Raw genomic sequence first — 50,584 nt, forward strand, 5'->3', positions numbered from 1 at the left:
TCTGGAAGGCGACGGCCTGTTCCCCCGCATCCGCAACCTGGTCGAGAAGCCGGCTCCCGGCGAAGCGCCGTCCAACTGGGCGGTCGTCGGCCGGTACGTGCTCGATCCGGCCGTGTTCCGCCTGCTGGAGCGCGCCGAGCCCGGCAAGGGCGGCGAGATCCAGTTGACGGACAGCCTGCAGAAGCTGAATTCCGTGCTGCCGATGCACGCCTACAAGTTCCAGGGCCGCCGCCACGATGTCGGCGACAAGCTCGGCTTCGTGCAGGCGACGATCGACATGGCGCTCGAGCGGGACGATCTGGCCGACGCCGTGCGCGAATACATGCGGAGCAAGCTGCATCCGGAGCCGGCCGGGACCTGATGTCCGGGACGGACGGCGCCCCGCCAAGCCATCCCTTCCTTTGCGGATGGCTTTTTTTCATGAGCGGAAGGCTTTTCGGCCGGGATGATCGTTCGAATCGGGCAGGATGGGAAACAAACGCCGGGAATCGGCGTATGAACGCAAGACGCCCCGAACCTCCGAGGAGGGGGGCGAATGGAAGCGATGGCGGAGGCATGAAGCAATGAGCAGTGGACCGGAATCGACGAAACGGGAATCGGGCGGCATCCGCACCGCATGCCCTTATTGCGGCTTCAAGACGCTGGACGACGAGGCCAGCTTCTGCAGCCGCTGCGGCAAGCCGCTGCATACGGCGGCCCTGCTCGTGCGGCGCCGCGAGCGGGTCGAATGGCTGGAGCAGATCCAGGAAATCGGGACCGCTCCGTCCGGGGCGGCCCCGGACGCGCGCGAGCTGATGGAGCGCATGCGCGAGGACGAGCGGCTGGATCAGGCGGAGCATGCTCCCGCCGATCCGTCGCGGCCCGCCTACGCGCAGGCGGAGCGTCCTGCCGCCGGCTGGCGGATGGCGCTGCGGCGCACGCGCAGGCAGTGGCTGCCGCCTGCGCTCGCGCTGCTGATCGGCTGCGCGGGCATCGCGGGCGTGCTCGCCCGCGAGCTGCGCCTCAACGATCGGGCCGAGGCGTGGCAGCAGCAGGCTTCGCGGGAGGCGCTCGCCGGCCGCTATCCGCAAGCGGAGCAGCTCCTGGAGCGCGCCGCGCAGGTGCGGCCGGATGGAGCGGGCCTGCTGCGCGATCTCGACATCGCGCGGCAGGCGCGGCGGCTCGACGACCAGGTCAAGGAAGCGGCGAGGCTGCTGGAGGGCGGCCGCCTGGAGCAGGCCGAAGGCGAGCTGCGGCAGGTGCAGGCTGCGATGGCGAACCGCCAGGAGCGGGTGTTCGATCCCGTTCGCGGCCGCATCGGGGACGAGGCGGCGCGCCTCGCCGTCAAGCAGGTATCGCAGGAGCTGGACGGACTGGACAGCGTGGCCGAGCTCGCGGATCGCTTGCAGCGCCTGCGCGGCCTGCAGGATGCCGGCGCGGCCCAGCTGCGGCAGCGCATCCTCGACCTCATCGTCGAGACCGGCGCGGCCAAGGCCGAGGCGCTGCTGCGCGCGCGCGACTACTCCGCGGCGCTCGCGGCCGTGGCGGAGGCGAGGGAGCATGCCGGCGCGGTCGAGCCGCTCAAGGAGCTGGAGGCGCGGATCGGACGCGAGCGGGAGAACTACGAGCGGCAGGAGCAGCAGCGCCTGGCGGCGGCCCGGCAGATCGCGTACGACGAGCAGCTGCGCAACCGCACCGCCGCCGTCGCGGTGCGCAGCGTCAAGGTCGGCCGGGATGGAGAAGGACGGGCCGTCGTGACCGGCGAGGTCGAGAGCAAGGCGACGCGCGGCATCCATTCCGTGCAGCTCGAATACAAGCTGCTCGATGCCGAAGGCCGCAGCGTCGGCACGGTCACCGCCCGCACGGAGCCGGACGTGTCGATCGAGCCGGGGGGCCGGGCATCCTTCCGCGGGGTGCGGACGATGCCGCCGGGCGAGCTGACCGCCGTCATCACCAAGGCGACGTGGTACATTGAGTAGCCGCCGGAAAGAGGGAACCGTATGAATTGGAAGAGAAGCTGGCCGGCGGCCCTTAGCGCCCTGCTGCTGCTGGGGGGCGGAGCGGCTTCGCTCGCGATCCACCTCGACCTGCCCCGGCGGGCCGGCGCGGAGCCGCTGCTGGCCGTCCTCCCGAGCGGAGGGGCGGGCAGCGCCAGCGCTTTGAAGGAAGTCATTTTCAACACGCAGAAAAAGGTGTTCACGATCCAGAGCGACAGCGGCCTCGGCTCGGGCTTCCTGTACAACGACCGCGGCGACCTGCTGACGAACGCGCATGTCGTGGCCGGCTCGCGCACGGTGAGGGTGATCGCCTCCGACGCCAGGGAGCTGGTCGGCGAAGTGATCGGCATCGGATCCGAGCTCGACGTCGCCGTCGTGCGCGTGCCGGAGCTGTCCGGCTCCCAGCCGCTCAAGCTGGAGCGCGCCGGGCGGGTCGAGGTCGGCGATCCGGTGCTCGCGGTCGGCAGTCCGCTCGGCCTGCAGAGCACGGTGACGACCGGCATCGTCAGCGGCCTCGGACGCAACTTCGCGATGAAGCCGTATGTGTACCGCAATCTGTACCAGATCTCGGCGTCGATCGCGCCCGGCAACAGCGGCGGTCCGCTCGTCGACCAGCGCACCGGGGCGGTGCTCGGCATGAACTCGGCGGAGATGCAGGACGGAGAGATCGGCTTCAGCATCCCGATCGCGGACGTGCTCGGCCTCGCCGAGGGCTGGTCGAACAGCTCGATGGAGGAGCTGCCCGGCGTCTCGGACGATGAAGCGGGCACGGCGGCCGGCCGGAAGACCATTACGGACTACGCCGGCTACCTCGTGTCCCGCTTTTACGAAAGCCTGAGCAACGGCGACTACCTGTACGCCTATTCGCTGCTCGGCTACAGCTGGAAGGCGCAGGACCCGTACGAGGACTTCCGCAAAGGCTACCTGCCGACGAAGAATGTCGTCATCAAGAGCCTGAACGTGACCAGGAACGGCGAGCGCAGCGCGACCGTCAAGGCGGTCATCGAGGCCGAGGAGCATGGACAGGACGGCGCGAGCTCCAAGCGCAACTTCGAGGTGACGTACAAGGTCGGCTACGAGAACGACCAGCTCAAGCTGATCGACGGCAAGGGCAAGGAGCTCGACGCGGCAGGCAAGGAAGCGCCCAAGAAGAAAGGCTGAGGAGCAAAGCTTGAGGAACAAAGCTTGAGCAAAGCTTGAGGAGCAGAGCTTGACGAGCAAAGCTCGCTAGCAGAGCTTCAGGAGCAAGCCTGCGAAAAGAAGAAAGCAGCCCGTAGCCGGCTTCGATGCTGGCTACGGGCTGCTTTTTTGCGTGGCGGCGCGGCGGAAGGGCTAGCCGGCGGTGGATTCGAGCTGGGCGGAGAGCGCCTGCAGGCGCTCGCGGATGAGCACGACCTCGCCGATGACGATCAGCGCCGGATTGGCGGCTCCTGCCGATGCGGCCAGGGCGGGCAGCCCGGCGAGCGTGCCGACGAGCGTCCGGCTGCCGGCCGTCGTGGCGCGCTCTACGATCGCGGCCGGGGTGCCGGCCGGCTTGCCGTGGCGGAGCAGCTCCGCTGCGATCGCTTCCAGCCGGGAGATGCCCATGTAGACGACCAGCGTGTCGACGCCATGCGCGAGCAGATCCCAGCGCGGCTCCGGGGAATCCGCGCTCGCCCTCGTTCCGGAGACGCAGGCGAAGGAGGCGCTGACGCCGCGGTGGGTGAGCGGGATGCCCTCGGCCGCGGCGGCGCCGGAGGCGGAGGTGACGCCGGGCACGAGCTCCCACGGGATGCCGTGCCGCGCCAGCTCGAGCGCCTCCTCGCCGCCGCGTCCGAAGACGAGCGGATCGCCGCCCTTGAGCCGCACGACGGCCAGCCCCTGCGAGGCGAAGCGCACGAGCAGGGCGTTGATCTGCTCCTGGCTCATGGCGTGGCGGCCGGGCGCCTTGCCGCAATAGATGCGCCGCGAGGAGGAGGAGGCCTCCTCCAGCAGCTGCGGACTGACGAGCCGGTCGTACAGGATGACGTCCGCCTGCTGCAGGCGGCGCAGCGCCTTGACGGCGATCAGCTCGGGATCGCCCGGGCCGGCTCCGACGATCGAGACGAGGCCCGGCTTCATGGCCGGCCCTCTCGCCCTGAGGCGGAGGCGGGAGCGGTCCCCGCGCCGCGGGCGGCCTCCAGCGCGGAGGCGGCGTCCGGACGCTCCGCCGTCTCGACCCAGACGCTGCCGTCCGCATCGACGTCCGCCGCGTAGGTGCGCACGGAGCCCTCGTCGGGCGCCTGCGCCTGCCCGGTGCGCAGGTCGATCTTCCAATCATGGAGCGGGCAGTGCACGGCAGAGCCGCACACCATGCCCTCCGACAGCTTGCCGCCCTTGTGCGGGCAGCGGTTCTCCACGGCGAGCACCTCGCCGTCCGTCAGCTTGAACAGCGCGATCTCCTCGCCGCCGACGACGGCGATGCGCGAGCCGAGCGCGTCGATCTGCCCGGCCTGGCCTACCCGGTGCCTGCTCATGCCTGTTCCCTCCCCGCGGCCGCGAGCGGCTCGAAATTTTTGCGCAGCTCCGGATCGCCGACGATCTCCTTCCAGGGGTCCTCAAGCGTGGCGAGAGCCTCCTGCAGGCGCTCGTTCAAGGCGATCCGCTCCTCCGCAGAGGCCAGCGCCTCCCGAATGGAGCCGATCCCGACGCGCTCGACCCAGTGGGCGGTCCGCTCGCCCCATGACGCCGTTTCCCGATAGTATTGAAGGAAAGCGCCGGACCACTCCATCACTTCCTCTTCCGTGCGCACGACGCCGATCAGGTCGGTGGCCCGCACCTTGACGCCGCCGTTGCCGCCCGCATGCAGCTCCCAGCCGCCGTCGATCGCGACGACGCCGAAGTCCTTGATCGTCGCCTCGGCGCAGTTGCGCGGGCAGCCGGATACGGCCATCTTGAACTTGGCGGGCGTGCTGATGCGCTCGTAGGCTTTTTCCAGCCGGATCCCCATGCCCATCGCGTCCTGCGTGCCGAAGCGGCAGAACGTGTCGCCGACGCAGGTCTTGACGGTGCGCAGAGCTTTGCCGTACGCGCTGCCCGACGCCATGCCGAGCTCCTCCCACATGCGGGGCAGATCCTCCTTGCGCACGCCGAGCAGGTCGAGCCGCTGGCCGCCGGTGAACTTGACGAGCGGCACCCGGAAGCGCTCGGCCACGTCCGCGATATGCTTCAGCTCGGCGGGACTCGTCACGCCGCCGTAGATCCGGGGCACGACGGAGAACGTGCCGTCCTTCTGGATGTTGGCGTGGTAGCGCTCGTTCGCGAAGCGGGATTCCTTCTCGTCGCGATGCGAGCCGGGCTGCAGCATGCCCAGGTAGTAGTTGAGCGCGGGCCGGCACTTGGAGCAGCCCTCGGGCTGGCTCCAGCCGAGCACGTGCATCGTCTCCCTCACGCCGGAGAGGCCCATCGAGGAGATGGCCTCGACGATCTCCTCGCGGCCGAGCGCGGTGCAGCCGCAGATGCCCTCCTTGACCTGGACGACGGCGTCGCCGGCGGTCAGCTCCAGCAGCCCCTCGACGAGCGGCTTGCAGCCGCCGCAGGAGGCGGACGCCTTCGTGCACGCCTTGATGGCGCCGAGGCTCGTGCAGCCGCCGGAGACGATGGCCTGGACGACCGCCTCCTTGCTGACGCCGTTGCAGCCGCAGACGATCTCGTCGTCCGGCATCGCGGCGAGCCGCTCCAGCGGCGAGGCGGCGGTCGCGCCGCCGGAGCCCGGAGCGAAGCCGAGCAGGAGCTCCTTCTCGCGTCCGGCGATCGGCTCGCCGCTCTTGATCAGGTTGAACAGCATCGCTCCGTCCGAGGTGTCGCCGAACAGCACCGCGCCTTCCAGCCGGTCGCCGCGCACGACGAGCTTCTTGTAGACGCCGTCCACCTCGTCCTGCCAGCGCAGGGACCGGGAGCCTTCCCCGCCCATGTAGTCTCCCGCCGAAAAGACATCCACGCCCGAAACCTTCAGCTTGGTCGACGTGACCGACCCCTTGTAGCCCTCCGTCGGCACGCCGGCCAAATGCTTGGCGAGCACGGCGCCCTGCTCGTAGAGCGGTGCGACGAGGCCATAAGCGATGCCGTCGTGCTCGGCGCACTCGCCGAGGGCGTAGACGCCGGGCGCGCTCGTCGCCAGCTCGTCGCCGACGATGACGCCGCGCCGCGTCGCGATGCCCGCTGCGGCGGCCAGCTCCGCGTTCGGCACGATGCCGACGGCCATGACGACGAGGTCGGCGTCCAGACGGCTTCCGTCCCGGAATTTCAGCCCGGAGGCGCGCTTCCGGCCGGTGATCTCCGCCGTCTGGGCGTTCAGCCGGAACTTCATGCCTTGCTGCTCCAGCTCCTGCTGCAGCATCAGGCTGGCCGCCGGGTCCAGCTGGCGGTTCATGAGCAGGGCGGAGTTGTGCACGACCGTGACGTCCATGCCGAGGTTGAGCAGGCCGCGGGCGGCCTCCAGCCCGAGCAGGCCGCCGCCGATGACGGCCGCCCGGCGGTAGGTCCGGGAAGCCTCCAGCATCGTTTCGCAGTCGCGGATGTCGCGGAACCCGATGACGCCTTCCTTGTCGGCGCCGGGCACCGGGAGGAGATAGGCCCGCGACCCGGTCGCCAGCAGCAGCACGTCATAGGAGGCGCTGACGCCTTGATCCGACGTGACCGTGCGCATGGCGGTATCGATGGAGGCGACGGGATGCCCGGCGTGAAGCGTGATGCCGTTGTCCTCGTACCAGCTCCAATCGTTGAGCACGATATCCTGCAGTCCCGCTCCGCCGTCCGCGAGCACGGTGCTGAGCTGGATGCGGTTGTAGTTCGGATGCGGCTCCGCGCCGAAGACCGTGATCGAGTAGGCGTCCGGCGCCAGCTTCAGCAGATGCTCGATGCAGCGGATGCCGGCCATGCCGTTGCCGACGAGGACAAGCTTCTTGGGGATGGTCATCGTGAAAGCTCCTTTCGGATCGGCGGCCTGCGCCGCCGGGAATCGGATGAAGACAGAAAAAGCCTGCGGGAAAGCCGGAATGGACGGAGAAAAGCGCCGTCGGCCGGGATTCCTGCAGGCTTCGTTGCCGTAGGATGGATACGCCGTTGTATCCGGAACTGCAATTGAATTGGGTTAGAGCAACTATACGTCACGACCGCGTTTGTGTCAATATAGCTTACATAAATTCCGGATCTTTTTCTTTTCAATGAATTTCAGGCGCATCTATCGACAATCCGAAAAGGATTGTGTTATAAAAATTTACACAGAACGATTCGATGATTCAGGAAGCGGAAAGGAGCGGATGTCCATGCGCGCGATCGTCCTGATCGCTCCGAGGGAACGCGGAGCGGGGCCGGCAGCGGGAGCGGCAGAGGCCGGGCCGAAGCCGGAGGCGCTGCTGCGCGCATGCGGCTATGCCGTGCTGCGCGCGGCGACGGCGCAGCAGGCGGAGACGGTGCTGCCGGAGGCGGATGCGGCCGTGCTGCACATGCCCCTGCCGGAGGTGGGCGGCTGGCGCGGCGCGCTGGCCGGAGGGCGGCCGGTGCCGCTGCTCTGGTGGTGCAGCGCCGAGGCGATGGGCCGCTCGGCGGCGGCTTGCGAGGACGACGTGCGGCTCGACGGCCTGCTCACTCCCGGCATGAGCGCGGGCGAGGTGCACTGGGCGCTGCAGCTGGCCGGCAAGGCCTGCATGGAGCGGCGGCAATGGGAAGAGGAGCGCAAGCGGCTCATGGCCCGGCTGGAGGAGCGCAAGTGGATCGACATGGCCAAGGGCATCCTGGCGGAGACGCGCGGCCTGAGCGAGGCCGAGGCGTACGAGCTGCTGCGCTCGCAGGCGATGGAGGAGCGGCGGCGCATGGTCGACGTCGCCACCTCGATCGTCAAGGTGTACCAGCTGCTGCAGGACAACACGAAGAAGGGGGCGAGGCGCCCATGATCGAGCTGCTCAAGGAAGTGGGACGAGGCAAGCGGGGGGCCAAGGATCTCGGCTACGAGGATGCGGCGAGGGCGGCGGAGGCGATCCTCGGCGGGAGCGCGACGCCGGCTCAGGTCGGCGCGTTCCTGATCGCGGAGCGGATCAAGATGGAGAGCGTGGAGGAGATCGAGGCGTTCGTCCGGGTGTGCCGCTCCTACGCGGAGCGGGACGGACAGCAGGGAGGCGTCGACCTGGCCGGACCGTACGACGGGCGCAAGCGCTCGTTCATGGCGACGTTCCCGACGGCGTTCGTGCTGGCGGCGGGCGGATTGCCAGCGACGCTGCACGGCGCCGCACCGCTTCCTCCCAAATGGGGCATCACCCTGCACTCCCTGCTGGAAGCGGCGGGCCTGCGCCCGGACCGGCTGCCGCGCGCCGCGCTGCAGGCGGCCGCCCGCCGCACGGGCGTGCTCTACGTCCCGGCGGAGAGCTGGTGCCCGCCGCTCGCGCGGCTGCGCCCGATCCGCGAGCAGCTCGGCCTGCGGACGGTGCTCAACACGGCGGAGAAGCTGCTCGACTACGGAGGCTCGCCGCATCTCGTGTTCGGCGTCTACCACAACACCGTGCTGGAGCGGATCGCGCGCCTGCTGACGGGGCTCGGCTACGGGCGCTCGCTGGTCATCCAGGGCGCCGAGGGCTCGGAGGACGTGCATGCGGGCCGTCCGACGCGCATGTATGTCGTGGAGAACGGAGAAGCGCGCCTGCAGGTGATCGATCCGGAAGCGCTCGGCCTCGAGCTGGAGGACGAGGAGCGCGACTGGACGGCGGAGCAGCAGCTGGCGGCGGCCGAAGCGGTGCTCGCCGGCGAGGGCACGGTCGCCCATGCCGGGGCGGTGCAGCTCAACGCCGCGCTGCGGCTGCAGCTGGCGGGCCGCGCCGGCTCGCTGGAGGAGGGCGTGTACATCGCCAAGGCGCTGCTCGACGACGGCTCGGCGCTGGCGGCCTACCGCGAATGGCGGGAGATGCTGGCGGCGCCGGGCGCGGAAGCGGCGGAGTAGCGTGCCGTCGCAGCGGCTTTCGGACTCCGCCCTCATGCTCTCTGCCTTGACAAGCCGAAACGGCCCGTGATATATAAACGTTGCTGGCACTCGAGCGAAGAGAGTGCTAAGCTTCATGCACGAAGAGGAGAGAGTCGAAGTGGAAAAGAAACCGTTCCTGGCGGAGTCGAAACGCCTTCTGGCCATGATGATCAACTCGATCTACACCCAGAAAGAGATCTTTCTGCGCGAACTCATCAGCAACAGCAGCGACGCCATCGACAAGATCTACTATAAAGCGCTTACCGACGAGAGCCTGACGTTCGATCCGGACAGCTACTACATCGAAGTGAAGCCGGACAGCGCGGCCCGCACGCTCACGATCGCCGACACGGGCATCGGCATGACGCGCGAGGAGCTCGAGGCGAACCTCGGCACGATCGCCAAAAGCGGCTCGCTCGCGTTCAAGCAGGAGAACGAGTCCAAGGACGGCCGCGACATCATCGGCCAGTTCGGCGTCGGCTTCTACGCGTCGTTCATGGTCGCGGACAAAGTGACGGTCGTCTCCCGCGCGCTCGGCGAGGAGCAGGCGTGGCGCTGGGAATCCGAAGGCGCGGACGGCTACACGCTCGAGCCGGCCGACAAGGCCGGCACCGGCACGGAGATCACGCTGCACATCAAGCCGGACACCGAGGACGACAGCTACGAGGAGTACCTGAACGAGTACCGCCTGAAGGCGCTCGTCAAGAAGTATTCCGACTTCATCCGCTACCCGATCAAGATGGAGCTGTCCTCCAGCCGTCCGAAGGAAGGCGCGGAGAACGAGTTCGAGGAGTTCTCGGAGCAGCAGACGATCAACAGCATGGTGCCGATCTGGCGCAAGAACAAGTCCGAGCTGAAGGCGGAGGACTATGAGAACTTCTACCAGGAGAAGCGCTACGGGTTCGACAAGCCGCTCGCGCATGTCCATGTCAGCGCCGACGGCGCGGTCGTCTACCAGGCGATCCTGTACGTTCCGGAGACGATCCCGTTCGACTACTACACCAAGGAGTTCGAAAAAGGGCTCGAGCTCTACTCCCGCGGCGTGCTCATCATGAACAAATGCGCCGACCTGCTGCCGGACTACTTCAGCTTCGTCAAGGGCATGGTCGACTCCGAGAGCCTGTCGCTCAACATCTCCCGCGAGATGCTGCAGCATGACCGCCAGCTCAAGCAGATCGCCAAGAACATCGAGTCGAAGATCAAGGGCGCGCTGCAGGGCATGCTCAAGAACGAGCGCGAGAAGTACGAGAAGTTCTTCGGCTCGTTCGGCCGCCAGCTCAAGTTCGGCGTGTACAGCGACTACGGCGCGCACAAGGAGACGCTGCAGGACCTGCTGCTGTTCACCTCGTCCAAGGACAAGGAGCTCGTGACGCTCGCCGAGTACGTCTCCCGCATGCCGGAGGACCAGAAGTACATCTACTACGCGAGCGGCTCCTCCGCCGAGCGCATCGAGAAGCTGCCCCAGACCGAGCTCGTGCTCGACAAGGGCTACGAGATCCTGTACTTCACCGACGACATCGACGAGTTCGCCATCCGCATGCTGACGAGCTACAAGGACAAGGAATTCCGCTCCGTATCGAGCGGCGACCTGGGCATCGAGGATGAGAGCAAGCCGGAGGACGAAGCGGCCGACGAGGAGAACAAGCCGCTGTTCGAGGCGATGGCGGGGCTGCTGGGCGGCAAGGTGAGCGCGGTCCGCGCCTCCAAGCGCCTGCGCAAGCATCCGGTCTGCTTCGCGACCGAGGGCGACCTGACGATCGAGATGGAGAAGGTGCTGGCGGCGATGCCCGACAGCTCCGGCGTCAAGGCGCAGAAGGTGCTCGAGATCAACACCGGCCACGACGTGTTCCGCGCGCTCAAGGAAGCCCACGCCGCCGATCCGGCCAAGCTCGAGCTGTTCACCTCGCTGCTCTACAGCCAGGCGCTGCTCATCGAGGGGCTGCCGATCGAGGATCCGGTCGAGTTCACGAACCAGATCTGCCAGGTGATGGTGTGATTCTGCCTTGAAGTCAAAAGCCCCGGAGCCGCTCTCCAGCGGACCCGGGGCTTTTTGCCATGCTTGCAAGAGCGGCTGCGGGACGCGGCCTTCGCTACAGCTCGGCCGAGGCGGAGGCGGGGGCTGCGGCGGGCGCCGGCGCCGCGGCCGGAGCGGCCTTGCCGCCGCCGTAGCCCATCCAGCCATGCCGCCAGCGCAGCTGCATGACGACGATCAGCGCCATCGCCGCTGCCGCCACGAGGCTCAGGATGAGGAAGCCCGGCGTGTAGCTGCCGGTCGACTGGTACAGCCGGCCGAGCACGAGCGGCAGCGCGTAGCCGCCGAGGCCGCCGGCCGCGCCGACGATGCCGGTCATGAGGCCGAGCTCGCGGCCGAAGCGCTGCGGCACGAGCTGGAACACCGAGCCGTTGCCGGCGCCGAGGCACATCATGCCGACGAACAGAAGCGCCAGCGTGACGGGCAGCGGCGGCAGCGCCGAGACGGAGGCGAGCAGCAGCGCCGCGCCGCCGTACAGGATCGTCAGCATGCGGGCGCCGCCGAAGCGGTCGGACAGATAGCCGCCGATGGGGCGGAACAGGCTGCCCCCGATGACGCACAGCGTCGTGAAGTCGGCGGCCCGCACCGGGGCGAGGCCGTATTGGGCGTTGAAGAAGATCGTCAGGTAGTTGGAGAGTCCGACGAAGCCGCCGAACGTGACCGCGTAGAGCGCGCAGAACACCCAGGCGTCCCGCTGCTTCATGATGCCCGCGTATTCCGCGGGACGGCGCGGAGCCGGACGGTCCGGGCTGTTGCGGGCGAGCAGCGTGAACAGGACGAGCACGACGGCGATCGGGATGATGGCGAGGCCGAATACGATTTCCCAGCTGCCGTAATGCGCCGCGAGGCGGTTGGCGAACAGGGTGGCGAAGACGGTGCCGCTGTTGCCTGCGCCGGCGATGCCCATCGCCAGCCCCTGATGCTCCTTGGGGTACCACTGTCCGGCAAGCGGCAGGGCGGCGGCGAACGAGGCGCCGGCGACGCCGAGCAGCAGGGCGACGGCGTACAGCTGCTCGAGGCTGTCCACGACCTGCCAGCCGAGCACGAGCGGGACGATCGAGACGAGCATGCCGATCTGTCCGGTCCGCTTGGGGCCGATATAGTCGGCCAGGAAGCCGAAGACGAGCCTCAGGATCGAGCCGCCGAGCACCGGCAGCGCGACCAGGTTCGCCTTCTGCACGGGCGTCATCGGGAAGTCCGCCGCGATGACGACGGCCAGCGGCCCGATCATCACCCAGATCATGAAGCTGACGTCGAAGTACAGGAATGCGCTCAGCAGCGTCTTTTTGTCTCCGCTTTGCCAGAAGCTTTTTCTCTCCATCGTAGGTTCCTCTCCTTTGTCGACCGGCAGCCGCGATCCGGAGCCGAAGCCGCAAAAAGCCGCAGTCCGTCCCTGCTGGGGGAGGACTGCGGCATCATTGCCGGCGCATCGGCCCGTACGGCGCTGTACGGTCGTGTTTGACAAGTTCGAGTATAGGGACGGAGCGGCTCTCGTGTCAATATAGCTGACGCAATTTTATTTTCGGTTCAACTGCGTCAGCTATATTGACATCATTTTATGAGTCCGCTAAGCTGAAACCAAACCTTCCGGCACAATGGCGTGCCGCTGGACCGAGAGCAACGAAGCCCTCTTCTTCTTCGCGCCTGGAGCGCGGATGGAAGCGGGCTTTTTTTCTTGCTCGAAGCGGGAGGCGGCGTCGATCGGGACGGACAGAGGGGGCGGACGAGATGGAGACGGGCGCGCGCGGCAGTGGACGGGGCGGACAGAGCGTGGCGGAACCGGACGCGCGGCAGGAGGAGGCGTCCGGGGCCGAACAGGCGGCGGGAGAGCCGGAGGGAGGGCCGGAGAGAGAGCCGAAGGGAGAGTCGAAGGGAGAGCCGGAGGGAAGGGCGGCGGAGGCCGCTTCGCCGGAACTCCCGCACGGGCTTGGGAGGAAGCCGGCGGATGCGGCCGATCCGCCGGAGCTCCCGCTGAAGCTGGCGGAGGCGGCGGATGCGGTGCGCCTGCTGGCGGGCGAGCTCGCTCCGGTCGGCATGGAGCGCGTCCCGCTGGCGGATGCGGGCGGGCGCGTGCTTGGGGAGGCGCTGCTCGCCCGGCAGCCGCTGCCGCCGTTCCGCCGGGCCGCGATGGACGGCTATGCGGTGCGGGAGGCCGACCTGGCTCCGCTGGATCAGGGCGGCGCGGCGCGTCTGGCCGTGGCCGGCGAGCGGCGGCCCGGCCGGGCTTGCGGACGGCAGGACCCGCAGCCGGGATCGGCGCTGCGCATCTTCACCGGCGCGCGGGTGCCGGACGGCTATGACCGCGTCGTCATGCAGGAGCGGACGCGGCGGCTGCCCGGCGGCGCCGTAGAGCTGGACCGCCCGCCCGGCTCGCCGACCCACATCGCCGAGATCGGCGAGGACGCGCCGGCGGGAGCCGTGCTGCTGGAGGCGGGCGCAAGGCTGAGGGCGCGGCAGATCGCGCTGCTGGCGGCTGACGGCCGGGACGAGGCGCAGGTCCGCCGCCGTCCGGTCGTGGCCGTCGTGCCCGTCGGCGACGAGCTCCGCCGGGCGGGGCAGCCGCTGGGCGGAGCGGGCATCTACGATTCCAACAGCGCGATGCTGGCTGCCCGGGTGCGCGAGCTGGGCGGGATGCCGACGACGCTTCTTCCCGTGCCGGACGATCCGCGCCGTCTGGCCGAGGCGATCCGGGAGGCGGCGCTGGGGGCCGATCTCGTCGTGACGTCCGGCGGGGTGTCGGTCGGCGACTGCGACTATGCGCATGAGGCGGCCCGCTTGGCGGGAGGCCGGATCCGGGTCGACAAGATGAAGATGCGGCCCGGCACGCCGACCTCGGCCTACCGGATGCCGGACGGGACGCTGCTGGCCGCGCTCTCGGGCAACCCGTCCGCCTGCTTCGCCGGCATGGAGCTGCTCGTCCGTCCGCTGCTGCTGCGGCTTGCCGGACGCGCGGACTGGATGCCCCGCTGGCGGACCGGCCGGCTCGCGGCGTCCATGCCCAAGCCATGCCCTTATCCCCGCTACATCCGGGCGGCGGTCGGCGAGGCGGAGGACGGCATGGCGCTGCTGCTGCCGCTTGCCGGAGACCGCTCGGGCAACGTCGCCGCCTTCGCCCGCGCCGAAGCGCTTGCCTGCGTGCCGGCAGGAGGGAAGGGCGCGGCGGAAGGAGATCGCGTGCGCTGGCTCGCGCTAGACGCGGACTAGCGCGTCAGGCAGGCGCGCGGGCAGGTCTCGGATGGAAAGGGAAGGGGATCAGGCGATCGAGAAGGAGGGAAAGGGCCATGGCGGAACGCAAGGAGAGGCTGGTCGTCGCAGGAAACGGCATGGCGGGCTTGAGGCTGCTGGAGGAGCTGGCGAAGGCCGCTCCGGGGCGGTATGAGATTGCCGTGTACGGCAGCGAGCCGGTGCCGGCCTACAACCGCATCCTGCTGTCCAAGGTGCTGCAGGGAGGCGTGGGGCGGGAGGAGATCGAGCTGAAGGCGCGGAGCTGGTACGAAGAGCAGGGAATCGAGCTGCGCACGGGCGAGGCGGTCGTCAGCCTGGATCTCGCCGCCCGCGAGCTGCGCACGTCCGCCGGCCGGACCGACCGCTATGACCGGCTCGTGCTGGCGACGGGCTCCTCCGCCTTCATCCCGCCGGTCTCCGGCGCGGACAAGAAAGGCGTGATCGCCTTCCGCAGCCTGGCGGACAGCGATGCGATGCTGGAGGCGTCGCGATCCGGCCGCAGAGCCGCCGTCATCGGCGGAGGACTGCTCGGCCTCGAGGCGGCGAGGGGCCTGCTGCATCTGGGCATGGAGGCGCATGTCGTGCACAACGCCGCCTATCTGATGAACCGTCAGCTCGATCGGCAGGCGGGCCGGCTGCTGCAGGCGGAGCTGGAGCGGCAAGGGATGCGGTTCCACCTGGCGCGGGACACGTCGGAGGTGACCGGCATCGGGCGCGCGAGCGGACTGCGCTTTCGCGACGGCAGCCGCCTGAAGGCGGATCTGATCGTATTCGCCGTCGGCATCCGTCCGAACGTCGAGCTGGCCCGGGCCGCGGGCCTGGCCGTGCGGCGCGCGGTCGAGGTCGACGACCGGATGCGCGCGAGCGATCCGTCCGTCTACGCGGTCGGCGAGTGCGCGGAGCATCGCGGCATCGCCTACGGCCTCGTCGCGCCGCTGTACGATCAGGCGAAGGTGCTGGCCCGCGAGCTCGCGGGAGCGGGCGGAGAGCCCTATGAAGGCTCCATTCCCTATTCCCAGCTCAAAGTGGCCGGCATCGAGGTGTTCTCGGTCGGCGATGCCGCCGGACATGGCGAGGAGGAGACGGTGCAGCAGGCCTACGACGGCTTGAGCGGCACGTACCGCCGCGTGCTGGCGCGGGACGGGAAGGTGACGGCGGCGGTGCTGTACGGCGACGCTTCGGAAGGCCCCGCGCTGCTGGAGCTGGTGCGGCGCGGCGCGCCTCCGGAGGAGCTGGCCGCCTCGCCGGCCTCCGGCAAGGCGGAGGCTGGAGGCGGACTGTCGCCGCGGGAAGCGATGGCGGCCGCCCTGCCGGACTCGGCCACCGTCTGCGAATGCAACGCCGTCGCCAAAGCCGCCATTCTGGAGGCGGTGGCGGGAGGCTGCGGCACGGCGGAGGAGGTGCGGGCCTGCACCGGAGCCTCCCGCTCCTGCGGGGGCTGCCGGCCGGTCGTCGAGGCGCTCGTCCGCCTGGGCGCCGCAGGCGGAGCCCAGGCGCGGCCGGGCGGAGCCGCCGCTGACGAAGCCGCCGCTGGCGCCGCGCCGCCGCCGTCTCGGCCGCTGCCGATCTGCGGCTGCACGGACTTGTCGGCGGCCGAGCTGCCGGCCGCCGCGGCGAGGCTCGCGGCGGAGAGCGCCGGGGCCGCGCTTTCCCCGCTCGAGCTGCGCCGCCGGCTCGGCTGGCGCGGGGAGGGCGGCTGCGGCGAGTGCCGGCCGGCGATCGCCTTTTATGCGGCGCGGCACGGCTGGACGGCCTCTTCCTTGGCTTCGGCACAAGGGAAAGGGCCGGGCGCCGTCGTCCGTGCCGGACGCTCCGAGCGCCGGATCGGCAAGGAGCCGCCGGCGCCGGGCGAGCGCGAGGCGGCGGAGGCGGCCGACCGCATGCAGCGCCGCTGGCGGCGGCTGGCCTGGCCGTCGCCGCTGCGGGCGGCGGTGTCGCCCGGACCGGACGCGCCGGCAGGCGCGCTCGTCGCCGACATCGGGCTCGCGCTGTCGCCGGCGGGCTGGGAGCTGACCGCCGGGGGCAGCGCCGAGGGCGTCGTGCGCGGCGGGCGGCTGCTCGCCGTCGCCGAGACGCTGGAGGAGGCGGCCGTGGCGGCGGACGCCTGCCTGCAGCGGTACCGGGCGGAGGCCAGGTGGGGCGAGCCGGTCTGGCAGTGGCTGGAGCGGACCGGCGAGGCCGCGCTGCGCGAGCTCCTGGCCGATGCTTCCTCGCGGCGGGAGCTCGCCGGAGCGCTGCGGCTCGCGGCGGCGGGGAGGAACGGGGCCGAGGGCGAGGAGCCCGGACCGGCGCGGCAGGAGAGGGAAATGGAGAAGGAGGCATGTCCATGACGACGACGATTCCGCTTGCGGTCCGGGAGCTCGATGCCCAGTGTCCCTATTGCAGCGTGCAGTGCAAGCTGCGGCTGACGCCGGAGCCGCTCCCCGGCGGCGAGCCTTTCCGCTACCGCGCCCAAGGCGTCCCCAACGCCGCCTCCCAAGGGAGGGCCTGCGTCAAAGGGCTGAACGCGCATCAGCATGCGTTCAGCTCCGAGCGGCTCCTGCAGCCGCTGATTCGGAAGGAAGGGCGGCTCGTGCCTTGCGGCTGGGACGAGGCGCTGGATGCCGTCGCGGAGCTGTGGCGGAGCCGGATCGCGGCCGGCGATCCGGATTCCGTCGGCTTTTACGGAGGGGGATCCCTGACCAACGAGTCGGCCTACTGGCTCGGCAAGTTCGCCCGCATCGGCGTCGGCACGCGGCACATCGACTACAACGGCCGCTTCTGCATGTCGGCGGCGGCTTCGGCCGGCGTGCGCGCGTTCGGGCTCGACCGAGGGCTGACGTTCCGCTTGTCGGACATTCCGATGGCCAAGTGCATCCTGCTGGCCGGCACGAACGTGGCGGAGTGCCAGCCGACGCTGATGCCGTACTTCAATGAAGCGAAGGAGAACGGAGCGTACCTGATCGTGGTCGACCCTCGCCGCACGAAGACGGCCGAGGCCGCCGACCTGCACCTGCAGCTGCGTCCGGGCACCGATGCGCTGCTGGCCGTCCTGCTGCTGCGGCTCGTGCTGGACGAGGGGCTGGAGGACCGCGCCTTCATCGAGGCGCGGACGGAGGGCTTCGAGGAGGCGAGGCGGCAGGCGGAGGCGCTCGACCCCGACGAGGCGGCCGCCCGCTGCGGCTTGCCGCTCGAGGACGCGCGGCGCGCGGCGCGCGCTTACGCAGGCGCGAAGACGGCGATCCTCTGCACGGCGCGCGGGGTGGAGCAGCAGACGGACGGCCACGAAGCGGTGCGGCAGCTGCTCAACCTCGTGCTGGCGACGGGCCAGATCGGCCGGCCGGGCTGCGGGTACGGGGCGATCACGGGACAGGGCAACGGCCAGGGCGGCCGCGAGCACGGCCAGAAGGCCGACCAGCTTCCGGGCTACCGCTCGATCGAGGATCCGGCCGACCGGGCGCATGCCGCCGCCGTATGGGGCGTTCCCCCGGAGTCGATTCCGGGCAAAGGCGTATCCGCCTTCGACATGATGCGGCTCGTCCACGAAGGCCGCATCCGCTCGCTGCTGGTCATGGGCTCCAATCCCGTCGTATCCAATCCTCATGCGGGATTCGTCGAGGAGGCGCTCGGCCGGCTGGACCAGCTCGTCGTGGCGGATCTGTTCCTGACGGAAACGGCGCGGATGGCGCATGTCGTGCTGCCGGTCGCCTCCTATCTGGAGAACGAGGGCACGCTCACCAACCTGGAAGGCCGCGTGCTGCTGAGGGAAGCGTCCCTGCCGCCGCCCGGCGAGGCGCGGGCGGACTGGGCGGTGCTGAACGCGCTCGCGGAGCGGCTGGGCCGCAAGGAGCGGTTCGGCTGCGGCTCGGCGGAGGCGATCTTCGAGGAGCTGCGCCGCGCGAGCCGCGGCGGAGCCGCCGATTATTCCGGCATCTCGTACCGGCGTCTGCGGAGCGAGGGCGGCGTCTACTGGCCCTGTCCCTCGGAAGAGGAGGAAGGGCAGGGGCTGCTGTTCGCGGACGGCTTCGCCCGTCCCGGCGGGCGGGCGCAGTTCGCCGCCCGGACGGCGGCCGGGACCGGCGCGGTCGTCGAGACGGACGGCGGCTATCCGCTGCTGCTCACGAACGGCCGCGTGCTCGCCCACTATTTGACCGGAGCGCAGACGAGGCGCAGTCCGGCGCTTGCCTCCCGGGAGCTGGAGAGCTTCCTCGAGCTGCATCCGCGGACGGCGGCCGCGCTGGGAATCGAGGAAGGCGAATGGGTGACCGTCGTCTCCCGCCAGGGAGAGTTCGCGGCGCGCGGCCGCCTGAACGCCGGCATCCGCGAGGATACGGTTTTCGCGCCGATGCACTGGGGAGGAAGGCAGAACGTCAATCGGGCGACGAGGCCGGAGCTCGATCCGGTCTGCCGCATGCCGGGCTTCAAGACGACGGCGGTGCGCGTGCGGCCGCTGCGGGGAGGCGGAGCATGAGGCGGGAGCCGGCAGGCCGGGGGAGGGCGGCGGCTGCTGCGGACATGATGCGCTTCGGGCCGACTGCCGCCGCGATGGATGGATTCATCCTGGCCGGCGGCCGCTCCAGCCGCATGGGCAGGGACAAGTATGCCCTGCTCCTGGAAGGGAGGACGCTGCTCTCGCGGATCGCGGAGCGGATGGCGCCCGCTTGCCGCTCCGTGCGGGCGGTCGTCGCCGGTCCAGGGCAGGCGGAGCGGGTGCGCGCCGCCGCGCCGGAGCTCGCGGCGCCGGTGCTGGAGCCGTATGCCGGCGAGGGGCCGCTGGCCGGCTTGCACGGCGCGCTGCTTGCCGCCGAAGCGCCGCTGGTCTGGCTGGTCGCCTGCGACATGCCGTTCGTCTCGGCAGCGGCTGCCCGCCGGCTCGCGGCGGCGCTGGAGCGCTGCGGCTCCGCCGGGTGCGCGGCGCCTCGGATCGACGGCCGGCTGCAGCCGCTCCATGCGGTGTATCGGCGCGACGCGGCGCTGGCGGCGGCGGATCGGCTGCTGCAGAGCGGGGAGCGCCGCCTGTCGGCGCTGCTGGAGGCGCTCGTCCCCGCCGGCGGCGAGATCGGCGGGGACGAGGAGGCCATGCCGATCAGCTTCAACATGAATACCCCGGCGGATTATGAGGCCGGCATCCGGCTGGCGGAAGGAGGAGGACGCGGATGACCGCGGTCATGCAGCTTGTAGGCGGCAAGAACGCCGGCAAGACGACGCTGCTGTGCCGGCTGACGGAGGAGCTGTCCGGCAGGGGACTCTCGGTGGCGACGATCAAGCACGACGGCCATGAGCTCGAAGACGAGCGTCCGGGCTGCGACACGCGGCGGCACCGGGAGTCGGGGGCCGTCTGGTCGGCGGTCAGCTCGGCTTCGCGAGCCATCGTGGTGGAGGAGCGGGGGCTTGCGCTGCCGGAGCTGATCCGGCTCGCCCCGCCGGTCGACGTCCTGCTCGTCGAAGGATTCAAGCGGGAACCGCTGCCCAAGCTGCTGGTCGCCCGCTCTCTCGCCGATCTGGAGCTGCTTCCGCAGCTGGCCGCGGTGGCCGGCATCGCGCTGCGGGCGGAGCTGCGCGCCAGCGGCGGCGGCCTCGGCTTGCCGGACGGAATTCCGGTGTTCGGCGTCGACGAGGCGGAGGCGCTCGCGGAGCTCGTGCTGGCGGTCGGAGCCCGTGCGGGCTTCGGCCGTTGAACCGCGAGCGGTCCATGCCGCCCTGAGGCCCAATAATCGGGGGCGGAGGATTCCGGCGAGGGGGCCGGCTCAAGACGAATCGTGGAGAGGAAGGTTCCGGCGTTGGGAAGGACGTATCGCGGAGCGAAAGGTTCCGTCTCAGGGCCGAACGGCCAAAAAGGCTCTTCCGGATCGTCCGCGAAGGGCGGCAATCCGAAAGAGCCTTGACGTGCTGGCGCTGTGCTGAGGAAGAAGTCCGGCCCCGCCGCCTAGCTCTGGCCGATGACGATCAGCTCGATGCCGATCACGTCGCGGCGGTGGACGGGGAAGCTCAGCAGGGAGTGGGGAATCTGCCGCCCGTTCAGCCGCAGCACGTACTGGACGCCGCCGCCGATCCGCACGTCGTCGGTCGTGTCGTTGCGGACGCCGCCGACGGCCTGCACGCCGCTCGTCGTCGCTTGGACGACGCCCGTGTAGTCGAGCGCTTGGGCGATGTTCATGCCTTCATAAAAGGGAATCTGATAGTCTTCCGTGACGTAAGGGAACGACTCGCCGCCTTCAATCCGCACCGTCACCGGGGCGGGAGCGTTCGGCGTTATCGTCGGTCCGGGCGGAACCGAGCCGACCGGCGCGGCGGCGGAAATCGTCGCCGTCTCCGCCGCCGGACTGGACGTCAATGCCGGTACCGCCGCGCCGGCCCCGATCGGAAACGGCCCCGGTCCGGGCGGCCAAGGCCCCGGTCCCGGAGGGAACGGCCCCGGTCCGGGCGGCCAAGGTCCGGGCCCCGGAGGAAACGGTCCCGGTCCGGGCGGCCAAGGCCCCGGTCCCGGAGGGAACGGCCCCGGTCCAGGCGGCCAAGGCCCCGGTCCCGGAGGGAACGGCCCCGGTCCGGGCGGCCAAGGTCCGGGCCCCGGAGGAAACGGTCCCGGTCCGGGCGGCCAAGGCCCCGGTCCCGGAGGGAACGGCCCCGGTCCGGGCGGCCAAGGCCCCGGCCCCGGAGGGAACGGCCCCGGTCCAGGCGGCCAAGGCCCGGGCCCCGGAGGGAACGGCCCCGGTCCGGGCGGCCAAGGCCCTGGTCCCGGAGGGAACGGTCCCGGTCCGGGCGGCCAAGGCCCTGGTCCCGGAGGGAACGGACCCGGTCCGGGCGGCCAAGGTCCCGGCCCCGGAGGGAACGGCCCCGGTCCGGGCGGCCAAGGCCCCGGCCCGGGGAAGCCGCCGCCTGGACCGAGCGGCGGGAACAGGCCGCCGCCGAACGGCGGGAAAAGCGTCGGCGGCCCCGGAGGAATCGGCGGCGGCGCCGGCTGGAACGCGCGAGGACTGCCGCAGCCGCAGTCGCCCCCCGCCTGGACATAGCGATAGGCGCTGTTGGGGGCGTAATACAGGTAAGGTTGTGACATACCGGTCGAACGGCTCCTTTCCGTCTGGCGCAAGGCTGGAAAATCGCAGGATGCATTAGCCTATGCGGCAGGAGCCTATCCTCTTGACCGATCATCGGATTTTTTCTGGCTGCTCGCATTAGAACTCAGGACAATCGCTGGGCTTGCCCTAAGAGCCAATGCGCAAAAATATGTAGTACCCTTCCGGTCGTCCCGCAGCCGGGCAACGCTCCCCCTAAAGGTAAAATCGGCCATAGGAAGCGTCACAGCCGACGAAACGCTCCCCCTAAAGGTAAAATCGGCCTTAGGAAGCGCCACAGCCGACGAAAAGCTCCCGCTAAAGGTAAAATCGGCCATAGGAAGCGCCGCAGCCGGCGAAACGCTGCCGCTAAAGGTAAAATCGGCTTTAGAAAGCGCCGCAGCCGACCCCAAGTCAGCCCAAAGACGAAAAAAGCCTGTCCGCAGCATGGAGCTGCGGACAGGCTTGGATGGATCCGGCGCGAAGCTTACTTCGCGGCCGACTCGTAGCGCTTGCCGACTTCTTCCCAGTTCACGACGTTCCAGAACGCCTTGATGTAGTCGGGACGCTTGTTTTGATACTTGAGGTAGTAGGCATGCTCCCATACGTCCAGGCCGAGCAGAGGCGTTTCGCCTTCCATGATCGGGCTGTCCTGGTTCGGGAGGCTGTATACTTTCAGCTTGCCGGCTTTGTCGGCGGCGAGGAAGGCCCAGCCGCTGCCGAAGCGCGTCGTAGCGGCTTTGGCGAAGTCTTCTTGGAACTTGGCGAAGCCGCCCAGCTCGCTCTCGATCGCCTCAGCCAGCTTGCCCGTAGGAGCGCCGCCGGCATTCGGAGCGATCGTCGTCCAGAACAGGCTGTGGTTGGCATGTCCGCCGCCGTTGTTGCGGACGGCCGTGCGGATGGACTCCGGCACGCTGTTCAGGTCGGCGATCAGGTCCTCGACGGACTTGGAAGCCAGCTCGGGAGCGGACTCGAGAGCGGCGTTGAGGTTCGTCACGTACGTGTTGTGGTGGCGATCGTGGTGGATCTCCATCGTCTGCGCGTCGATATGCGGCTCCAGAGCGTCGTTTGCATACGGAAGTGCTGGAAGTTCATGTGCCATGATCAAAAAACCTCCTCAAAATGATATGTAGCGATTCCAGAACATTATCCCTCATGCCCCTGAATAAATCAACATTTTTCTTTCAAAAGTCCGGGCTGCGAAGGGGCCCCTCCGCATCGGAATGGAAAGGCCTGGCATGCCGGCCGACATCTAGAATGCCACGAAAACGATCCATTATTCTTACCCGTGCGCTATAAAGTTCAAACGAGCGAGTAAGCGCTATCAATAAAGCGCTTTCAACGAAATGTAAGCGCAATGTTAAATTTAATGAGGTTTTTTGGACGAAAAGCCTGGCTTTCCTTTACTTTTGTCGTATAATCAAACTTAGCTTTTACCAATGACATTGAATGTAAGGGAGCTAAGCATTCATGCATGTTCGTTCTTTCCAGCTTGCCGATTATCACGGCGCGACCTCCTTGCTGCAATCGGTTCTGTGCGAAGAGTGCTACGAGGAAACGAAGGAAGCTCTCACCAGGCAGCTGTCCTGGGACAGCGATCTCGTGCTCGTCGCATCGGATGGAGATCAAGTCGCCGGCATCATCATCGGCACGATCGACAACAACCGAGGGTACTACTACCGTGTCGCCGTCCACAAGGACTTCCGCGGCCGCGGCATCGCCAAGGGCCTCATCTCCCGGCTCCGCGCACGCTTCGAGCAGCGCAACGTATCCAAGATTCTCGTCACGGCGGACAAGCATAACGAACCCGTACTTACGCTCTACAGCTCACTCGGCTTCGAGCCGAGCGACTTCTATCATTCGTTCCAGAAGCTCAGCATCGTGGCGGGCTAGGACGAGCCCTGGCCGGACCTTTTCCGGTCAGCCGCTCGCCGGCCCAGCCGCCCTTTCCTTCAAGCATGTCCGGCGTCCATTGATTTTGGCGCCTGGATATGCTTTTCTTATTACTATGATGGTTAAGTCAGGGAGTGCGTAAGTGAACACGTATCGGCGCTGTTATATCAAAAGCTTCAAGCACGACGGCCATCTCCACCGCCAGTGGCAGAAGAACTGGCTCGTTCCCGACCGCTTGCTGCTGCCGCAGCAGGCCGAGGAGAACATGATCGTGCTCATCAACAACCAGACTCCGATCACGGAGGCGGACGGCTCGGTGTGGGTCAGCCGCGTGCCGGCCGTATCCTTCTTCCTGCCTGGCAAATGGTACAATGTCGTCGCGATGCTGGAGGACTTCGGCATCCGCTACTACTGCAACCTGGCCTCGCCTCCGTATCTGTCGGGAGACGTGCTGACGTATATCGACTACGACCTTGACGTCATCCGTACGGCGGGCGGCGATCTGGCGGTCGTCGACCGCGACGAGTACGAGCGCCACAAGGCGGACTACCGCTACCCGCCGATCGTCGACGCCAAGGTCGGCCAAGGGCTGCGCGAGGTGACGCAGCGGATCCGCGGAGGCAAGCCGCCGTTCGAGGACGAGATCGTGCTGCGCTACTACGAAGCCTGGACGCAACGTCCGGACCGCGAGGAGGAGGGGCCGGCATGACGGAGCCTGCCGCGGCCGAGCTGCGGACCGAGCCGGAGACGCGCCATGCCGCCCGGCGGCGCGAGCTGTCCGCGCTGCTGAGGACCGCCGTCGTCGTGGCGGCGGTCGTGCTGTTCCTGAACCGGTTCGTCCTCAATCTGTCGATCGTCGAAGGCGACTCGATGCAGCCGACGCTCCATCCCGGCGACTGGCTGCTGGTGAGCCGGCTCGCCGGCGACGCGCTGCCGATCCGGATGAACGACGTCGTCATCCTGCGGGATCCCAGGCCTCAGGACGGCAGTCCGGGCTATCTCGTCAAGCGCGTCGTCGGGCTGCCCGGGGACGTGGTGGAGCTGCGCCAAGGGAAGCTGCTGCGCAACGGGCTTCCGGTGGCGGAGCTGTATGCGGATCCGTCGCCGGCGCTGGAGAATTTCCGGGCGGTGCAGGTGGAGCCGGGGCATTATTTCGTGCTCGGCGACAACCGGCAGTGGAGGGCGAGCCGCGACAGCCGCACGTTCGGCTCCATCGACGCCAGCGACATCACGGGCCGGGCCGAGCTGCTGCTCTGGCCGTTCGTCCATGCGGGCCGCCTGTAGGCTCAGGGCGAGAGCGGCGGCGTCCGCCATTTACCGTGGAAGAGGAGCGATAGCATGAAGGAAGTGACCGTATATACCGACGGCGCGTGCTCCGGCAATCCGGGTCCCGGAGGCTGGGCGGCCGTGCTGTTCTACGGCGACAAGCGCAAGGAGATCTCCGGCGCCGAGCCGCATACGACCAACAACCGCATGGAGATCCAGGCGGTCATCGAGGCGCTCGCGCTGCTCAAGGTGCCGTGCCGCGTCAAGGTGCACAGCGACTCGGCGTACGTCGTGAACTGCTTCCAGAACAACTGGATCCGGGGCTGGCTGCGCAACGGCTGGAAGAACAGCAAGGGCCAGCCGGTCGAGAACAAGGAGCTGTGGCAGCGGCTGTGGGAGCTGATGGGCATCCACGAGGTGGCCTACGTGAAGGTCAAGGGCCACAGCGACAATGAATGGAACAACCGCTGCGACGAGCTGGCCGTAGGCGCCATCAAGGCGATGCGGGCCGGAGGCAAGGGCTAGGAGGGCGGGGGCTGCGCGGCTGCGCGGCCCCGCTTCGTTTTCGCACGGGGCAGCCGCGGACGCGACGGGGAGTCAGGAGGAGGAGAAGATGGATCGAATCGCAGCAGACGCCGGCTTCTGGAGCCGGTTCAAGGCCGAGATGAAGGAAGCCGCCTACGGGCTCGGCATCGACGATATCGGCGTGGCGTCGCCCGAGCCGTTCACGGCGCTCAAGGGGCGGCTCATCCGGCATCGCGAGCTCGGCTACGAGTCCGGCTTCGAGCCGAAGGACATCGAGCGGCGCGCCGATCCGTCGCTCCTCTTCGACGAGCCGCTGTCGATCATCGCGATCGCGGTCGCCTACCCGTCCAAGCTGCAGGATCCGCCCAAGTCCGAGCCCGGCGCGCGGCGGGGCATCCTGTCCCGGTCTTCTTGGGGAGAGGATTACCATGCGGTGCTGCGGAACCGGCTGGCGCGGCTGGAGGCGTGGCTGCGCGAGCGCGTGCCGGAGCTGCGAGCCGAATCGATGGTCGATACGGGCGAGCTGAGCGACCGGGCGGTCGCCGAGCGGGCGGGCATCGGCTGGAGCGGCAAGAACAGCTTCATTCTGAACCGCAAGCACGGCACGTTCACGTTCCTCGCCGAAATGATCACGAACCTGCCGCTTGAGCCCGATTCGCCGGTCGAGGACGGCTGCGGCAGCTGCACGAAGTGCATCGACGCCTGCCCGACCGGGGCGCTCGTCGGCCCCGGCCAGCTCAACGCGCAGCGCTGCGTCTCGTATCTGACGCAGACCAAGGAGATGGTGTCGGACGAGCTGATGCGCAAGATCGGCAACCGGCTGTACGGCTGCGACACCTGCCAGATCGTCTGCCCCGTCAACCGGGGCGTCAACGTGACGCGGCATCCGGAGTTCCGGCCCGATCCCGAGCAGGTCAAGCCGCTGCTGGAGCCGCTGCTCGAGATCGGCAACCGCGAGTACAAGGAGCGGTACGGGCGCAACGCTTCTTCCTGGCGCGGCAAAAAGCCGATCCAGCGCAACGCGGTCATCGCGCTCGGCAACTTCAAGGAGAAATCGGCCGTGCCCGCGCTCATCCGCGTGCTGCGGCAGGATCCGCGGGCGGTGCTGCGCGGCACGGCCGCCTGGTCGCTCGGCCGGATCGGCGGACCCGAAGCCGAGGCCGCGCTGGCGGAAGCGGCGGAGCGGGAGGAGGACGAGGAGGCCCGCTCCTGGGCGGAGCGGTCGCTCGCCTCGCTGCGGGAGCAGGCGGCGGCGGAGCCGCCCTCGGAGACCGCGGTTGAAATTGCGCGGACAACCCGTTGATGCTAAGATGGAAGAGCTTGATCGACCCTGATTAAAGGACAGGTGAACCGCGCGTGGAATGGTATAATATCGTCATCCCGATCGTCACGTTGATCGTCGGCCTAGTCGGCGGCTTTTTCATCGGCGTGTTCTATCTCCGCAAGCAGATGGAGAAGATGCAGTCCGATCCGGAGATGCTTCAAAAGATGGCCAAGCAGATGGGCTACAACCTGAACAACAAGCAGATGCAGAAGGCCCAGCAGATGATGAAGGGCCAGCAAGGCGGACAGCAAAAATTCATCCCGAACCAGCGTGGCGGCAAGCGCAGATAACACGGCAGCCGCCCGCTCCTCAAGGAAGCCAGGGAGGCCGCGATGGCAGGTTTGAAAGATTACTCCAACTCGATGGTCGCGCGCAACCGCGACCAGATCGAATATCATCTCCGCGAGATCCTCAAGCTGGTCGGCGAGGACGTCGAGCGCGAAGGGCTGCTGGACACGCCCGCCCGCGTCACCCGCATGTACGAGGAGATCTTCGCCGGATACGAGGTCAATCCCGCCGACGTGCTCGGCGTGACGTTCGACGAGAACCATGAGGAGCTCGTCATCGTCAAGGACATCGTGTACTACAGCCAGTGCGAGCATCATATGGCGCCGTTCTTCGGCAAGATCCACATCGGCTACCTGCCGAACGGCCATATTCTCGGGCTGAGCAAGATGGCCCGCCTCGTCGAGGCGGTCACCCGCAAGCTGCAGGTGCAGGAGCGGATCACGTCGCAGATCGCGGACATCCTCGACGAGGCGCTGTCGCCTCAGGGCGTGATGGTCGTCGTCGAGGGCGAGCATCTGTGCATGTGCTCGCGCGGCGTCAAGAAGCCGGGCAGCAAGACGATCACCTCCGGCGTCCGCGGCGAGTTCCGTTCGAACAGCGCGCTGCGCGCCGAGTTCCTCTCGCTGCTCAAGCAGTAGAGCCGAGAGCCGCAAAAGCCCGCCGGCCCGTCCGGCCAGCGAAGCGCCAGGCGCCGCCAGCACGGCAAGCCCGCCGGCCTGATTCCAGGCCGGCGGGCTTTTTGCGTTCAGCGCGGAGGGCGCCGCTCCGCATGCGGCGGGGCGGCTTCGACCAGAGGCCGAAGGATCCGGTCCGGCGTCAGTAGGGCTCCCAGGCCAGCGTCCGCGCTTTGTCGAAGCGCTCGCTGACGTACGGCCAGTTGACGACGTTCCACCAGTCCTTGACGTAGTCGGGCCGCTTGTTCTGATGCTTGAGATAATAGGCATGCTCCCACACGTCGAGCGGCAGCAGCGGGATCGCGTCCCACTGGGACAGGTCCTGATGCTTCTCCGCCTGCAGGATCTCGAGCCTGCGGCTGCGCGGGCTGTAGACGAGGATCGCCCAGCCGCCGCCCTCGACCTTGTTCGCCGCCTCGGAGAACTGCTTCTTGAACGCGTCGAAGCTGCCGAAGCTGCGGTCGATCTCGTCGGCAAGCGCGCCGACGGGCTTGCCGCCTCCCTGGGGAGACATGGCCGGCCAGAACAGCGTGTGCAGGTAATGCCCCGCGCCGTTGAAGGCCAGCTCCCGCTCCCAATGCTTCACGAGGGCGAAGTCGCCGCTCTTGCGCGATGCCTGCAGCTCCTTCTCCGCCTTGTTGAGATCGTCCACGTAGGTCTGATGATGCTTGTCGTGATGGATCCGCATCGTGGCCTCGTCGATGTACGGCTCCAGCGCGTTGTAGGCGTAGGGCAAAGGAGGCAGCTTGTGCCCGCCGATCGGAACCTGCTGCTGCGGGCCGGCGGCCTGGCCGGTGCGGGGAGGAGCTTCCGCGCGGGCGGGCTGCTCCGGCGCGGAGGGGGCCGCCTCGCCGCCCTCCGTCTCCGGCTGCTCCGCCGCGCCGCGGCCTTGGCGGATCGCTTCGGCCCGCGCGAGACGGGCGGTGGAGCCGCGCAGCGCCTCATGCACGGCCGAGCGCGCCTGCGGCTCGCGGCCGAGCGCCGGGCTGGCCGCGAGCAGCTGCAGCAGCTGCTGGACGAGCACGCCGCTTTGCGCGGCAGCCGCCTCCAGCAGCTCGGACGGCTCGCCGGCGGCTCCGGCGGCCGGCGGCTGAGAGCGGGGCTCCAGCAGCCGGTCCGCTTCCGCGGCCGTCCGCTCCAGCAGCGGCTGCCATTGCCGCAGCACGCCGGCATAGGCCGGCTCCAGCTCGGCCGCCTGCAGGATCTGCTCCAGCCGGTCCGCTTCCTCTTGCTTCCATTGCCTGATCTCCTCCAGCAGCCTCGGCTGAGCGAGGTCGGACGGCGCTTGGGTCATGGGGGAACCCTCCTTTTCGTGGTCGGACCGGCATCCCGCGCATCGATCGCGGCTGCCGGCGGACGCGATGGCTCTCGCTTAGGTGTATTCGGCCGACCGGCCGGGATATGAGCGGCAAGCGAAAAAAAGCGCTGCCGGACCGGCAGCAACGCCCGGGTTGCCGCCTGCCATGAAAAACACGAAGCCGCTCCTTTTGCCGGAGCGGCTTCGTGTTTCTCTGTATGGTCGGGTCTCGGTCGCGGGAGCCTGACCGAAGCTCAGGCGTCGAGCCGGCCGTCCTGCTCCAGCGATTGGTTCACCTGGCTGAGGAACAGCGCGGCGCGCTGGATGTACTCCTTGGGATGCTGGCGGAACAGCAGCTCATGCTGGCCGCCGTTCACGATCCATTCGCGCGACAGCGGATTCGTCTGCCGGGATGCGATCGTCTCCGCATACTGGTAGGAGGCCTTGGCGTCCATCGTGCCGTGGATCATGTAGATCGGAATGGAGTAGTTCGTGCTCATGACCTGCTCGGCGGGAATCTTGTTGAAGTCGACGCCGGTCCAGAGCGGCAGCAGCTTCTCGATGAGCGGCAGCGACAGGCGCGGCAGGTCGATGATGTTGCGCACATTGTCGAACAGCGTGTCGGGGCTGGCCACGAAGGTGCTGTCGAGGATCATCGCATCGATCGCATCCGTCTGCAGGGCGGCCTGCAGCGCCGTGCCGGCGCCCATGCTGAAGCCCCAGACGACGACTTCCTTGGAGCCGTTCGCGCGGACGTAGTCGACGGCGGCGAGCAGCTGCTGGGACTCCTCCCAGCCGCCGGTCGCCGGAGCGCGGTACTGCTGGGAGGCATAGCCGTAATCGAACATCAGGACGTTATAGTTCAGCCGGTGGAGCAGGCTGGCGAGGTCGTACATCGGCACCCACGTCTCCTCGCGGTTCGCGCCGTAGCCGTGGCTCAGCACGATCGTCCGCTCGGACTCGCTCTGGATCGAGCGGCCGGGGGAGGAGGGGATGTACCAGCCGCTTACGGTCGTGCGTCCGCTGAGGCTCGGGAAGGTCACGTCTTCATAAGCGAGGCCTTTGGCCTCCATCGGATTGGAATGGACCGGGGCGACATAGGGATACGCGACCATCCATGCGATATAGCCGTGGAAGGCGACAATCAGCAGCAGCAGCAGGGCGGCGCCGGCCGACACGGCGGCTACGAGCGCATTGCGGCGCGTGTCGCGGCGAGGAAGCACGGAAGAGAGGGACGGGTCCAGCTGCAGCGGCGAGTTCAGCGGCGTATGCAGGGCAGAGCTGCTCATTTCGTCTTCCCCTCCCTTGTTTTGTAAGCGTTCTAGATCCTATGTACTACTACTGTATGCGTCTATTGTCCGGGCTGTCAATTCATGTCGAGCAATTGTTAAGCACTTGTAATGTTGCCGTAAAATGAAGCCGTTTCTTTACGAGATAAAGGAAACGAGTTATACTAGGAGAATCTTAGTTTCACTGAATGAAACCGAATCGGGGTAGACGGACTCCGCTTTCTCCCCTATAATGATAATGATTCTCAATGAGAACGGAGGAGCGTCATGGCCTTCTCCGCCCCGGAAAGAAAGCAGGTGAGCGCATGGAACCGTCCCGCAGCGGCAAGGCCGAGGATGGAAAATCGAATGTAAGGGCCGTCGAGAGGGCGCTGGATATCCTGCTCTGCTTTACGACGGAGAGCGACCTGCCGATGACCGAGATCGCGGAGCGGGTCGGGCTGCACAAGAGCACCGTGCACCGGATGCTGGCGACGCTGGAGGACAAGGGCTTCCTCGAGCGCGACCGCAGCTCCGAGCGCTACCGGCTCGGCATGCGCATCTGGGAGCTGTCGGCGCATCGGTCGCGGTCGGGCGACCCGGCGGTCATCTGCCTGCCGGAGATGGAGAGGCTGCGCGACACGCTCGGGGAGACGGTGAGCCTGTACGTGCGGGACGGCAGCGAGCGGATCCGCATCCAGGCCGTGCAGAGCAACCAGGCGATCCGGCGCGTGGCGCCGGTCGGCGTGCGGCTGCCGCTGTACGTCGGAGCCTCGAGCAAGGTGCTCATCGCTTTTGCCGAGCCGGCGCTGGCGGCGCAGATGATGTCCTTGGAGGCGCTGCCGCAAGGAATCGACCCGCAGTCGTTCCGCGAGCAGCTGGAGGAGATCCGTCGGCTCGGCTACGCGACGAGCATGGAGGAGCGCGAGCCGGGAGCGGCGGCGCTGTCGGCTCCGGTGTTCGACCGCAGCGGTCGGCTGGCGGCGGCGCTGTCCGTATCGGGACCGGCCGCGCGCTTCACGCCGGCCATCATACGCGAGCAGTCGGCGCTCGTCGTCCAGTCGGCGACCCGCATGGGCGCGATGCTGCCGGGCTGAGCGCCCTCGATTATGGCGTCTGCACAGGGATGCGGCGCCGATTCGTTTCCTATTACCCGCAGAGGCGGCCTGTGAAGGCGCCGGGCTCTGCGGGTTTTTTGGCGCGGGAGCTTGGAGTGCCTTGGTTCGGCGAGTTGGAGGCGTCGAAGCTTCATGCCAATTATTATTCATGGACTAAAATAAACGTTGACATAAGAAGTCAACCTCGCTAGTATACTATAGCATAGTAAATCACTAGGATATGAAGGGGATGGACTCATTGCCTGAAAACAACAACCTCGTGCATGCGTTCCAGACGAACTGGATCAGCCTGCTTGTCTCCCTCATCGTCATCGGACTGCTCGTCTGGCTGGCGCGGCGCCGCGTCGGTTTCGGCTATCGGGTGCTGCTCGCGCTCGGCATCGGCCTCGTCGTCGGCGTGACGCTGAACTCCTTGGAGATCGACGCCACGAGCATCAGCACGCTCGGCTCCATTTACGTCAACCTCATCAAAATGCTCGTCATCCCGCTCGTCGCCGTGCTGGTCGTCTCCAGCATCTCGTCGATCTCGAGCCTCGGGCAGCTGCGCAAGATCGGCACCAAGACGATCCTGCTCTTCATCGGCACGACCGGCGTGGCAGCGCTGATCGGCCTGCTCGTGGCGCTGGCGTTCAACCCGGGCTCGGGCATCGCCCAGGAGACGCCGGAAGGATTCGAGGCGCGGACGATTCCGACGTTCTCCGAGGTCATCCTGAACCTCGTGCCGTCCAACCCGATCGGCGACATGGCCGACGCCAAGGTTGTGCCGGTGCTGATCTTCGCGATCTTCATCGCCGTCGCCATCGTGCAGCTCAGCTCGCGCAAGCCGGAGGCGGCCGAGCCGGTGCGCCAAGTCATCGAATCGCTCAAGCAGGTCATGAACCAGGTGACCAAGTACATCATCCGCCTGACGCCATACGGCGTGTATGCGCTGATCGGCTCGATGGCCGCGCGCTACGGCTTCGATACGCTCAAGCCGCTCATCAGCCTCATTCTCGCGACGTATGTCGCGCTGCTGCTGCACTTCATCCTGACGTTCGGCTCGCTCGTCACGTTCTGGGCGAAGCTCAATCCGTTCAAGTTCCTGCGCAAGATCTACCCGACGATCGCCGTCGCCTTCACGACGCGCAGCAGCTACGCGACGCTGCCGGTCAACCTGGAGGTCATCACCAAGCGGCTGCGCGTGTCGCCGCGCATCGCCAGCTTCGTCGCGCCGCTCGGCGCGACGATGAACATGAACGGCTGCGGCGGCGTCTGGCCGGCGGTCGTGGCGATCTTCGTCGCCGAGGTGTACGGAGTGCCGCTCGGCATCTCCGACTACATCCTGATCGTTCTCGTCAGCACGATCTCCTCGATCGGCGTCGCCGGCGTGCCGGGACCGGCGTCGATCTCGACGACGGTCGTCCTGACCGCGCTCGGCCTGCCGCTGGAAGGGCTCGGCCTCGTGCTCGCGATCGACGCCGTCGTCGACATGGGCCGCACGGCGGTCAACGCGACCGGCACGACCGTGTCGTCGCTGCTCGTCGCCGTGTCGGAGGACGAGTTCGACCGCGAGAGCTACAACCGCGACGAGGAAGAGGAGCTGGAGCTGAGCCACGCGTAAAGCAGGGCGCAGCGGAATGAACGGGACGAAGCGGAGCCGGCTCCGCTTCGTCCCTGTTTTCAACTCGATGAACGCAGCGAAGCCCCCGAGGGACATGGCCCTTCGGGGGCTTCCTGCATGAGCGGATCATGCGGCAGGGATCATCGAGTTGCCTGGATTACATCGAGTGCTGGATATGGATGTCGGAAGATTCGATGAGGTAGTGCCTTCTCCAGAAGGCGGTGGCGGGAAAGGGCATCGCTTCTCTGGAGCCGGGCTCCAGAGCCTTGCGCAAAAGACGGTCCCGATGATCGCTGATCCACTCGGCGTCATAATAGAGCACCGACATGACCTCGTCGCTCGGAACGCCGACGAACGATTGGAACCAGCCGCTCCAGCTCTGCCAGTCGGCGGGAGCCTCGGAGTAGGACATCGTGACGACGGCACGGTGCAGGCTTGAGCCTGCATAAAGATGAAGCGCGACCAGATAGTCGCCGCTGCCGCCTGCAAGCATCGCCGTGGTGCGGCTGATGAACAGGTCGATGCGGCGGATGCGGCGGTCGGGAGCGAGCGGCTCCTCGACCAGAAGAGCAGCGTGGCGGGCGTCGTGCCCCGCCTCCTCGATGACCTCGGACGCATCCAGTACGACCGGAAGCGGCAGCGAGGCGGAGCAGGCGATTTCCTGCTCGGCGCAACAGGCGGCGGAGCGGTGGACGGCTCGCAGCCGTCTCGGCTCCGGACCGCCGGTGAAGCGTTCCTGCAAAGACATGGTCGAACCTCTCCTTTGGTTGCTTACGGGGTTAGCTGACGGATTCGGGCCAAGAGAGTAGCCCTACCAGGCGCAGTCCGCGGCGGCTTCGGCAGCCGCGCGTCGGGTGCGCGCCGGATTCACCCCGGCAGGCGCGACAAGGCGCCTGCGGTTGGTTCCCCCGCTTCCACTTTCGTGGAATTCAGCAGAATAGAAATGTGCTGAACTTTATCATACTTCAGGCCGGCCTGTCTTGTAAAAGGCTATATTTAGCGAAAATTCGATGAAATGCTGTCGGGAACTCGTCCATGCGGACCCATCGTCGCTCTAAAGCGCTCTCATGGAAAAGGATCATAATCCGGAGCGCATCCGTCATAGGATGGAAATTAAGATGGAGAAATAGCGCTTCGGAGAGGATGGGGAAGGATGGCGCGGATCAAGGTGGGAAAAAGGCCTCCGCAAGCCGATGCCGGCGGGGAGGAGCGACGGAGCGAGCCGCCCGCAGGCTGGCGCGGCGCCGTGCAGCAATATGTGCAGGCCTGCAACCAGGCCGAGGTGGAGCTGCGCGACAGCGCGCTCGCCGGAATCATGACGGACGCGGACCATCGGCTGCGCCTGCTGCACCGGCTCCAGCGGCAGCGCGAGCGGGCCGAGGAGCGGGATCTGCTCACCTCCCAATGCGAGACGCGGGCCGCGCTGGTCAAGGTCAACGAATCCGGCGCGGAGGTGTCGGTCGTGCTCCAGCTGCATCTGAAGCGGCATGTCCAGCACAAAGGCCGCCAGTATACGGAGGAGCGGATCGAGCGCGAGCGGATATGGCTCGCACCGGCCGGCGCGGACGGGAGCTGGCGGCTGACGCGGGTCGAGCCGCTCGTCGGCGAGCGGCGGCCGCGCTACGGCCATGCCGCGGCGGACAGCGCGCTCGCCGAGCACCGCTCCTACGGCAACGGCGGCGGCAGCGGCATCCAGCCGCCCGGCGCGCCGCGTCCTTTCCTTAACTATGGCGTCGTTCCGCGCATCAACACCCGCTCCCGCGCCTCCCGCTACCGGCGCGAGCTGGTCGCAGCCTACGCGGACCAGTGGTGGAACGAGCCGAATCCCGCTTACGAGGAATTCGAGGTCAACTGCACCAATTATGTGTCGCAGTGCGTCTTTGCAGGGGAAGCGCCGATGAACTATACTGGGAAAAGGGAATCCGGCTGGTGGTACAAGGGACGGACGGGCGGCCAGGAGCAGTGGAGCTACAGCTGGGCCGTGTCCAACGCGTTCCAGCTCTACTTGAGCTTTCCGCGCTCGTCAGGCATGCGGGCGACGCCGGTGGAGAGCGCGGCGGAGCTGGAGCTCGGCGACGTGATCACCTACGACTGGAACGGCGACGGCCGCTTCCAGCACACGACGGTCGTGACGGCGTTCGACGGGGACGGCATGCCGCTCGTCAACGCCAATACGGTGCCGAGCCGCCACCGCTACTGGGATTACAAGGATTCGTACGCGTGGACGGAGCAGACCCGCTACCGGTTCTATCATTTGAGCGACAGCATGTAGCACGGCCAGGATGCCGGCAGCCGGTCCGCATGGGCGGACCCGGCTGTTGGCATCCTAATTTCTAGAGGGTACCGGAGGGCTAACATCATGGGAGAGAAGATTCGCGTCGGACTGGTCTACGGAGGCAAGTCGGGAGAGCATGAGGTGTCGCTGCAGACGGCGCTGGCGGTCATGGGGGCGTTCGATTTCGGCAAATACGAGATTCAGCCCTTCTACATCACCAAAACGGGCGAATGGCGCTCGGCAGGCGTGCTGCTCGCGGCTCCGGACAGCGTGGAGCAGCTGAAGCTGGAAGGCGGCGACAGCAGCCTGGCGCTCGCGCCGGTATTCCGCGGCCTGGCCCCTGCGCCGGCCGGCGAGTCGGCGCTGCAGGCGGCGGCCGCCGCCGCGGCCGCGCCGGAGAAGGCGGTCGACGTCATCTTCCCGCTGCTGCACGGCACCTTCGGCGAGGACGGCACGATCCAGGGGCTGCTCGAGATGGCAAACATCCCGTACGTCGGCGCGGGCGTGCTCGCCTCGGCGGTCGGCATGGACAAAATCACGATGAAAAAAGTGTTCGCCCATGAAGGGCTGCCGCAGTGCATCTACCGCAGCTTCAACCGCACGCAGTGGGAGAAGGACCATACGTTCTTCGTCATGGAGATCGAGGTCGCGCTCGGCTATCCGTGCTTCGTCAAGCCGGCGAACCTCGGCAGCAGCGTCGGCATCTCCAAGGCGAAAAACCGCGAGGAGCTGATCGCCGCCGTCGAGCTGGCGCTGCGCTACGACCGCAAGGTCGTCGTCGAGGAGTTCGTCGACGCGCGCGAGATCGAGGTCAGCGTGCTCGGCAACGACGAGCCGCGGGCATCCGTGCCCGGCGAGGTCATCAGCGGCGCGGACTTCTACGACTACAACGCCAAGTACGTCGACGGCACGAGCATCATGCAGATTCCGGCCGACCTGCCGGCCGAGACGGCCGAGGCGGTGCGCGAGATGGCGATCCGCGCCTATCTGGCGATCGACGGCTCGGGCCTGTCGCGCGTCGACTTCTTCCTCCGGAGGAGCGACGGCCAGCTGCTCATCAACGAGGTCAACACGATGCCGGGCTTCACGCCGTACAGCATGTACCCGCTCATGTGGAAGGAATCCGGCATGCCGTACCGCGAGCTGCTCGACACGCTGATCGAGCTGGCGCTGGCGCGCCACGCCGACAAGCAGAAGATCCACTACGGCGGCTGAGCCGCCTGAAGCGTGCTTTCCCCAGGCAGAGCCCTGCTCTGGGGAGGCGCTTTTTTACATAAAGAGGAGGGACAAGCGATGGGCTTCGCCACCGAGTTCAATTCCGTCTGCAAATTCAAGTCCGAGCAGGAGCTGTACGAGCTGCTGGAATACGGCAAGGGCAAGATGGTCAAGAGCGGCTTCCGCGTCTTTCCGACCGGCCAGAAGGTGATCGCGTACACGCCGGACAACCGCGCGATCGCGATCGTGCGCATCCTCGCCTCCATCGCGGAGATCAACTTCCAGGGCCAGGAGGTCACCCAGGTCGAGATGGAGCTGGTGCGCAAGCTGACCGAGGAAGAGTCGCGCGTCCAGACGGACCTCGCGCATGAGATGTTCTTCGGAGAGCGGGGATGATCGTCCGCTTCGGCTTTGTCGCGATGAGCCTGCTGCTGGAGAACGCCTCCCCGTCGCGCACGATGACCTACACGAACTTCGCCAAGCTGGGCGACCGGGAGGCCGGCCTCGCCAGGCTGGAGCGCATCGCCGAAGACAACCTGCGCAGCACGCTGCGCATCCTGAACAACAACCGCTATTCGGACATCCACCTGTACCGGTTCTCCTCCAAGCTCATCCCGCTCGCCACGCATGAAGCGCTGAGCGACTGGGACCCGTATCCGGCGCTTGCTCCGGCGTTCGCCGACATCGGCGCGTTCGTGCGGAAGCACGGCATGCGCGTCAGCTTCCATCCCGACCACTTCTGCGTGTTCAGCACGCCGCGGCCGGAGGTGCTGCGCAGCTCGATCCGCGACATGGAGCATCATGTCCGCATGCTGGAGGCGATGGGGCTGGACGAGCGGGCCAAATGCAACATCCACGTCGGCGGCGCCTACGGCGACAAGGCCGTGTCGGGAGAGCGCTTCGTCCGCCAGTTCGGCGAGCTCGGGTCCGCCCTGCGCGGGCGCGTCACGCTCGAGAATGACGACAAGACGTTCACCGCGCGCGAGACGCTGGACATCGCCGAGCAGACGGGCAATCCGGTCGTGCTGGACATCCATCACCACTGGGTGAACGACGGCGGCGAGACGCCGGAGTCGCTGCATGGCGAGCTGTGGCCGCGCATCGCCGCGACGTGGCGCCGGGAGCAGGAGCGGCTCGGCCTGGGCGGCGGGCCGGAGGGGCTGCCGCCCAAGATCCACGCCTCCAGCCCGAAAAGCCTCCGCGATCCGCGCGGCCATGCCGACGGCGTGGAGCCGGGGCCGCTGCTCGCCTTCCTGCGGAGCGTAAACGGCTCGGTGCCGCATATCGACTGCATGCTCGAGGCCAAGGCCAAGGACCAGGCGCTCGCCTGGCTGATGGAGGAGATGCGCAAGCTGGAGGCGGCCGGACAAGGCGTCCGCGTCGTGGACGGCTCGACGATCGAGCTGTAGCGTTTTTTAGAGGATAGAAATGGGGAATCGCAACGCATGCTTGAATGGATCCTGATCTTGCTTACAGGCGTCGTCGCCTCGATCTTCGGCAGCATCGTCGGTCTCGGCGGCGGCATCATCATCGTGCCGGTGCTGCTGCTGCTCGGCCCGCAGCTGACCGGCGCGCCGATCCCGGAGGCGACCGCCGTCGGCACGTCGCTGGCGGTGCTCATCGTGACGGCGCTTGCCTCCTCGCGCACCTATGCCAAGCAGCGCAAGGTGGACTTCCGCAGCGCCTGGTTGCTGTTCATCACGAGCGGCCCGGGCGCGATGGCCGGCTCGGCGCTGACGTCGCAGTTCCACGGCCCGGCGTTCCAGCTCAGCTTCGGCATCTTCATGCTGCTGATGGCGCTGCTGCTCATCCTGCGCGACCGCATCAAGCCGTCCGCGCGCCAGTGGCCGGTGACGGTGCGCATGACCGACGGCGCGGGCATCGAGCATGTCTACGGCTACAGCCTGCCGCTGCTGCTCGGCATCGGACTGCTCGTCGGCATCGTCTCCGGCCTGTTCGGCATCGGCGGCGGCTCGCTGTTCGTGCCGGTCATGGTGCTGCTGTTCGCCTTTCCGCCGCATGTGGCGACGGCGACGTCGATGTTCGTCATCTTCCTGTCGTCGATCAGCGGCAGCGTCGTGCACGGCGCGATGGGCGAGATCGACTGGCTGCTCGTGGCGGCGCTCGCGCCGGGCGCCTGGCTCGGCGGCAAGGCCGGCGCCTGGATCGCCAGCCGCATGAGCGGCAAGGCGATCCTGTGGCTGCTGCGGGCGACGCTGCTCGTGCTGGCCGCGCGGCTCATCTGGCAGGGAGCTTCCCAGCTGTAGCGGAGAGCTTCGCGGGAAGTCGGGAAGTCGCTTGAATCCGAATACGGATGCCGTTCGTATACCGAGGAGGCATCCGTATTTTGCATTCGGACATTGGAAAGGCTTACATTTAGAGAAAAGGAAACGGGGGAGAAGCATGAACGAACCGATCGTAGGCAGCAAGAGCTTCGCGGCGGTGGCGATCAACTGCGCGTCCAAGGCGGGGGAATGGATCCAGTCCAAGCTGGGCGCCTACCAGACGCTCAAGGAGAAGCAGTCGCCCCATGATCTCGTCACCGAGGTCGACCGCGGCTCGGAGAAGCTGATCCGCAGCCTGATCATGATGAACTTTCCGGACCATTCCTTCCTTGGCGAGGAAGGGGTAGAGCCCGGTCCGGCCGCCTCCGCGCAGGCGCTGGAGGACGTGCGCGACGCCGAATATCTGTGGATCGTCGATCCCGTCGACGGGACGACCAACTTCGTGCACGGCTTCCCGTTCTTCACCGTGTCGATCGCGCTCGCGCGGCGCGGAGAGGTCATCCTCGGCGTCGTCTACGATCCTTCGGCGGACGAGCTGTTCATCGCGGAAAAAGGCAAAGGAGCCTATGTCCATGGCAAGCGCATGAGCGTGTCGGGCGAGGCGGCGCTGCGGACGAGCCTCGTCGCGACCGGCTTCCCGGCGGAGCATCGCGAGGCGCTGCCGCGCAACCTGGCGCAGCTGCAGCGGATCGCGCCGCAGGTGCGCAACATCCGCTCGGGCGGCTCGGCCGCGCTCCATCTGGCCTATGTGGCGGCCGGCAGGCTGAGCGGATTTTGGGAGGTCGGCCTGAGCAGCTGGGACATCGCCGCGGGGGCGCTGCTCGTGCAGGAAGCGGGCGGACGCATCGGCGACCAGAACGGGGAGCCGTACCATCTCGGCGTGCGCGACGTGCTGGCGACGAACGGCCTCATCCACGAGGAGCTGCAGGCCGAGCTGGCCGCGCCCTCGGCATGACGGGAGCTTCCGCAGCCGCTCGCGCCTGACCGGAATCCGGATCTCCGGGGCGGACGAAAGACGAGGGAGCGATTCGGCTATAGCCGTTTTGCGCATGGCGCTTCGGGGCAAAATAGGCTACACTAGCGGTAGGAATCATCAAACGGACAAGCATGGAGGGATACACATGACCGAACGCAACGAATCGGCGGAAGTCCAGGCGGACGGAGCGGCGGCGGAAGCCGAAGCCCAGCCGAAAAAAATGTCGCTGGCCGCGGCGGCCAAGCTGAAGCTGCAGCAGAAGAAGCAGACGCAGGCTGTCGGCAAGCAAGGCCAGAGCGGCGCCCAGGGCGGAGCGAAGGAGCTGCGCAGCCAGCTCAACAAGAAGCCGAACAACCAGCGCCGGCGGATGGGCGTCTAACGCCGATGGCTCAGCCTTACGAGAGCGACAAGGCGGAGCGCCTGAAGCGCAATGCGGCGGCGCTGCTCCAGAAGATCAAGCCGGACGCCAAATACGGCGACCGCGTGCCGCCCGGCCAGACGGTGACCGACCGGTTCCCGATCCTGCACGAAGGGGCGGTTCCGGCCTACGACATGTCGACCTGGGACCTGCGCGTGACCGGCGCGGTCCGGGAGGAGCGCCGCTTTTCGTTCGCCGAGCTCGAAAGCCTGCCGCGCGTGAGCGTCATGCGCGACATCCACTGCGTCACCCGCTGGTCCAAGATGGATACGGTGTGGGAGGGCATCCTCTTCCGCGACTTCCTGCGGCATCTGGGCATCGAGCCGCTGCCGGAGGCCAAGCATGTAATGGTGTACGGCGACTACGACTACGAGACGAACGTGCCGCTCGCCGATCTGATGGGCGACGACATCCTGCTCGCCTTCCGCTACGGCGGGGAGCCGCTGACGGACAAGCATGGCGGGCCGCTGCGCCTCGTCGTGCCGCATCTGTACTTCTGGAAGAGCGCCAAGTGGCTGCGCGGCTTCGAGTTCATGACCGAGGACCGTCCGGGCTTCTGGGAGCGCAACGGCTTCCACAACGAGGCCGATCCGTTCCGCGAGCAGCGCTACTCGGAGGAAGGCTTCGAGCTGCCCGAGGACGAATGGGTCCACAAGGACTACGATTGAGCGGGACGGACCTTTCGTCCGCCCGCTGCCAGACTTCGACCTTTCCGGCCGGATCGCCTGGACATGCATGCTGACCGCCTCGCATTCGCGAGGCGGTTTTTTCATGCTTAAAAGTATTTGACACTGATATAGTTAAAGGAGTATAAATATATTATTGATTTAACAAAAGGAGGCGCGCGAGTGAAAGAGGAGGCCAAGCGATTTCACGCCGCCGTGCAAGCCTTCATCCAGACGATGGAGATGTCCATGCCGGAGCTGCTCAAGGAATGCGGCATGACGCGGACGCAGCTGTTCGCGCTGCATCTGGTCAAGGTCAAGGGACCGTGCAAGCTGGCGCTGATCGCCGACAAGCTGGAGGTCAAGCCGAGCGCCGTCACCGTCATGATGGATCGGCTGGAGTCGGGCGGATGGGTAAGGCGAAAACCGGACACCGTAGATCGGAGAGCTGTTTTTGTGGAGATCACGGACGAGGGCAGGAAGGCGCTGGAGAAGTTTCAGCAGCTGAGGGAAAAGCTGATCGAGCGGAGGCTCGTCAAGCTGACCGTGGAGGAGCAGCGCACGCTCTCCGGCCTGATGGAGAAGCTGGCCGAGGACGTGCCGGCGGAGGGCCAGAGCGCGGCGGAAGCTTGAGGCGGCGCCAAGGCGCGGCCGAATGGCGGACAAAGAAAAGAAACGAGGAGAACGAGAGACATCATGGAACATTTAACGCATAAACGAAAGCTGTCGATCATGATCGCCGTCATGGCGGCCATGTTCTTCGCGGCCATCAACCAGACGATCACGAGCACGGCGATGCCGCGCATCATCGCGATTCTGGACGGCATGGAGTACTACACCTGGACGATCAACATCTACCTGCTGACCTCGACGATCGCCACGATTCTCGTCGGCAAGCTGTCCGACATGTTCGGACGCAAGCCGTTCATCCTGGCGGGCATCCTGCTGTTCATCATCGGGGCGTTCCTGACGGGCACGTCCAGCGACGTCTATCAGTTCATCACGTACCGCGGCATCCAGGGCATCGGCGCCGGCATCATCCAGTCGACGGCGTTCATGGCGGTCGGAGACTTGTTCTCTCCGCGCGAGCGCTCCAAGTGGATGGGCCTCATGACCGCCGTCTTCGGCTTCTCGAGCGTGCTCGGCCCGACGCTCGGCGGCTATCTCGTCGACCATCTCGACTGGCACTGGCTGTTCTGGATCTTCCTGCCGCTCGGCGTCGTCGCGTTCGCGATGATCTGGGTGCTCTTCCCGAAAATCGAGCGCGTCAAAGGGGAGAAGATCGATCTTCTCGGCTCGTTGTTCCTGACGACGACGATCGTGCCGCTGCTGCTCGGATTCTCCCTGGCCGGCCCGAATCATGCGTGGGGCTCGCCTGAGATTCTGGGACTGTTCGCAGCCGCGCTGGTGTCCGGCTTCATCTTCGTGATGGTCGAGCGCTACGCCAAGAGCCCGATCCTGCCGCTGCATCTGTTCAAGAACGGCATCGTCACCGTCTCGAACCTCATCGGCTTCCTGATGAACTTCGGCATGATGGGCGCGCTTATCTACCTGACGTTCTTCGTCCAGGGCGTGCTTGGCATCTCCGCCACGTACTCCGGGTACGTCACGATGCCGATGTCGATCTTCATGGTCGTGACGAGCGCGCTCATCGGACAGCGCATCTCCAAAAGCGGCAAGTACAAGCGCTACGCTCTGATCGGCGTGCCGATCATGATTCTCGGCATGGGCATCATGGTCCTCATGAACAGCGTCGGCATGGCCGTGCTGAGCATGTGCATCTTCGGCATCGGCATCGGCATGGGCATGCCGGTATTCTCGCTGGCCACCCAGAACGCAGTGGCGCATACCGAGCTCGGCGTCGTCACGGCGTCCTCGCAGCTGTTCCGCAACCTGGGCGGCACGATCGGCATCGCCGTCATGGGCACGGTCATGTCCAATACGCTGACCAAAAACCTCAAGGATACGCTGACCTCGCCGAACATGCCGGACCTGAGCCAGCTCGATCCGACCGTCGCGCAGCAGCTGACCGGGTTCGCCAACCCGAACTTGCTCATGAACAAGCCGCTCATCGACGAGACGGCAGCTGGCCTGCCGGAGCAGGCGCGGACGCTGTTCCTGCAGCTGATCGAGCAGTTCCGCGGCGCGCTCGGCGACACGCTGGCGCTCGTCTTCCTCGTCGGCACGCTCGTGCTCTGCGTCTCGCTCGTGCTCGTGTTCTTCCTGCGGGAGATTCCGCTGCGCACGACGAACCAGACCGCTCCGGCTCCGGCCGAAGGCGAAAGCGCCGGCGCGGCGGCAGGCAAGCTGCAGAGCGAGAGCTGATCGCCTGCAAGGAGATGAAGAAGAGCCTTTTCGGTCCCCGACCGGAAAGGCTCTGTTTTTTTGGCTGAAGCCGTTGTGGTAAGCTGAAGGAAGGAAAGGCATTATGTGGACGAGGTGATCGGCGTGGCGCAAGAGACGGCAAGCTTCGATTTCGGCATCATCAAGATGTATTACCATATCTCCCCGGAGGGGGCGGACGAGCCTCTGTTCGAGATGGACGCGGACCGCTTCTTCGACGCGGAGTCGCTCGGCGGGGCGCTGGATCTCGGAGGCGCGACCGTGCAGGCGACGAGCCGGGCGCTGCCCGCTTCGTTCGTCGGGACGACGATCGGCAAGCTGCTGCTGACGCAGGCTTATCTGTATGCGATGTACGAGTCGATCCTCGACCTGTCGCCGGAGCGGCTGACGTTCCAGGTCGAGGCGCATGACGATCATGCGCATCTCGGCTTCCGCATCAAGGAGCTGCTGCCTCAGCCGGTTCCGTCCGAACGGGCGGAGGAGCTGCTGGCGGCGGCGTGGACGGACTATGTGCGGTCGTTTGTCAGGCCGGCGGTCGAGGCCGTGTCGGAGGCGTCGGGGTTGAAGGCCGCGGCGATCTGGCAGCAGTACGGCGCCATGAGCGAGTACATGAAGGAGTTCGCCGGCACGATGCCGCTGCCCGAGCCGGTGCGGGAGCGCATGGCGCTTGCCTTCCGCGTGCTCGCCGAGGGCATCCCGGCGGAGGCGTTCGGCACGAGGCGCAACCCGTTCGTCCATAAGGCGCGGTATTGCGACAATCCGTACCCGACCGGCGGCGACAAGCTCATGATGCAGTCGTCCTGCTGCCTGTACGACCAGCGCGAGGGCGGCCAGAAGTGCTACACCTGCCCGATGCTGACGCCCGAGCAGCGCGCGGAGCGGCGGGTGCAGGTGCAGGCGGAGCTGGCGGGGTAGACGGCGGGATACGCAAGAGCGGCATGACGTGCCGGGAAGCGAATCCGGTCCCGCCCGGCTCAAGCTTCGACAGAAGCGGAATGGCCGGCAGCAGTCCCTGTTGCTAGGCCAGGCTCCTTGGAGGACTGGAACTGATTTTCGCTCTTGGCGATGACGACGGTCGCCACCGAGTTGCCGATCAGGTTCGTGATGGCGCGGGCCTCCGACATGAAGCGGTCGACGCCGATAAGCAGCGCGATGCCCTCGAGCGGAATCGGATGGCCGGGCAGAGCGGCCAGCGTAGCCGCAAGCGTGATGAAGCCGGAGCCGGTCACGCCTGCCGCTCCTTTGGAAGTGAGCATGAGCACGCCGAGGAAGGTCAGAATCTGGAGGAGCGTCAGCTCGATGCCATAAGCCTGGGCGATGAACAGCGCCGCCATCGAGAGGTAGATGCTGGTGCCGTCCAGATTGAAGGAGTAGCCGGTAGGAACGACGAGCCCGACGACGGGCTTGGAGCAGCCGTAGGTCTCCATCTTGTTCATCAGGCGAGGCAGCGCGGACTCGGAGGAGGAGGTGCCGAGCACGAGCAGGATCTCCTCCTTGATGTGGCGGATCAGGCCGAAGATGCTGAACTTGTAGTAGCGGGCGATCAGGCCGAGTATGACGATGATGAACAGGAACATGGTCATGTACGTCGCGACCATCATTTTCCCCAGCGACAGCAGGGAGCCGAGACCGAATTTGCCGATCGTATAGGCCATCGCTCCGCCTGCCGCATACGGAGAGAACCTCATGATGATGCCGACGATTTTGAAGAAGATCTCGTTCAGCTTCTCAAAAAACTCGGTCACCGGACGGCCTTTCTCGCCGATCATGGAAAGCGCGAGGCCGAACAGGACGGAAAAGAACAGCACCGGCAGCATCTGTCCGCTCGCCATGGCAGCGATCGCGTTGTCGGGAATGATGCCGAGCAGGAAGTCCTTGAAGCCATGCGAGGTTTCGGAAGCCTGCTGCGCGTAGCCGGCTACCGCATCGGACTTGCTGTCGACGCCGGAGGTGTCGATGCCGTCGCCGGGACGGATCAGGAAGGCGACAGCGATGCCGATCGCCATGGCGAAGGTGGTGACGAGCTCGAAGTAAAGCAGCGCTTTGCCGCCGATGCGGCCGATCTTTTTCATGCTGCCCATGCCGGCGAAGCCGATGACGATCGTGAAGAACACGATCGGAGTGATGACCATTTTGATCAGCTTGATGAAGACGTCGGCGAGCACCTTGAGCGAAGCCCCGAAGCTCGGGAAGAAATACCCGATGGCGATGCCGATCACGATGGCGGTCAGCACCTGGACCGTCAGGTTTCTGAAGTTGATTTTCATCGGAATCCCTCTTTCTGGGCTGGTCGATGGTCAGGCTTGATGGCGGATGGCGGTCCTTAGATCGGAGTCGGAGACGAAGCCCTCGGCTTGGAGGGAGTTTCCTTGCGGGCGACGCCGGAGGCGTACGCCGCTTCGATGACCGCCTCGCGCACCCTCTCCACGACCAGGTGGTTGAACACGCTCGGAATGATATACTGCTCGTTCAGCTCCTCGTCCGTCACGACGGAAGCGATCGCTTTGGCGGCAGCGAGCTTCATCTCCTCCGTGACGCGGGAGGCGCGGCAGTCGAGGATGCCGCGGAAGATGCCCGGGAAGCAGAGCACGTTGTTGATCTGGTTCGGATAGTCGGAGCGGCCTGTCGCCATGACGCGGACGTAAGGCGCGGCCTCCTCCGGCAGAATTTCGGGAGTCGGGTTCGCCATCGCGAAGACGATCGGGTCGACGGCCATTTTTTTCAAATCCTCGGCCTTCAGCACGCCGGGACCGGAGACGCCGATGAAGATGTCCGCGTCCTCGATCACGTCGGAGAGGCTGCCCTCGAGCCGGAAAGGATTGGAGTTGTCGGCATACCACTGCCAGAATTCGTTGGCGTAGCTCTTGCCGGGGACGAGGGCGCCCTCGCGATCCACGCCGATGATGTTGGTCACGCCTGCGGCCATCAGCATCTTGGAGCAGGCCGTGCCGGCGGCGCCGATGCCGCATACGACGATCTTGCACGACTCCAGCGTCTTGCCGGTAAGCTTGACGGCATTGAGCAAGCCGGCCAGCAGCACGACGGCGGTGCCGTGCTGGTCGTCGTGGAAGACAGGAATATCGAGCTCCTCCGCCAGCCGCCGTTCGATCTCGAAGCAGCGCGGAGCGGAGATGTCCTCCAGATTGATGCCGCCGAAGGTCGGGGACAGCGCTTTGACGATTGCGATAATTTCTTCGGTGTCCTGCGTGTTCAGGCAGATCGGGAACGCATCCACCCCGGCGAACTGCTTGAACAGGACGGCCTTGCCTTCCATGACCGGCATCGCGGCCTGCGGTCCGATATTGCCGAGGCCAAGCACGGCCGAGCCGTCGGAGACGACGGCGATCGTGTTGCGCTTGATGGTCAGCGTATGGGCGCGCGACGGCTTTTCATGAATGGCCATGCACACTCTTGCCACTCCGGGCGTATAGACGCGGGACAGATCGTCCCGATTTTTGATCGGCGTCTTGGGCGTCGTTTCGATCTTGCCTCCGATATGGAGGAGGAACGTCTGGTCGGATACCTGCAGCACGCGGACGCCCGGCAGCCGGCCGACGGCCGCTGCGATCCGGTCGGCATGACTCCGTTCGTACACGTTGACGGTCAGGTCGCGCACGGTGGAGGCGGCGTCCGACCGGGTGACGTCGATCGCGACGATATCGCCCCCGGTATCGCCGATGACGGTAGCGATCTGGGCGAACGAAGCGGTGGAGCGGCTGAGCTCCAGCCGGAGTATGATCGGCGTGGAAGCTCCTGCGGGGATGGACATAGGACGGCACATCCTTTTCATGGATATAAGATAAGGTTCAGGGTTGGAAAGCGGGTCTGCCTTTCATGATATCGCTTTCAATTGAAAGCGCTAGCATGCGGTCATAATGGTTGTTTTGGTCTTTATGGTCATGGGGGAGCAGGTCGTCCGAGGGGAGCCGATCGCTCTGCCGGAAAGCAAAAAACCGCAGCCGGGGCGGCTGCGGTTCTCGATGAGGCATGTAGCTCAGCTTTTGTCCAGAGAATAAAGGTTGACCGGCCTGCCGAGGCCGTATTGCAGCTGAAGGCGGAGCTGGCCGCTCTTGGCCAGATGCTCCAAATACCGTCTGGCGGTAACGCGGGCGATGCCGACATTCTCGGCGACGCTCTCAGCCGATACGGCTTCCTCCTGCAGCGCGAGATAACGCAGGATATGCTCCAGCGTTGCGGCCTGCAATCCCTTCGGCAGGCTGCCTCCGTTGTCGGAGGCAGGCGCGGAGGCTGACGCGGATAGGGGACCGTGCAGGAAGCGGTCCAGCTCGCCCTGATCCAGCTGGCCGCCGTCGGCGAGCTGCCTGCTGCGCTGGCGCCAGCGCAGCAGGGCTTCCCGCACGCGCTCCGCCTTGAACGGCTTCATGATGTAGTCATCCGCGCCGCCTTGCACCATCGAGCGGATCGTGTCCCGGTCGTTGGCGGCGCTGATGACGATGACGCCGGCGGCATGGCCTTCGCTGCGCAGCTGCCGGAGCGTCTGGATTCCGTCGAGGCCCGGCATGTAAATATCGAGAATGACGAGGTCCGGGTTCATCTGGCGGATCAGCTCCATGCCTTCCCGTCCGCTGGATGCGGTGCCGGTGACATGGAAGCCCTCTACCGATTCCACGAACTGCCGGTTCACCTCGCGCACCATGGGATCGTCTTCGATCAGGACGACCTTAATCCTCTTCATGCTCGCTTCTTCCTTTCTTCGGCCGACTCTCCTCTGTCATCGGAAAGCTCAGCGTGATGGACGCGCCGGCGCCAGGCGCGGATTCGACCCGGATCGTTCCGCCGCCTTTCTCCGCGATGCCGGCGATGAGGAACATGCCGATGCCCCTTCCGTCTCCGGGCTTGGTGCTGAAGCCGCGCTCGAACATGCGCTGGCGGACGAGCTCGTCCATGCCGCAGCCGTTGTCCTCCACCAGCATCGAGAGCTGCTCGTCGTCTTGCTCGAGGCTGACGAGCACCCGCCGGGGCTCCGGAGCGGACGCCAGCGAATCGAAGGCGTTTTCAATCAGGTTGCCGAGCAGGACGACGAAGTCATGATGGTCGAGATGCTTGGGAAACCGCTGCAGCCGGCTGTGCGGATCGATCCTCACGTCGATGCCGAGCTCACGGCCCCGGCTGATCTTGCCGAGCAGCAAGCCCGTCAGGCTGTCATGGAAAAAACGGGTGCCGAGAAACCGGTTCAGCTGCTCGCGTTCGTCCGACATGCGGAACAGGTAATCAAGAGCTTTTTCGCCTTGTCCAAGCTGGATCAGCCCGCCGATCGTGTGCAGGCGGTTCATATATTCATGGTTCTGAACCCTTACCGTCTCTACGAGCGCTTTGACCCCGGTCAGCTCCTCCGCCATCCGGGCGACCTCGGTCCGGTCCTGGAAGATGGCGACGGCACCGACGGTATGCCCCTGCACGCGGATCGGCACGCGGTTGCTGACGATATGCTGGCCGCCGATGAAGATTTCCTGCTGGTAGACCGGAGCATCCAGCTCTAGAATCTCGGGCAGCCGGGTATCGGGGAGAACGTCGCGGATCGGCCGCCCGACCACGTCGCCTCCGATATGGAAAATCTGTCGGGCCCGTTCGTTGAACACGGCAATCCGCTCGTCGTTATGGATGGCGATGACGCCCTCATGCATCGCGTGGAACGTCGCATCCCGCTCCATCAGCAGCCGCGCGATTTCCAGCGGCTCCATATCGAACATCTCTTTTTTGATTTGCCTCGCGAGCGCCCATGAGCCGGCCAGGCCGACGAGCAGCGACAGCAGCAGGACAGTGGAGATTTGCCCGGCGAAGGGCAGGATGACCTCCCTCGGCGAGGGGAGGACCCGGCCGACCAGAACCGTGCCGATCTGCACATGCATGCTGTCCATGACCGGGACGAAGGCGCGCAGCGCGGTGCCGAGCTCGCCCTTTGCCTTGGAGACATAGCTGTGCTCGGCGAATGCCGGTCCTTCGTCGGTTCCTCTGGAAAAGGTGCCCACCCGGTCCGGAACCGGATGCGACAGCCGCTTATGCTGCATGTCCAAGACGACCACATAGGTGGCGTCATGGATGATGCCGATTTTTTCGGCGGCCTCCCGCAGCTTGGGCTGCAGGGCCGCATCCTCCAGGCCGGCGACGATAACCGGAAGGCTGGCCGCCGTCTTGGCGGTGACGAGCAGCCGCCTGCCGAGCTCCTTCTCCTGCAGGTGGAGAATGCTGCCGACTGCGACGCCGCCGCCGGCAGCAAGCGCGAACAGCACGACGCCAAAGGAGAGCAGGGCGATTTTCCAATTGATTTTAAGCTGCTTCAGCATGGTCGGGCCTGTCTCCTTGCGTTGGAATAAGAGCGGCGCCTCTTTTTCCTCATCATACACCAGAGCTTGAGGCATGCAAACCGGCGGGGAATTCGGCCAAGGGCTTCTGCAAAAGAGGGCGGATAGGGTAAGATGATGTCCAAACAGGCTAGGACGGGGGGCTCGTGTCGGAATGGGGAAATGGCGATTCAAGCTATGGGGCGGAGGGCTGCTGCTGGCTGCTGCCGCCGTGCTGACGATCTTCTGGCTTGGGGGATACAAGCTGCCCGGCCCGCTGCCGGTGGACGACGAACAGACGGGCTTCAGCGGCAGGCATGTCATCAAGTTCAGCTATGTCGTCGCGGAGAACACGCCGAAGGGGCTCGCCGCGCAGCGGTTCGCGGACCTGGTGGAGGAGAAGTCCGGAGGCAAGGTGCAGGTGCAGCTGTTTCCGAACGGAACGCTGTACACGGAGCCGGACGAGCAGGCTGCGCTGGCGCGCGGGGATGTGCAGATGATCGCTCCGGCCTTCTCCAATCTGTCGACCCGCATGCCGGAGTGGAGCGTCATGGACCTGCCCTTCGCTTTCCCCACGGAAAAGGCGGTGGAGGAGGCGTTCGGCGGCGAAGTCGGCTCGATGCTGTTCAAGCGGCTGGAGAGCCGAGGGATGATCGGACTCGCCTTCTGGGGCAACGGATTCAAGCAGATGACCGCGAGCGATCGGCCTTTGGAGCATCCGCAGGATTTCCGCGGCCTGAAATTCCGCATCCTTCCTAGCCCGATCATCGACGCGCAGTTCCGGTCTTTGGGAGCGGCTACGGCGGATATTCCGTTCAACAGCGTGTACAAGGCTTTCGAAAGCGGGACGGTCGACGGCGGGGAGAACACGATCACGAATATTTACAGCAAGAAGTTCTATCAGGTGCAAAACTATATGACGGTCAGCAATCATGCGTACCTCGGGTACGCCGTGGTGATGAACCTCTCGTTCTGGGAAAGCCTGCCGTCGGATGTGCAGGGCATCATCCAAGAGGCGATGCGGGAGACGACCGGGTGGGCCAACGAGAGTGCGCGGGAAATGAGCCGCAAGGAGCTGGCGGAAATGAGGAGCGGCCGCCTGATGAGCATCATCGACCTGGGAGAGGCGGAGCGACGCGAGTGGATGGACTTGTGGGAGCCGCTGTACGGACAGGCGGAGAAGCTCGCGGGGCGCGAGCTGATGGACGCGGTCCGGCGGCTGCGGAGCAAGTATGAGAGCCAAGGCGGGGAGTGACGGGGGAAGCTGCCCGTGGTTCGGCGACCGGCATCAGCGGAGTTCTGTGTTAACCGATGCCCTCAGGCGAGACCTGCGTAGTCTGCTTCTTCGCGTTGTCATATTGGTTGTTTCGGTTTACGCTCCCCGCTGGGGAGCGTATTTATTTTGGAATTTTGGAACTTTGGAATTTCAAGTGAGCTTTGTTTCAATTCACACGCTTCCCAGTGGGGAGCGACGGATGTCAGTCTTTTTCATGGGTATCCTCCTTGAGTAGTTTCAATCCCCCCTCCCCAGCGGGGAGCGACCACTACGAGGCCATGCAGTGGGAGAGCACCGCGCAGTTTCAATCCACGCTCCCCAGCGGGGAGCGACGGATGACGC

Annotated in this window: 45 protein-coding genes and 1 riboswitch (1 of these 46 cut by a window edge); of the genes, 32 read left to right on the plus strand and 13 right to left on the minus strand. The window is 66.5% G+C overall.

From position 1 onward, the window contains the following. The 3 genes from galU to H582_RS27040 all read left to right on the plus strand — a co-directional run. Nucleotides 1-361, plus strand: the 3' end of a protein-coding gene (galU, locus tag H582_RS0111160; RefSeq protein WP_052333149.1) for a UTP--glucose-1-phosphate uridylyltransferase GalU. Its footprint begins 557 nt before the window's first position; the window shows 361 of its 918 coding nt (coding positions 558-918); its start codon lies beyond the left edge, outside the window; it ends in the stop codon at nucleotides 359-361. A gap of 202 nt (nucleotides 362-563) precedes the next feature. Then, nucleotides 564-1,958 (plus strand): FxLYD domain-containing protein, encoded by a 1,395-nt coding sequence (locus H582_RS0111165; RefSeq protein WP_028598599.1) that lies wholly within the window; start codon nucleotides 564-566, stop codon nucleotides 1,956-1,958. A 21-nt stretch (nucleotides 1,959-1,979) separates the two neighbouring features. Continuing rightward, nucleotides 1,980-3,137, plus strand: coding sequence for a S1C family serine protease (locus H582_RS27040; protein ID WP_043111206.1), 1,158 nt, complete (start codon nucleotides 1,980-1,982; stop codon nucleotides 3,135-3,137). A 171-nt stretch (nucleotides 3,138-3,308) separates the two neighbouring features. On the opposite strand, the gene cobA is transcribed toward H582_RS27040, so the two are convergent. From cobA to nirB, 3 genes are read right to left on the minus strand one after another with little or no spacing between them, the layout of a single operon-like run. Beyond that, nucleotides 3,309-4,076, minus strand: coding sequence for a uroporphyrinogen-III C-methyltransferase (cobA, locus tag H582_RS0111175; RefSeq protein WP_028598600.1), 768 nt, complete (start codon nucleotides 4,074-4,076; stop codon nucleotides 3,309-3,311). Then, complete coding sequence (nirD, locus tag H582_RS0111180) at nucleotides 4,073-4,471, minus strand: nitrite reductase small subunit NirD (RefSeq protein WP_028598601.1); 399 nt, start codon at nucleotides 4,469-4,471, stop codon at nucleotides 4,073-4,075. Before nirD ends, cobA begins: the two co-directional genes overlap by 4 nt. After that, nucleotides 4,468-6,912, minus strand: a complete 2,445-nt coding sequence (gene nirB, locus H582_RS0111185) for a nitrite reductase large subunit NirB (protein ID WP_028598602.1) — start codon at nucleotides 6,910-6,912, stop codon at nucleotides 4,468-4,470. The genes nirD and nirB overlap by 4 nt, the downstream gene beginning before the upstream one ends. A 349-nt stretch (nucleotides 6,913-7,261) precedes the next feature. On the opposite strand from nirB, the gene H582_RS0111190 reads away from it, so the two are divergent. The 3 genes from H582_RS0111190 to htpG all read left to right on the plus strand — a co-directional run bounded on the left by H582_RS0111190 (nucleotide 7,262) and on the right by htpG (nucleotide 10,942). After that, entirely contained in the window at nucleotides 7,262-7,888 is a 627-nt protein-coding gene (locus H582_RS0111190; protein WP_028598603.1) for an ANTAR domain-containing response regulator, read from the plus strand. Beyond that, entirely contained in the window at nucleotides 7,885-8,925 is a 1,041-nt protein-coding gene (locus tag H582_RS0111195) for an anthranilate phosphoribosyltransferase (protein ID WP_028598604.1), read from the plus strand. Before H582_RS0111190 ends, H582_RS0111195 begins: the two co-directional genes overlap by 4 nt. Nucleotides 8,926-9,064: 139 nt before the next feature. Next, nucleotides 9,065-10,942, plus strand: coding sequence for a molecular chaperone HtpG (gene htpG, locus H582_RS0111200; protein ID WP_028598605.1), 1,878 nt, complete (start codon nucleotides 9,065-9,067; stop codon nucleotides 10,940-10,942). Between the two features lie 94 nt (nucleotides 10,943-11,036). Here htpG and H582_RS0111205 read toward each other — a convergent pair whose 3' ends face one another. Next, on the minus strand, nucleotides 11,037-12,299 hold the full coding sequence (locus tag H582_RS0111205; RefSeq protein WP_028598606.1) for a nitrate/nitrite transporter: 1,263 nt from the start codon (nucleotides 12,297-12,299) through the stop codon (nucleotides 11,037-11,039). Between the two features lie 407 nt (nucleotides 12,300-12,706). Between H582_RS0111205 and H582_RS0111210 the strand changes: the two genes are divergently transcribed. The 5 genes from H582_RS0111210 to mobB all read left to right on the plus strand — a co-directional run bounded on the left by H582_RS0111210 (nucleotide 12,707) and on the right by mobB (nucleotide 19,860). After that, nucleotides 12,707-14,182, plus strand: a complete 1,476-nt coding sequence (locus H582_RS0111210; RefSeq protein WP_084137095.1) for a molybdopterin molybdotransferase MoeA — start codon at nucleotides 12,707-12,709, stop codon at nucleotides 14,180-14,182. Between the two features lie 77 nt (nucleotides 14,183-14,259). Beyond that, nucleotides 14,260-16,533, plus strand: a complete 2,274-nt coding sequence (locus tag H582_RS27045) for an FAD-dependent oxidoreductase (RefSeq protein WP_052333150.1) — start codon at nucleotides 14,260-14,262, stop codon at nucleotides 16,531-16,533. Further along, nucleotides 16,530-18,653 carry a molybdopterin oxidoreductase family protein gene (locus H582_RS0111220; RefSeq protein ID WP_028598608.1) on the plus strand — a complete coding sequence of 708 codons (2,124 nt, stop codon included), beginning with the start codon at nucleotides 16,530-16,532 and terminating at the stop codon, nucleotides 18,651-18,653. The genes H582_RS27045 and H582_RS0111220 overlap by 4 nt, the downstream gene beginning before the upstream one ends. Beyond that, nucleotides 18,650-19,342: a molybdenum cofactor guanylyltransferase gene (mobA, locus tag H582_RS27050; protein WP_052333151.1), complete on the plus strand. Its 693-nt coding sequence runs from the start codon at nucleotides 18,650-18,652 to the stop codon at nucleotides 19,340-19,342. The genes H582_RS0111220 and mobA overlap by 4 nt, the downstream gene beginning before the upstream one ends. Then, nucleotides 19,339-19,860: a molybdopterin-guanine dinucleotide biosynthesis protein B gene (gene mobB / locus H582_RS27055; RefSeq protein ID WP_043111207.1), complete on the plus strand. Its 522-nt coding sequence runs from the start codon at nucleotides 19,339-19,341 to the stop codon at nucleotides 19,858-19,860. Before mobA ends, mobB begins: the two co-directional genes overlap by 4 nt. Before the next feature lie 248 nt (nucleotides 19,861-20,108). On the opposite strand, the gene H582_RS31850 is transcribed toward mobB, so the two are convergent. Together H582_RS31850 and H582_RS0111245 are read right to left on the minus strand one after the other, a co-directional pair. Further along, nucleotides 20,109-20,516, minus strand: coding sequence for a hypothetical protein (locus tag H582_RS31850; RefSeq protein WP_028598609.1), 408 nt, complete (start codon nucleotides 20,514-20,516; stop codon nucleotides 20,109-20,111). Between the two features lie 1,205 nt (nucleotides 20,517-21,721). Next, nucleotides 21,722-22,336: a superoxide dismutase gene (locus H582_RS0111245; protein WP_028598611.1), complete on the minus strand. Its 615-nt coding sequence runs from the start codon at nucleotides 22,334-22,336 to the stop codon at nucleotides 21,722-21,724. 368 nt (nucleotides 22,337-22,704) lie between these two features. Between H582_RS0111245 and H582_RS0111250 the strand changes: the two genes are divergently transcribed. The 7 genes from H582_RS0111250 to folE all read left to right on the plus strand — a co-directional run bounded on the left by H582_RS0111250 (nucleotide 22,705) and on the right by folE (nucleotide 27,168). Beyond that, nucleotides 22,705-23,127: a GNAT family N-acetyltransferase gene (locus H582_RS0111250; RefSeq protein ID WP_028598612.1), complete on the plus strand. Its 423-nt coding sequence runs from the start codon at nucleotides 22,705-22,707 to the stop codon at nucleotides 23,125-23,127. A gap of 142 nt (nucleotides 23,128-23,269) precedes the next feature. Then, complete coding sequence (locus tag H582_RS0111255; protein WP_028598613.1) at nucleotides 23,270-23,836, plus strand: DUF402 domain-containing protein; 567 nt, start codon at nucleotides 23,270-23,272, stop codon at nucleotides 23,834-23,836. Beyond that, nucleotides 23,833-24,411, plus strand: coding sequence for a signal peptidase I (gene lepB, locus H582_RS0111260; protein ID WP_028598614.1), 579 nt, complete (start codon nucleotides 23,833-23,835; stop codon nucleotides 24,409-24,411). Before H582_RS0111255 ends, lepB begins: the two co-directional genes overlap by 4 nt. 54 nt (nucleotides 24,412-24,465) lie before the next feature. Continuing rightward, nucleotides 24,466-24,918, plus strand: a complete 453-nt coding sequence (rnhA, locus tag H582_RS0111265; RefSeq protein WP_028598615.1) for a ribonuclease HI — start codon at nucleotides 24,466-24,468, stop codon at nucleotides 24,916-24,918. An 88-nt stretch (nucleotides 24,919-25,006) separates the two neighbouring features. Then, complete coding sequence (gene queG, locus H582_RS27060) at nucleotides 25,007-26,221, plus strand: tRNA epoxyqueuosine(34) reductase QueG (RefSeq protein ID WP_084137098.1); 1,215 nt, start codon at nucleotides 25,007-25,009, stop codon at nucleotides 26,219-26,221. A 53-nt stretch (nucleotides 26,222-26,274) separates the two neighbouring features. Further along, on the plus strand, nucleotides 26,275-26,532 hold the full coding sequence (locus tag H582_RS0111275; RefSeq protein ID WP_028598616.1) for a YneF family protein: 258 nt from the start codon (nucleotides 26,275-26,277) through the stop codon (nucleotides 26,530-26,532). 42 nt (nucleotides 26,533-26,574) lie between these two features. Continuing rightward, nucleotides 26,575-27,168, plus strand: a complete 594-nt coding sequence (gene folE / locus H582_RS0111280; RefSeq protein WP_028598617.1) for a GTP cyclohydrolase I FolE — start codon at nucleotides 26,575-26,577, stop codon at nucleotides 27,166-27,168. A 178-nt stretch (nucleotides 27,169-27,346) separates the two neighbouring features. Here the strand turns inward: folE and H582_RS0111290 are convergent, their stop codons facing one another. Further along, nucleotides 27,347-28,498: a superoxide dismutase gene (locus H582_RS0111290; protein WP_028598618.1), complete on the minus strand. Its 1,152-nt coding sequence runs from the start codon at nucleotides 28,496-28,498 to the stop codon at nucleotides 27,347-27,349. A 257-nt stretch (nucleotides 28,499-28,755) separates the two neighbouring features. Beyond that, nucleotides 28,756-29,790 (minus strand): alpha/beta hydrolase, encoded by a 1,035-nt coding sequence (locus tag H582_RS0111295; RefSeq protein WP_028598619.1) that lies wholly within the window; start codon nucleotides 29,788-29,790, stop codon nucleotides 28,756-28,758. Nucleotides 29,791-30,095: 305 nt separating this feature from the next. Between H582_RS0111295 and H582_RS0111300 the strand changes: the two genes are divergently transcribed. Both H582_RS0111300 and H582_RS0111305 read left to right on the plus strand, forming a co-directional pair. Further along, nucleotides 30,096-30,866, plus strand: a complete 771-nt coding sequence (locus H582_RS0111300) for an IclR family transcriptional regulator (RefSeq protein WP_028598620.1) — start codon at nucleotides 30,096-30,098, stop codon at nucleotides 30,864-30,866. Nucleotides 30,867-31,116: 250 nt separating this feature from the next. Beyond that, entirely contained in the window at nucleotides 31,117-32,487 is a 1,371-nt protein-coding gene (locus H582_RS0111305; protein WP_028598621.1) for a dicarboxylate/amino acid:cation symporter, read from the plus strand. Between the two features lie 157 nt (nucleotides 32,488-32,644). Here H582_RS0111305 and H582_RS0111310 read toward each other — a convergent pair whose 3' ends face one another. Continuing rightward, nucleotides 32,645-33,235 carry a hypothetical protein gene (locus H582_RS0111310; protein ID WP_028598622.1) on the minus strand — a complete coding sequence of 197 codons (591 nt, stop codon included), beginning with the start codon at nucleotides 33,233-33,235 and terminating at the stop codon, nucleotides 32,645-32,647. Nucleotides 33,236-33,240: 5 nt separating this feature from the next. Continuing rightward, nucleotides 33,241-33,432: riboswitch (cyclic di-AMP (ydaO/yuaA leader) on the minus strand. Between the two features lie 208 nt (nucleotides 33,433-33,640). On the opposite strand from H582_RS0111310, the gene H582_RS0111315 reads away from it, so the two are divergent. The 11 genes from H582_RS0111315 to H582_RS0111365 all read left to right on the plus strand — a co-directional run bounded on the left by H582_RS0111315 (nucleotide 33,641) and on the right by H582_RS0111365 (nucleotide 43,579). Then, on the plus strand, nucleotides 33,641-34,759 hold the full coding sequence (locus H582_RS0111315; protein WP_052333152.1) for an amidase domain-containing protein: 1,119 nt from the start codon (nucleotides 33,641-33,643) through the stop codon (nucleotides 34,757-34,759). A gap of 87 nt (nucleotides 34,760-34,846) precedes the next feature. Continuing rightward, on the plus strand, nucleotides 34,847-35,977 hold the full coding sequence (locus H582_RS0111320; protein WP_028598624.1) for a D-alanine--D-alanine ligase: 1,131 nt from the start codon (nucleotides 34,847-34,849) through the stop codon (nucleotides 35,975-35,977). Nucleotides 35,978-36,055: 78 nt separating this feature from the next. Then, complete coding sequence (locus H582_RS0111325) at nucleotides 36,056-36,373, plus strand: hypothetical protein (RefSeq protein WP_028598625.1); 318 nt, start codon at nucleotides 36,056-36,058, stop codon at nucleotides 36,371-36,373. Next, nucleotides 36,370-37,386, plus strand: a complete 1,017-nt coding sequence (uvsE, locus tag H582_RS0111330; protein WP_028598626.1) for a UV DNA damage repair endonuclease UvsE — start codon at nucleotides 36,370-36,372, stop codon at nucleotides 37,384-37,386. The genes H582_RS0111325 and uvsE overlap by 4 nt, the downstream gene beginning before the upstream one ends. 36 nt (nucleotides 37,387-37,422) lie before the next feature. Then, nucleotides 37,423-38,244, plus strand: a complete 822-nt coding sequence (locus H582_RS0111335; protein WP_028598627.1) for a sulfite exporter TauE/SafE family protein — start codon at nucleotides 37,423-37,425, stop codon at nucleotides 38,242-38,244. A gap of 136 nt (nucleotides 38,245-38,380) precedes the next feature. Beyond that, a complete protein-coding gene (locus H582_RS0111340) occupies nucleotides 38,381-39,217 on the plus strand; it encodes an inositol monophosphatase family protein (protein WP_028598628.1) in 837 nt (278 codons plus the stop codon). A gap of 166 nt (nucleotides 39,218-39,383) precedes the next feature. Continuing rightward, nucleotides 39,384-39,617, plus strand: coding sequence for a hypothetical protein (locus tag H582_RS0111345; RefSeq protein WP_028598629.1), 234 nt, complete (start codon nucleotides 39,384-39,386; stop codon nucleotides 39,615-39,617). A gap of 5 nt (nucleotides 39,618-39,622) precedes the next feature. Further along, nucleotides 39,623-40,324, plus strand: coding sequence for a sulfite oxidase-like oxidoreductase (locus H582_RS0111350; protein ID WP_043111208.1), 702 nt, complete (start codon nucleotides 39,623-39,625; stop codon nucleotides 40,322-40,324). 180 nt (nucleotides 40,325-40,504) lie between these two features. Beyond that, nucleotides 40,505-40,954: a MarR family winged helix-turn-helix transcriptional regulator gene (locus tag H582_RS27065; RefSeq protein WP_052333153.1), complete on the plus strand. Its 450-nt coding sequence runs from the start codon at nucleotides 40,505-40,507 to the stop codon at nucleotides 40,952-40,954. 63 nt (nucleotides 40,955-41,017) lie between these two features. Beyond that, nucleotides 41,018-42,646, plus strand: a complete 1,629-nt coding sequence (locus H582_RS0111360) for an MFS transporter (RefSeq protein WP_028598631.1) — start codon at nucleotides 41,018-41,020, stop codon at nucleotides 42,644-42,646. A 105-nt stretch (nucleotides 42,647-42,751) separates the two neighbouring features. Continuing rightward, nucleotides 42,752-43,579: a (2Fe-2S)-binding protein gene (locus H582_RS0111365; protein WP_028598632.1), complete on the plus strand. Its 828-nt coding sequence runs from the start codon at nucleotides 42,752-42,754 to the stop codon at nucleotides 43,577-43,579. Nucleotides 43,580-43,638: 59 nt separating this feature from the next. Here H582_RS0111365 and H582_RS0111370 read toward each other — a convergent pair whose 3' ends face one another. From H582_RS0111370 to H582_RS0111385, 4 genes are all read right to left on the minus strand, one after another. After that, nucleotides 43,639-44,931, minus strand: coding sequence for a dicarboxylate/amino acid:cation symporter (locus H582_RS0111370; RefSeq protein WP_028598633.1), 1,293 nt, complete (start codon nucleotides 44,929-44,931; stop codon nucleotides 43,639-43,641). Nucleotides 44,932-44,987: 56 nt separating this feature from the next. Then, entirely contained in the window at nucleotides 44,988-46,433 is a 1,446-nt protein-coding gene (locus H582_RS0111375) for an NAD-dependent malic enzyme (RefSeq protein ID WP_028598634.1), read from the minus strand. Nucleotides 46,434-46,658: 225 nt separating this feature from the next. Then, nucleotides 46,659-47,360, minus strand: a complete 702-nt coding sequence (locus tag H582_RS0111380) for a response regulator (RefSeq protein WP_028598635.1) — start codon at nucleotides 47,358-47,360, stop codon at nucleotides 46,659-46,661. After that, on the minus strand, nucleotides 47,347-48,969 hold the full coding sequence (locus H582_RS0111385; protein ID WP_043111209.1) for an ATP-binding protein: 1,623 nt from the start codon (nucleotides 48,967-48,969) through the stop codon (nucleotides 47,347-47,349). Before H582_RS0111385 ends, H582_RS0111380 begins: the two co-directional genes overlap by 14 nt. A gap of 172 nt (nucleotides 48,970-49,141) precedes the next feature. Here H582_RS0111385 and H582_RS0111390 point away from each other — a divergent pair, with 172 nt between their 5' ends. Further along, nucleotides 49,142-50,221 carry a DctP family TRAP transporter solute-binding subunit gene (locus tag H582_RS0111390; protein ID WP_028598637.1) on the plus strand — a complete coding sequence of 360 codons (1,080 nt, stop codon included), beginning with the start codon at nucleotides 49,142-49,144 and terminating at the stop codon, nucleotides 50,219-50,221. Nucleotides 50,222-50,584 lie beyond the last annotated feature (363 nt).

Origin of the sequence: Paenibacillus pasadenensis DSM 19293, from assembly GCF_000422485.1 — a bacterium.
In the GTDB taxonomy this organism is placed as follows: Bacteria; Bacillota; Bacilli; order Paenibacillales; family Paenibacillaceae; genus Paenibacillus_O; species Paenibacillus_O pasadenensis.

Coding starts and splice junctions, on each gene's coding strand:
- rnhA (WP_028598615.1), top strand. CDS start 24,466: ATGAAGGAAGTGACCGTATATACCGACGGCGCGTGCTCCGGCAATCCG.
- H582_RS0111290 (WP_028598618.1), bottom strand. CDS start 28,498: ATGACCCAAGCGCCGTCCGACCTCGCTCAGCCGAGGCTGCTGGAGGAG.
- H582_RS0111390 (WP_028598637.1), top strand. CDS start 49,142: ATGGGGAAATGGCGATTCAAGCTATGGGGCGGAGGGCTGCTGCTGGCT.
- H582_RS0111350 (WP_043111208.1), top strand. CDS start 39,623: ATGGCTCAGCCTTACGAGAGCGACAAGGCGGAGCGCCTGAAGCGCAAT.
- H582_RS0111360 (WP_028598631.1), top strand. CDS start 41,018: ATGGAACATTTAACGCATAAACGAAAGCTGTCGATCATGATCGCCGTC.
- nirD (WP_028598601.1), bottom strand. CDS start 4,471: ATGAGCAGGCACCGGGTAGGCCAGGCCGGGCAGATCGACGCGCTCGGC.
- cobA (WP_028598600.1), bottom strand. CDS start 4,076: ATGAAGCCGGGCCTCGTCTCGATCGTCGGAGCCGGCCCGGGCGATCCC.
- H582_RS0111310 (WP_028598622.1), bottom strand. CDS start 33,235: ATGTCTTTGCAGGAACGCTTCACCGGCGGTCCGGAGCCGAGACGGCTG.
- queG (WP_084137098.1), top strand. CDS start 25,007: ATGGATCGAATCGCAGCAGACGCCGGCTTCTGGAGCCGGTTCAAGGCC.
- H582_RS0111385 (WP_043111209.1), bottom strand. CDS start 48,969: ATGCTGAAGCAGCTTAAAATCAATTGGAAAATCGCCCTGCTCTCCTTT.
- H582_RS0111380 (WP_028598635.1), bottom strand. CDS start 47,360: ATGAAGAGGATTAAGGTCGTCCTGATCGAAGACGATCCCATGGTGCGC.
- H582_RS0111245 (WP_028598611.1), bottom strand. CDS start 22,336: ATGGCACATGAACTTCCAGCACTTCCGTATGCAAACGACGCTCTGGAG.
- H582_RS0111335 (WP_028598627.1), top strand. CDS start 37,423: ATGCTTGAATGGATCCTGATCTTGCTTACAGGCGTCGTCGCCTCGATC.
- folE (WP_028598617.1), top strand. CDS start 26,575: ATGGCAGGTTTGAAAGATTACTCCAACTCGATGGTCGCGCGCAACCGC.
- H582_RS0111340 (WP_028598628.1), top strand. CDS start 38,381: ATGAACGAACCGATCGTAGGCAGCAAGAGCTTCGCGGCGGTGGCGATC.
- mobB (WP_043111207.1), top strand. CDS start 19,339: ATGACCGCGGTCATGCAGCTTGTAGGCGGCAAGAACGCCGGCAAGACG.
- mobA (WP_052333151.1), top strand. CDS start 18,650: ATGAGGCGGGAGCCGGCAGGCCGGGGGAGGGCGGCGGCTGCTGCGGAC.
- H582_RS0111345 (WP_028598629.1), top strand. CDS start 39,384: ATGACCGAACGCAACGAATCGGCGGAAGTCCAGGCGGACGGAGCGGCG.
- nirB (WP_028598602.1), bottom strand. CDS start 6,912: ATGACCATCCCCAAGAAGCTTGTCCTCGTCGGCAACGGCATGGCCGGC.
- H582_RS0111250 (WP_028598612.1), top strand. CDS start 22,705: ATGCATGTTCGTTCTTTCCAGCTTGCCGATTATCACGGCGCGACCTCC.
- H582_RS0111195 (WP_028598604.1), top strand. CDS start 7,885: ATGATCGAGCTGCTCAAGGAAGTGGGACGAGGCAAGCGGGGGGCCAAG.
- H582_RS0111205 (WP_028598606.1), bottom strand. CDS start 12,299: ATGGAGAGAAAAAGCTTCTGGCAAAGCGGAGACAAAAAGACGCTGCTG.
- H582_RS27040 (WP_043111206.1), top strand. CDS start 1,980: ATGAATTGGAAGAGAAGCTGGCCGGCGGCCCTTAGCGCCCTGCTGCTG.
- H582_RS0111370 (WP_028598633.1), bottom strand. CDS start 44,931: ATGAAAATCAACTTCAGAAACCTGACGGTCCAGGTGCTGACCGCCATC.
- H582_RS0111375 (WP_028598634.1), bottom strand. CDS start 46,433: ATGTCCATCCCCGCAGGAGCTTCCACGCCGATCATACTCCGGCTGGAG.
- H582_RS0111315 (WP_052333152.1), top strand. CDS start 33,641: ATGGCGCGGATCAAGGTGGGAAAAAGGCCTCCGCAAGCCGATGCCGGC.
- lepB (WP_028598614.1), top strand. CDS start 23,833: ATGACGGAGCCTGCCGCGGCCGAGCTGCGGACCGAGCCGGAGACGCGC.
- H582_RS0111305 (WP_028598621.1), top strand. CDS start 31,117: ATGGACTCATTGCCTGAAAACAACAACCTCGTGCATGCGTTCCAGACG.
- H582_RS0111210 (WP_084137095.1), top strand. CDS start 12,707: ATGGAGACGGGCGCGCGCGGCAGTGGACGGGGCGGACAGAGCGTGGCG.
- H582_RS0111320 (WP_028598624.1), top strand. CDS start 34,847: ATGGGAGAGAAGATTCGCGTCGGACTGGTCTACGGAGGCAAGTCGGGA.
- H582_RS0111220 (WP_028598608.1), top strand. CDS start 16,530: ATGACGACGACGATTCCGCTTGCGGTCCGGGAGCTCGATGCCCAGTGT.
- H582_RS0111300 (WP_028598620.1), top strand. CDS start 30,096: ATGGAACCGTCCCGCAGCGGCAAGGCCGAGGATGGAAAATCGAATGTA.
- uvsE (WP_028598626.1), top strand. CDS start 36,370: ATGATCGTCCGCTTCGGCTTTGTCGCGATGAGCCTGCTGCTGGAGAAC.
- H582_RS0111325 (WP_028598625.1), top strand. CDS start 36,056: ATGGGCTTCGCCACCGAGTTCAATTCCGTCTGCAAATTCAAGTCCGAG.
- H582_RS0111165 (WP_028598599.1), top strand. CDS start 564: ATGAGCAGTGGACCGGAATCGACGAAACGGGAATCGGGCGGCATCCGC.
- H582_RS27045 (WP_052333150.1), top strand. CDS start 14,260: ATGGCGGAACGCAAGGAGAGGCTGGTCGTCGCAGGAAACGGCATGGCG.
- H582_RS0111190 (WP_028598603.1), top strand. CDS start 7,262: ATGCGCGCGATCGTCCTGATCGCTCCGAGGGAACGCGGAGCGGGGCCG.
- H582_RS0111295 (WP_028598619.1), bottom strand. CDS start 29,790: ATGAGCAGCTCTGCCCTGCATACGCCGCTGAACTCGCCGCTGCAGCTG.